Here is a 47,173-nt window from a genome sequence, read left to right as displayed (position 1 = left end):
ACCCCCCCTAGCTCAACAAAACAACCCCACCAGGCAACTCCGTACACTTAGCCCCATACGCATCGCGAATCAAAAGCGCCACCCCCGCCAACTGATTCAGACTGAACCGCGCCTGCACCCGCCGCTTGCCCAACTGCGCATTCATCAGCAGCAACATCCCCGGCCGATAGCGATTAATCTCATCCACCACCGTCGCCAACGTCGCGTTATCAAACACCAACACCTGCTCCCGCCAAGCCACCACCGCCTGCGTATCCACCGCTACCGGCTCACCCACACCGCTGGCGTCGTACGTCACCTGGCGCCCGCTTTCGAGCCGAACCGTACGCCCACCCACCGCCACCGCCACCGCACCGTCAATACACGTCACACACACACTGTGATCCGTATTACGCACATTGAACCGCGCCTGCGCCGTACTCAACCACCCACCGCCCGCCTGAACCCGAAGCGGCATCGCCACATTGGCCAACACCTCAACCTCCCCCTCCAACAACTCAATCCCATCATCACGCCGGCTGATCCGCGTCTGGGTATTGAGCTCCAGCCGAACACCGTCACTCAACTCAACCCGCCGCTGCTCCCCGACCTCCGTGCGGTAATCCGCCGTCAACCCGGCAAACCCGCCCGGCACGGTCACTCGCACCATCAACACCGCCGCCGACGCCGCAATCGCCCCACCCAAAAACGCCCGCCGCCCAAAATGCCGCGGACGGGAAAACTGCTCAGCGGCGGGAGCCAACTGCTGCCACAACACCTTGGCCTGCTCGAACGCCCGGGCATGGTCCGGACTCTGGGCGCACCACTGGCGCAACGCCTTGGCATCCGCAACGGTGGCCCGGCCCGACGTCAGCAGCACCAGCCAATCACGCGCTTCATCGTGCAGGGGGCTGTCTGGCGTATTCCGGGCAGCGGAGAAGTTAAAAATGTTCAAGCGCGCAGGTACTCAACGGATTATCAGGGACTCAATCACTAAGACGGTTTTCCGGCCCCGGGACCGAACCGCTGGATCACTTTTCTTTCAAGGCGCTGCGCGCAGTGGCCCAGCCCGGCCTTGATTTCCTTTTCGACCATGCGCGTGGAAATCCCGAAACGCCGGGAGATTTCCAGGTGCGGCGCCTCTTCCAGGCGCGCGGCGATAAGGATCTGGCGCCGCCGCGCCGGCAGTTCGTAGAGGGCTTTGAGCAGGGACTGGATTTCGCGCTGGCCACCCACCACCCGCGACGGGTCCTGGGCTTCATCCACCGTCTGCAGCAGCTCTTCGACCTCGCTGCCGGTCAGCAACCGGGCGTCCGCCTGGCGCCGGTCGGCAGCGATGTTCAGGGCCATGCGGTAGAGGTAGGCATTCGGTTGCGCCAGGTTCGGCGGCATGTCCATGCGGTCGACCCGCAGGTAGGTTTCGTGCAGCACGTCGTTGGCCAGGTCCTCCGAGCCCAGGCGCTTGCGCAGGCGCACCTTGAAGTCCTCGTAGGACGCCAGGAACAGGCTGACCATCGTGCTGTGGCCGGTGTCTTTCATGCCCCAAAAACTCCTTCCCCTGCTGTGCATTCCATGCGTGTTCCTGTTGAGTCGGGCATCAAAAGTAAGGTCACCGGCAAGCGCAGTGAACTGGGCGCCGGGCGTTCGACACGCGCAGCACTCAGGCCAAGTACCAGCGCTTCGTCACGCTGCAGGTCTCCGGTGGAGCTGACCAGGCGGCTGTGTTCGATCACGCCGTTGCGGTTGACCCACACCTGCACCAGCGCCCGGAAACTGCCGGGGCGGGTCAATGGCGAACGGCACAAACTGCGTTCGATCGCCTGCTGCAACGCCGTGGCATAGCTGTTGTTGATCCGTGCTGCATTGCCTGCCTTCAGCCCTCGGGGCTCTGCCGATCGGCTGACCTCGGGGACTTGCAGGGTGAACGCATCGCTGCGGGCATAACGCGCCATCAAGCCACTCCCTGTCAGCAGCAGGCCCAAGGCTTGCTGCGCACTGTAGCGGCCATGTACGCCGATGGAGCGCCGGCCCCGGGTCAACTCGCGATCCACCAGCACCGCCATGCCCGTGGCATGGCTGAACGCTTGCAGGGCGCTGTCCAGGTTCTGCGCGGGCAGGTCCAGGATCACCTCGGCGCGCACGGCCTGCACCAGCCCCACCAGCAGAGCCAGGCAGCAGCCCGCGTGCCTCCAAGCGCTCCTGCTCAGCATCGCAACACGTCCGACATAGCCTACAAAACCGTCATCCTGAGGCCAGTTTATGAACCTGATGTTACGGTGCCAGCAAAAAAAACATCACGGTGACGGGCAGCCCGCTGCACTACACTTTTGCGCCATACCGGCCCATTTCCCAGGGCCCGCCAGGAGGCACCGATGAACCTGTTCCCAACCCTCGCCAGCCTGTTGCTGTGTGCAGCCCTGCCGCTGATGGCCCACGCCGAAGGCCCCCCCGGCGGCTGCGCCGAGGTCAATGTGGATGGCTACAAGGCGCCGGACTATGGCTGCCTCAGCCAACAGATGGGCAACAACCCGGACGCCGCCAAGGCGACGCAGAAGAACCAGCAAGCGCAACAAGTGCCCATCGACAAGCGCAAGCCAAACCAGATCGGGCTCTCTACCCCGGCGGCGACCAGCGTGCGCATGGGCAATACCTTTGGTACTTCGGTGAAACCCCAGCGGCCTTGATCGCCGCTTGTCCCCCCCTGCGTACCCACTCGAAAAAAAGCCATTGTGTTATCGCGACAGCCGATGTTATGTTTCTAACAGAAATTAAAAATACGACATTCGAGTAACATCAATGACCGGTAGCCGCGAAAGTGTCATGGATAAAAACAGCTTCCAGCGCACGCTGGAGCAGCAGTTCCCGACGCTGACTCCCACCGGCAAGCGCATCGCCACCTACCTGCTGGCCAACCTGCAACAGTTGCCGTTCGAAACCGCCGACAGCATTGCCCACCAGGCCGGCACCACCGGGATTTCGGTGGGGCGTTTCTTGCGCACCCTGGGCTATCGCAACCTCGATGACGTGAAACAAGGCCTGCGTGGCGACCCGCAAGCGTCCTGGCTGATCACCGACCGCCTCGGCGCGTTTCGCCAGGAGAACGATCAGGAAGACGCCCTCGACCGTTCCCTCAACCGCGAGATCGAAGCGATCCAGCACGTCTACGGCCTGGCCCGCAGCCAGGGTTTCGCCGACATCGTGCAGCACATCGTCGACGCCGACGCGGTGTTCATCCTCGGTATCCAGTCCACCCGGGGCATCCTCAATGCGTTCCACAGTCACCTGGAATACATTCGCCCCAAGGTCTATTACGTCGATGGCCTGTCGGGGATCTACGCCGAGACGTTGAACTCCGGCTTTGAAAAACCCTACGCCATCACGGCGGACTTTCGCGCCTATTCCAGCATCACCCCGACTTTCTGCGAAACCGCGAATGCCCATGCCCTGCCCCTGGCGCTGATCACCGATTTGCAATGCCCCTGGGCCCGGGACTACGACCTGGACCTGCTGCAACTGAAAACCGATGTCGGCCAGTTCTGGGACTCCATGGCGCCGCTGACGTGCCTGTTCAACCTGATGGTGTCTGCCGTCGCCGACCAGTACGGCGAGCGCCTGGACGCCCGCCTGGCGAAAAATCGCGCCCTGCAACAGGCCTTCGGCCAGTTTGAATCCTGACCCTTGAAAGGAAATGTTTGAGTGAATACCAGCCCATTGGTAGAAATCGCCCCACCGGACTACCCGGTTCAGGTCGACCTGATCTACGCCAGTGCCGACAACCTGGCAGGCACCGTGATCTATCGCAACACCCGCTGCCTGCTGCACACCGAAGCGGCCGCCTGCCTGCGCAAGGCCAGCCTTCTGGCGCGCCAGGCCGGCATGACCTTGCTGATCTACGATGCCTATCGCCCCGCCTACGCCCAGCAACTGTTGTGGCAAGCGCTGCCCGACCCGGACTACGTGCGCGACCCGCGCCTGGGCTCGCACCACACCCGCGGCGTGGCCGTCGACCTGACCCTGATTGATGAACACGGCACACCCCTGGACATGGGCACGGCCTTCGACGCCATGGAGCCCAAGTCCCACCAGTTCTATCCCGATCTGCCGCCACAGGTGCAGCGCAATCGCCTGCTGCTGTTGGGCATCATGCTCGGCGCCGGCTTCAAGGCGATTGCCACCGAGTGGTGGCATTACGAGTTGCCGGATGCCGAACTTTTCCCATTAATTGAGGAGTCCCACTGAACCAAGGAACGTACCATCACAATAATTAGCAGCACCCTTTAGCTCTAACTGCCCGGTTATAGATTTCATAAAAAAAAACCAACCCGCTTTTTCCTCTAAATAATCAAGGAAACCGGCATGACCCCAAGCAACCGCAAGACCCTCGCACTCTCCCTGCTGTGCGCCGCCCTGAGCTTGGGCGCGTGGCAATCGGCAAGTGCCGCCGCCCCCAAAGACACCCTGATGATCGGCAAGGCGGCCGACCCGCAAACCCTCGACCCGGCCGTGACCATCGACAATAACGATTGGGCGGTGACGTACCCGGCGTACCAGAAACTGGTGGCCTACAAAGTCGAAAACGGCAAGGGCAGTACCGACGTCAAGGGCGACCTGGCCGACAGCTGGACCACCTCGGCCGACGGCCTGGTGTGGGACTTCAAGCTCAAGCCCGGCAACAAGTTCGATGACGGCGCCGACGTCGACGCCAATGCGGTGAAGTTCTCCTTCGACCGCGTGATGCAGCTCAAGCAAGGCCCGTCCGGCGCGTTCCCGGATGACATGAAAGTCACTGTGGTCGACCCGCTGACCGTGCGTTTCACCCTGACCAAACCTTACGCGCCCTTCCTCTACACCCTCGCCCACAACGGCGCCGGCATCATCAACCCGGACGTGGTGAAACAGGGCGATGTCAACGCCTACCTCTCCACCCACACCGCCGGCTCCGGCGCGTTCCGCCTGACCAACTGGCAGAAGGGCCAGAGCCTGACCCTGGAACCCAACACCTACTACGCAGGCCCCAAGCCCGCGCTGAACAAGGTGGTGATCAAGATCATCAGCGAAGCCTCGGTACGCCGCCTGCAACTGGAACGCGGTGACCTGGACATCGCCGAAGACATGCCCCAGGACCAGCTCACCAACCTGGCCAAAAAGAAAGACGTGGTGATCAAGGAGTTCCCGTCGCTGCGGGTGACCTACCTGTACCTGAACAACCAGAAAGCCCCGCTGAACAACCAGAACGCCCGCCAGGCAATCGTTGATGCGGTGGACTACAAAGGCATCGTCGACGGCATCCTCAAGGGCCAGGCCAAGCTGATGAACGGGCCGATTCCTGCCGGCATGTGGGCCAACGACCCGAGCCTGCCGATGATGAAACAGGACCTGGACGGCGCCGGCGCCAACCTGAAGAAACTCCCGGAAAAAATCACCGACCTGAACTACATGTACTCCGACAAGGACCCGGACTGGGAATCCATCGGCCTGACCCTGCAGGCCAGCCTGGCGCCGCTGGGGATCAACCTGAAGATGGAAAAACTGGCCAACGCCACCATGCGTGAGCGCCTGGGCAAGGGTGACTTCGACGTGTCGATCGGCTCGTGGGCACCGGACTTCTCCGACCCCTACATGTACATGAACTTCTGGTTCGATTCGTCCCTGCAAGGCCTGCCGGGCAACCGCTCGTTCTACAGCAACCCGGTGGTGGACAAGCTGATCCGCGATGCAGCGGCCAACAACGACACGGCCAAGCGCACCGAGCTGTACCAGGAAGCCCAGAAGATCGTGCTCAAGGACAGCGTGTACGCCTACCTGTACCAGAAGAACTACACCCTGCCGATGCGTGATTCGGTGAAGGGGTACGTGTTCCACCCGATGCTGGAACAGGTGTTCAACGTGGCTGAGATCAGCAAATAGAAACTGCTGAGGCGCAACGGTGGTTGCGCCTGGCCCTTTCTATGTGGCGAGGGAGCTTGCTCCCGCTGGGCTGCGAAGCGGCCCCAAAAAAGCCAGGGCCGCTTCGCGCCCCAGCGGGAGCAAGCTCCCTCGCCACTACAAGCCTGCTTAACACCCGAGGTGCCTCATGGCCTTCCTGAATATGTTGCGCAAACGCCTGTTCGGCCTGATTCTGGTCGTCGTCGGCGTTTCGCTGATTACCTTTTGCATCTCCCACCTGATCCCGGGTGACCCGGCGCGCCTGATTGCCGGCGACCGGGCCAGCGACGCCATCGTCGAGAACATCCGCCATCAACTCGGCCTCGACCTGCCGCTGTACCAGCAATATGGCCGCTACATGAGCGACCTGCTGCACGGCGACCTCGGCACCTCGATCCGCACCAGCCGCCCGGTGCTTGAAGACCTGAAAGCCTTCTTCCCCGCGACCCTGGAACTGGCGGTGGCCGCCCTGCTGCTCTCGGTGCTGGTGGGTGTGCCCCTTGGCGTGCTGTCAGCGGTCTACCACAACCGCGCCATCGACCAGATCGCCCGAACGCTGGCGGTCACCGGTATTTCCACTCCGGCCTTCTGGCTAGGGCTGGGCTTGATCGTGTTGTTCTACGGCCAGCTCGGCTGGCTGCCCGGCAGCGGTCGGCTGGACGAGGGCCTCGAGCCGCCGCGCACCATCACCGGGTTCTACCTGATCGACTCGCTGCTGGCCGGCGATATCCCGCTGTTCCTCAACGCCCTGCAGCACCTGATCCTGCCCGCCGTCACCCTGGGGTTCGTCAACCTCGGCGTGGTCGCCCGGCAGATCCGCTCGGCGATGCTTGACCAGTTGGGCGAGGACTACATCCGCACCGCCCGCGCCTACGGTTTGTCGCGCTGGGCGGTGATCCTGCGTCACGCCCTGCCCAACGCGCTGATCCCGTCGATCACCGTGCTCGGCCTGACCCTCGGCGACCTGCTCTACGGCGCCGTGCTGACAGAAACCGTGTTCGCCTGGCCGGGCATGGGCGCCTATGTGGTGAAGTCGATCCAGTCCCTGGATTTCCCGGCGGTGATGGGCTTCGCGATCATGGTGTCGTTTATTTATGTACTGCTGAACATGCTGATCGACCTGCTCTACCGCGTGGTCGACCCGCGCATCGGCGAGGTGAATTGAGATGACCGCCCCCGTGACAATGCCCGTACCGGTGCCCCTGGAGCAGCGCCCCACCTGGCGCGCGCGAATGGAATACCTGGGCTATCAAATAGGCCGCAGCCCGCTGACCATTGCCGGCCTGACCATCACCCTGATCGTGCTGATCTGCATGGCTTTCGCGCCGTGGCTGGCCAGCCATGACCCCAATGCCCTCAACCTGGCCCAACGCCTGGCCGAGCCTTCGGCCGAACACTGGTTTGGCACCGATGAAGTCGGCCGCGACCTGTTCAGCCGGGTGCTGTACGGCAGCCGCCAGTCGGTGGGCGTCGGCCTGTTCGTGGCGTTTTCGTCCTGCCTGGTGGGCGGGTTGCTGGGCTGCCTGTCGGGGATTATCGGCGGGCGGTTCGACAGCCTGATCATGCGCCTGATGGACATCATGCTGTCGGTGCCGTCCCTGGTGCTGATCATGGCCCTGGCCGCAGCCCTTGGCCCGAGCCTGTTCAACGCGATGCTGGCGATCACCGTGGTGCGCATTCCGTTCTATGTGCGCCTGGCTCGCGGCCAGGCCCTGAGCATTCGGCAGATGGGCTACGTCAAGGCGTCCCAGACCTTCGGCGCCGGGCGCTGGCACATCGTGTCGTGGCACGTGGGCCGCAACGCCATGCCGCCATTGCTGGTGCAACTGAGCCTGGACATCGGCAGCGCGATCCTGATGGCCTCGGCCCTGGGTTTCATCGGCCTCGGTGCGCAACAGCCCACCGCCGAATGGGGCGCGATGGTCGCCACCGGGCGCAATTTCATCCTCGATAACTGGTGGTATTCCACCTTCCCGGGGCTGGCGATCCTGGTCACCGCCACCGGTTTCAACCTGCTGGGTGACGGTGTTCGTGACCTGCTCGACCCACGGCAACAGGGGAAATGACCATGTCCAGCCCGGCAGTGCTTGCCATCGACAACCTGAGCCTGGAGTTCCCGGCTTACCGCAATAACGTCCAGGCCCTCAACGGCGTGTCCTTGCACGTCAACCCCGGCGAAGTCGTCGGCGTGGTGGGTGAGTCCGGCTCCGGCAAATCCGTCACCGCGATGCTCAGCCTGCGCCTGCTGCCGGAGCGCAGCTACCGGATCACCGCCGGCAGCCTGCAGATGCTCGGCCGCGACATGCTGGCTGCCAGCGAGAAAGAGCTGTTGCAGATTCGCGGGCGTGACGCGGCGATGATCTTCCAGGAGCCAATGACCGCGTTGAACCCGACCCGGCGCATCGGCCGGCAGATGCTCGACGTGATCATCCATCACCAGCGCCTGAGCAAGGCCGACGCCCGCGCCAAGGCCATCGCCCTGCTGCGGGACATGCACATCGCCGACCCCGAACAGGTGCTCGACAGCTACCCCTTCGAACTCTCCGGCGGCATGCGCCAGCGGGTGATGATCGCCCTGGCGTTCTCCTGCGACCCGCAACTGCTGATCGCCGACGAACCCACCACCGCCCTCGACGTCACCGTGCAACGCCAGGTGCTGTTGCTGCTGCGGGAAAAAGCCCGGGAACGCGGCACCGCGATTTTGCTGATCACCCATGACATGGCCGTGGTCTCGCAGTTCTGCGACCGGGTCTACGTGATGTACACCGGCGCCGTGGTGGAAGAAGGCCCCACTGCCCAAGTCATGAGCGACCCGCGCCACCCCTACACCCAGGGCCTGCTCAGCGGTTTGCCGGAACAGGTGAAACCCGGCGACGACCTGCTGACCATCCCCGGCCAGGTGCCCAACCTGGCCGCCCTGCCCTCAGGCTGCACCTTTCGCGAACGCTGCCCTCAGGCCATGAGCCAATGCACCACGCGCCCGCGCCTGGATCTGATCAACCCTGCCGGCACCCGCAAAAGTGCGTGCTGGCTGACTGCCGGGGAGTCGGTGTAATGACAGTGTCCCAGGATTCACTGCTGACCCTGCGAGATGTACGGGTCAAATTCCCGGTAAAAACCGACTGGCTGGGCCGCCCGCGCGGTTACGCCCACGCCCTCAACGGCATCGACCTGCAAGTGCGCCGAGGGGAAACCCTGGGCATTGTCGGCGAATCCGGCTGTGGCAAAAGCACCCTCGCCCAACTGCTGATGGGCCTGGTCAAGCCCAGCGATGGCGAAGTCGACTGGGTCTACGAAAGTGCCCGGGAACGCCACCGCCACGTACAGATCGTGTTCCAGGACCCGCAATCGTCCCTCGACCCGCGCCTGCCCATCTGGAAAATCATTACCGAACCGCTGTACGCCCTCGGCGACACGCCCAAGAGCGAAATGCGCACCATCGCCGCCAAGGTCGCCGCCCAAGTGGGCATCCGCGCCGAATACCTGGACCGCTACCCGCACCAGTTCTCCGGGGGCCAACGGCAACGCATCGCCATCGCCCGCGCCCTGGCGTCCAACCCGAGCATCCTGGTGCTGGACGAGCCCACCTCGGCGCTGGACATCTCGGTGCAGGCGCAGATCCTCAACCTGCTGGCGGAGCTGCAACGGCGGCTGGGGCTGACCTATATCCTGATCTCCCACAACGTTTCCGTGGTGCGGCACATGGCCGACCGGGTGGCGGTGATGTACCTGGGGCAGATTGTGGAGCTGGGGTGTGCCGAGCAGGTGCTGGAACAGCCGAAGCATCCGTATACCCAGCTGCTATTGGAAGCGGTGCCCAAGCTTGGGGTGGCGCTGGATGATGCCTACGTCAGTGCGCCGACGGAGCTGCCGGGGAACCGGGTGTTGCCGGCCGGGTGTTTCTTTCTCGACCGCTGCCCTAGGCGCACCAAAGGGTGTGAGCGGCCGCAGCGGTTGACGGGGGGGATGAGTCAGCAGGTGCGGTGTCATCTGGAGCATCCGTGAGGCCTTGAGTCGAACGTGGCCTCTGCCTGGGCGGCAGAGGTTTCCTCCATCGGCAATGCTTCAGCGCTCGACCAGTAAGGTCCTTGGCAATACAAACCCTTCAAAGCTGCGCTGAGTGATCGGGTTGTTGGCCTTTTCCGCGCTGACCCGATACCGCATGACCCCGTCCGCCACCATGAATGTCAGGTCAACACTGGTGGGCGTGCGACCGTTGAGCTGGCCACGACTCAGCAACCGGAACAATGACCAAGGCCCCCGCTGGCCAAGAGTGGCGGTGTTTCCGGTGGTGTGGACCAACGTCAATTGGCTGCCACTGACGCTGCCCAACGTGTTGGGCCAGACCAGGCCAGTGCGTTGGAGCGGCCCGTGGCTGTAGGGGATCATCTGCCCGTCGACACTCAGCACACTGCTCAAGCGCGTATCCCCCCATGACCTCTCGCTGAGGGCAATCCGTCCTACAAGAAAAAACGCAATTTCCGACAGACCTTCCTTAAAACCGCCACTCCCCCATCTATTAACGAGCCAGCACCAAAAAAATGCGCTATTCCCTACAACACGGTGCCCATAACGCCGCTGTACGGAACCAATACACGACACCAGCAGATCGCTACGCCGTGCGCTGCAACCCCCCACACCAACGGCGAAAGGAGGACGCATGACACAGGACGTCATGAACCAGAAAACCCACCCTAAATCAGTCGACAGACAATCAGGTGAGCGCCTGCGAACGCTGCTCCACGAATGCAGCATTTCCCCGATGGCGTTTTCCGAGTTTCTGAACGTCAGCCCTCAGTGCCTGAATAATTGGTTTATGCGCGGCATCCCCAAGCGACGTATCGCCGAGATTGCAGGGCTTCTGAGTGTCAATGATGTGTGGCTGGCAACAGGCGCAGTTCCAGCCTTGATCGTGGCCAATCAGAAACAAAAATGTAGCACTCGGTAACACCCGGCCCCATTGCAGTGCACCTTCACCGCAACGGGGCCCCGCTTCCTCCCGCCCCTGCGGCCCCCGCACCCCATGGCGCAATTCGTGCATCTGTCGCCACTCCCCTACCACCTGAATTCCCCATGCGCCCCAAGGAACTGAAACTCTGGACCTCCGGTGTCGCCCACCTGCTGGACCTGCCCGCCGGCCACCCTCGGCTCTCGGGCTTGAGCCACTGGTTGCGGCAGATCTGCCCGGTGGATCATTTCGTTCTGTTTGTCTACGAAGGCAATCACCGGCCACTGGCGATGTTCGATACCTTCTGCGCCGACAAGCGCGGGGTGTATGTCGATGACTACCAGTGCGGCCCGTACCTGCTGGACCCGTTCTACCTCGCCTGCACCCGCGGGCAGGCGCCGGGGCTGTGGCGGTTGCGGCAGTTTGCGCCGGACCACTTCTACCTCGGCGAGTATTACCTGACCTATTACCAGCAAACCGGGCTGGCGGAAGAAGTGGCGTTTTTTGTCGACCTCGGCGGCGGCGCCACGGCGGTGTTGTCGCTGATGCGCTCCACCGCCAGTTGCGCGTTCAGTCGCGACGAGATGCAGTTGATCGAATGCGCCCAGGCGGTGGTGGAACAGGTGATCAACGAGGCCTGGCGCCTGCGCCAGGCACAACAGCCGCGACCGGCCCAGGACCTGGACTTCAAGATCCGCGAAGCCTTCGATCAGTTCGGTGCCCACATCCTCACCGGGCGCGAACAGGAGATCGTGCAACTGTTGTTGCGCGGTCACTCCAGCGCCTCAGTGGCGGAGCAACTGAGCATCAGCCCGGGCACGGTGAAGATTCACCGCAAGAACATCTACGCCAAGCTCGGCATCGGCAGCCAGTCGGAACTGCTTGGCCTGTTTATCCGCGACCTCACCGGCCAGGAACTGGTGGCCGTGGCCTGATGCCTGAAAGCGACTCTATCCCCCAAGGGATATATACAGCGTAAAACCCCGATTGCTAGTTTGGCCCTCGACGCAATGAGTCATCACTGCACATCGAGGAAGCCGGACCGTGAACGACACTTCGCCAAGCGACATCGAATTCTGCAACGTGGTCAAACGCTACGGCGAGGTGCAGGCCGTCAATGGCCTGGATTTCTCGGTGCGGCGTGGCTCGTTTCACTCCTTCCTCGGCGGCTCGGGCTGCGGCAAGACCACCACCCTGCGCATGATCGCCGGCTTCGAGCAGCCCACCAGCGGCGAGGTGCGCCTGGCCGGCAAAAACGTCGCCGGGGTGCCCGCCTTCGAGCGCCCGGTGAACATGGTGTTCCAGCATTACGCGCTGTTCCCGCACCTCAGCGTGGCGCAGAACATTGCCTATGGCCTGCGCTATCGCACCCCGCGCCCCGACAAGAAAACCCAGGCACGCATGGCCGATGAAGCCCTGGAGATGGTGCGCCTGAGCGGCTTCGGCCAACGCAAGCCCAGCGAACTGTCCGGCGGCCAGCAGCAGCGTGTAGCCCTGGCCCGGGCGCTGGTGAACAAGCCTACGGTGTTACTGCTGGATGAGCCCCTGGCCGCCCTGGACCGCAAGCTGCGCAAGGAGATGCAATCGGAACTGCTGCGCTTGCAGCGTGAAGTCGGCATCACCTTCGTGCTGGTGACCCATGACCAGGAAGAAGCGCTGTCGATGAGCGACAGCATCAGCGTGATGCACAACGGTTCGATCATCCAGACCGCCACCCCGGAACAACTCTACGAGACGCCGGCCAGCCGTTACGTCGCCGACTTTATCGGCGAGTCCAACCTGTTCAACGGCACGGTGCGCCGCCTGCAGGGCAACTCGGTGGTGTTGCGCACCGCCCAGGGCCTGGAGCTGACCAGCCCGCTCACCCCCACCGGCAAAAGCCTGAATGCGGATACCGAAGGCTGCATCGCGGTGCGCCCGGAGCTGATCAGCATTGCCGGCGCCAGCGCCGACCTGGCCCGGGAAGTCACACTGCCGGGTTGCGTCGAAGACCGCATCTACCTGGGCAACTCCACCGAATACCGCGTGCGCACCCAAGCCTTTGGCGTGGTCTGCGTGCGAGTGCCACGCCAGCAGGATCAAGGCCCGCAGGCGTTCGAACACGGCGCAGCGGTCAGCGTCGGCTGGGATCACGCCAATGGGTTGGCCATGGCGTTGTAAATCACCTTTTATCCAACGAATGTGGAGCGTGTCATGGACCAGAAGACCTTTCTCAAAACCCTGCGCAGCTGGCAGAACGGTTCCATCAGCCGTCGTGAGTTCCTTGGCCGTACCGGGCTGGGGCTGGCCGCCGCCGTGGTCGCCACGAACATGCCGGGGCTGCTGACCTCCACCGCCGAGGCCGCCGAACAGGCCAAGCTCGGTGATCGCCTGTCCCTGGCCACCTGGCCCAATTACCACAGCCAGGAAAACCTCGACAATTTCGCCAAGGCCACCGGCGCACGGGTGTCCATGAGTGTGTTCGGCTCCAACGAAGAAATGCTCGCCAAACTGCAGGCCGGCGGCAGCGGCTGGGACGTGCTGGTGCCCACCAACTACACCATCAGCACCTATGTGGGCCTGGGTTTGATCGAACCGCTGGACCTGTCGCGCATCCCCAATTTCGATGCCTCGGACTTCCAGCAGAAATTTATCGCCCAGGGCACGGTGGACGGCAAGGTGTATGCGGTGCCGAAAAACTGGGGCACCACCGGCATGTGCTACGACACCGAAAAGCTCAAGAACGGCCCCACCAGCTGGAAGCAATTCTGGGACATGGCCCAGGGCCCGGCCAGTGGGCGCACGATGGTCCACGACTACCAGTTGACCGCCATCGGCAACGCCCTGAAGAGCTTCGGCTACAGCTTCAACTCGCTGGACCCCAAAGAGCTGGCCGATGCTGAAAAACTGCTGATCCAGGTTAAGCCGCATTTGTTCGCGATCAACTCCGACATCCAGCCCTCGATGCGCAGCGGTGATGCCTGGCTGGCGATGTCCTGGACCGGCGACGCCTCGCAGTTGCACCGCGACCTGCCGCCGATGCACTTTGAGTTGGGCAAGGAAGGCGGCGAATTGTGGAGCGACTTCTTCGCGATTCCCAAGAGCTCGGAGCACAAGGACGCAGCCTATGCCTTCATCAACTACCTGCTGGACCCGCAGCACAACAAGCTGGAAGTGTTGAGCCATGGCTACCCGAGCGGTGACAAGCGGGTGGACGCGTTGTTGCCGGTGGCGATGCTCGACGATCCGATCATGTACCCGGCCGCCGAGGCGTTGAGCCCGCTGGAATTTGGCGCGGCGGCGACGCTGACCAGCCCGGCCCGGGCCGAGTTGATGGCGCGATTCAAGTCCGCCTGATCACCCAGCCATGGCCACTGAGGAGTCACCCATGAACGCCGCCACTCACCCTTCCACGGTGACCGCCCTGCCCCTTGCCGCCCGCCAGCGGCGCAACCTGGGCCGGCGTATCACCCTGCTGATGCTGTTGCCGTCGACCCTGTGGTTCCTGCTACTGTTGTTGATGCCGCTGGTGATCATCCTGGTCTTCAGCTTCGGCGACCGCAGTGCCGTAGGCGGCTACGCGGGTGGCTTCACCCTGGCCAACTACCTGAACCTCGGTTCACGGGCCGCGGCCTTCGGCAACACGCTGATGCTGGCGCCACTGGGTACGCTGGTGTGCCTGGTGGCGGCCTATCCGCTGGCGTACTTCCTGGCGGTCAAGGTCAGTAAGAACCGCTCGCTGCTGCTGACCCTGGTGATCGTGCCGTTCTGGACCAGCTTCCTGATCCGCACCTACGCCTGGATCTTCCTCCTCAGCGGCAAGGGCATCCCGGCCCTGCTGGCGAGCCTGGGCCTGGAAGATGTGCGGTTGATCAACACGCCCTGGGCGGTGCTGATCGGGATCGTCTACGGCTACCTGCCGCTGATGGTGTTCCCGATCTACGTCAGCCTGGAAAAACTCGACAAACGCCTGCTGGAAGCCTCGGCAGACCTGGGCGCCAGCGCCTTTGAAAGCTTTCGCCGGATCACCCTGCCGCTGTCCGCGCCGGGAATCATCACCGGGGTAATGCTGGTGTTCATCCTGTTGATGGGCGAGTTCCTGATCCCGGCCATCCTCGGCGGCGGCAAGGTGTTTTTTGTCGGCAATGCCCTGGTGGACCTGTTCCTGCAATCGCGTAACTGGCCGTTCGGCAGTGCGCTGGCGATGACCCTGGTGGCGATGATGCTGCTGATCATCGGCGTGTATTTGAAGCTGGTGGCACGCTACGGCGGCCGCCCTGCCGACGGAGGCTTGTGACATGTGGCTGCGCAGCTATTCGACTTCGCTGTACCTGTTTCTGTATGCGCCGATCGCCTTGATCGTGCTGTTCAGCTTCAATGCCGGGCGCAGTGGCCTGGCGTTCGAGTGCTGCTCGGTGCAGTGGTTCGGCCGGGCCTTTGGCAACCCGTTCATCATGGAAGCCCTCGGGCACAGTGCATTTATCGCCACGTGCTCGGCGTTGATCGCCACGCTGTTCGGCACCCTGGCGGTGTTCGGCCTGCAGCGTGCCGGGGCCAAGGTGCGGCTGCTGTTTGACGCCCTGACCTACTGCGCGATCATCGTGCCCGGTATCGTCATCGGTATCTCGACACTGATCGCCTTCATCAGCCTCTTCGATGTGATCAACCCGCTGCTGGCGAGCTGGATGCCCAGCGTGCCGCGTTTGAACATGGGCTTCTTCACGGTGATCGCCGCCCACTCGCTGTTCACCATGGCGCTGGTGATGGTGATCGTGCGCAGCCGCGTCGACACTCTGGACAAGGCGCTGCTGGAGGCGTCTGCCGACCTGTATGCACCGCCGATGCAGACCTTCTGGCGGGTGACCCTGCCCCAGATCAGCCCGGCAATCATGGCCGGCTTCCTGCTGGCGTTCACCTTCAGCTTCGACGATTTCATCATCGCGTTCTTCGTCGCAGGCTCGGAGACCACCTTGCCGATCTACATCTTTTCCTCGATCCGGCGTGGGGTCACACCGGAGATCAATGCAGTCTCGACGGTGATCATCTGCCTGTCGCTGGCCTTGCTGTTTACGTCTCGCCACCTGCAAAACCGCCGTGTCCAGGAGCCTCACCATGCGTGATCAACTTTATATCAACGGCGAGTGGGTCAGCCCGGACCTGGGCGGCTACCTCGACGTGATCGACCCGGCCACCGAGCAGGCCTTCGCACGCGTGGCCGCCAGCACCGAAGAAGACATCGATCACGCCGTGCGCGCCGCCCGCCGCGCCTTCGACAATGGCTGGAGCCAGACCAGCGGCGCCGAGCGCGGCCAGTGGCTCGACGCCCTGGCGGATGAGCTGGAACACGCGCAGCCGGCGTTGGCGGAACTGGAAGTGCGCGACAACGGCAAGCCCTTGCCCGAAGCCCAATGGGACGTGGGCGATGCGATTGGCTGCTTTCGCTATTACGCCGGCCTGGCGCGGGAGCTGGACCAGCGCCAGGACCAGCCACTGGCGCTGCCTGACGCGCGCTTTCGTTGCCGTATTCGCCACGAGGCGATTGGCGTGGCCGGGCAAATCATTCCCTGGAACTACCCACTGCTGATGGCCGCGTGGAAGGTCGCGCCGGCCCTGGCGGCCGGTGCCACCGTCGTGTTGAAACCTTCTGAGCTGACGCCCCTGACCGCCCTGGAACTGGCCGCAGCCGCCGACCGTATCGGCCTGCCCGCCGGGGTGTTGAACGTAGTCACCGGCCTGGGCCAGGACGCCGGCAGCCCACTGACCGAACACCCCGGCGTCGACAAACTGGCCTTCACCGGCAGCGTGCCCACCGGGGCAAAAATCATGGCGGCGGCGGCCCGCGACATCAAGAACATCAGCCTGGAACTGGGCGGTAAATCGGCGTTCATTGTGTTCGACGATGCCGATATTGAAGCCGCCGTGGAATGGATTCTATTCGGGATTTTCTGGAACCAGGGCCAGGTCTGCAGCGCCACTTCACGCTTGCTGGTGCAGGAAACCATCGCCTCGCGCCTGATCGAACGGCTGGTGGAAGAAACCCGCAAGATCACCATCGGTTCGGGCATGGAGCCGGGCGTATTGCTGGGGCCGCTGGTCAGCCAGGGGCAGCATGAAAAGGTCCTGGGTTTTATCGACCAGGGCCTGGCCAGCGGCGCCCGCCTGCTGACCGGAGGCCGGCGCCCGGCGCACCTGGAGCGTGGGTATTTCATCGAGCCTGCAATCTTTGACGAGCCGGCGCTCAACAGCATCCTCTGGCGCGAAGAAGTGTTTGGGCCGGTGCTGTGCGTCAAGCGGTTCAAGACTGAAGAGCAGGCCCTGCAGATGGCGAATGCCAGCCGCTTCGGTTTGGCAGCCGCGGTGATGAGTGCCGACCTGGCACGCACGGCGCGGGTTGCCAATCAACTGCGGGCGGGGATCGTGTGGGTCAACTGCTCGCAACCGACCTTCGTCGAGGCGCCGTGGGGCGGGATGAAGCACAGCGGGATCGGGCGTGAGCTGGGGGAATGGGGCTTGCACAATTACCTGGAGGTCAAGCAGGTGACGGAGTACATCAGTGAGGAGCCGTGGGGCTGGTACCTGAACTGAAACGGTTTGCAGGATTATCAGAGAGATGGGGTCACGTATTTAACAAGATTTTCATATCCGCAAGGCTATGATCTGCCACCTCGTTGGGGAGTAGCCTGCTTCGGATTCTCGAAGCGTTCGTATCAACATTCTCGGCAACATGCCGTGGTGCGAACACCATTTTGGTTGGTGAGACCAGCGACACATCCATGCCTGAAGTCGGGCGTGTGGCTGTGTCGTTGACTCATATAGCCCGACTGGAAGCCTTACCGTGAACCCCATTTCCCTGATTCTTCTCGCCCTGGCCATGTCCACGGACGCCTTTGCGGCGGCCATCGGCAAAGGCTCCAGCCTGCACAAACCACGCTTGACCGAAGCCCTGCGGGCCGGCCTGATCTTTGGTGTGATTGAAGCCATCACGCCGATTATCGGCTGGGCCATCGGCCAGGCTGCCACCCGCTGGGTGGAACAGTGGGACCACTGGATCGCCTTCACCCTGCTGGTCGCCCTGGGCCTGCACATGATCTACAACGGCCTGAAGGCGGATGATCCTGAGGAAGAGAAACCGACCCAGCACTCGTTCATGATCCTTGCAGTCACCGCGTTTGCCACCAGCATTGATGCCCTGGCCGTGGGTGTGGGCCTGGCATTTGTCGATGTGAATATCCTGGTGGCCGCGGCGGCTATCGGTGTGGCGACGATGACCATGGTGACTATCGGCATGATGCTCGGCCGGGTGCTGGGCACGGTGGTGGGCAAGCGCGCCGAGATGGTCGGCGGCGTGGTGTTGATGCTGGTGGGTGCGACGATTTTGTATGAGCACCTGTCGGCCTGATCAACCCATACCAAAATGTGGGAGCTGGCTTGCCTGCGATGGCGATGTATCAGTCGACATCATTGTTGACTGATACATCGCCATCGCAGGCAAGCCAGCTCCCACACTGGATCTACTGCAACTTATCGAGCGTAACTCAGGCTGCGTGTTTTTCTTTCTTCAGGCTGTCGATGTCGATCACAAACCGATACTTAACATCGCCCTCGAGCATGCGCTCGTAGGTAACTCTTGGCCATTTCGTTCACCTGTGCGTTCAGACGGTTGAAGTCAGTTGACCCGCATAGACGCTGAACCGTTCAACCGAGCACGTCCATACAATCTGCACGGCAGCCCGGCCCCTAAGCTGGCGACTTTTCGATCACGCTGAAAAGTGCTGGAGAATGGGCATGTGCAAGAAAGTCACAACGATATCCCTGGCCTTGACGCTGCTGGGCGCGCAGATGATGGGCAGCGCGTGGGCGGCAACACCGAATGTGGCCGTGGCGCCGCAGTACGACACCAGTCACGTCTACGTCGCCCCGGCCGATGTGGACCGCTTTGCCGAGAGTTTTCTCGCCACCTTCGGCGGAAAAAGCACGCCCCAGGTGGTGGTGAATGTACTGCCGGTGCCCAGCAGCACCACCTCGCAACTGCTGCAGACGCCGGCGGGAACGGTGTCGCTGTTCGGCTTCACCACACCCGTCCCGCACCCGTTCGGCCAGGAGCGCAACGGCTACCTGGTCAAGGACATGGACGCGGCGCTCAAGGCGGCCCGCGCCAACGGAGCGGCGGTGATCGTGAGTGATTTTCCTGACCCCATCGGCCGTGATGCCGTGATCCAGTGGCCGGGCGGCGTCAACATGCAGCTCTACTGGCACACCAAGACCCCGGATTACGCGGCGTTCCAGACCGTGCCGGAAAACCGGGTGTACGTCTCCAGCGATCGCGCCGACACCTTCATCAAGTCCTTCGTCGGGTTTTCCCACGGCAAGGTCCTGGCCGATGACAAGCATGCGCCAGGGGTCGATATCGGCCAGGCCAGTGGCAGCTACCGCCGCGTGGACATCGAGTCGCCGTTCGGGCGCATGGCCGTTTTGGTCACCAACGGCCAACTGCCCTACCCCTTCGGCCATGAAACCACCGGCTATCAAGTGGCCGACCTGACCGACACCCTGGGTAAAGCCACTGGTTCCGGTGCCCGGGTGCTGGTCCCGGCGTTTGACACCAAGGGCCGGCGCAGCGCGCTGGTGGAATTCCCGGGCGGTTACGTCGCGGAGATCCACCAGCTCAGCGGGGCAAAATGATCCGCCACACAGGCTGGGGCCTCGTGGTGCTGTGGCCGCTGCTGGCTGGCGGCGTCCACGCTGACGACCAACCGACGCGCCCGGCGATCAAGGCCAACCGCTGGCAGGAAGACTGGTCGGTGCTCAAGGACCCGGCGCTGTGTACGCAGCCGCTGGACAACCTCAAGTACATCCCGCTGTCCGCTGCCAACCCGTTCACCTACCTGTCCCTGGGCGCGACCTTGCGTGAGCGCTTCGAGATGAACGACGCCAGCGGCTTCGGTGTTAAAAACGTAGCCCGCGACCGGTACCTGATCCAGCGGTTCCAGGTGCATGCCGACCTGCACCTGAATGAAAACTGGCGAGTGTTCACCCAGTTGGAAGATGCCCGGGCCTATGACAAAACCTCAATCGGTGGCGCCGACCAGAACCGCGTCGACCTGCGCCTGGCCTTTGCCGAATACATCAACACCTTCAGTGCCGGCACGTTCAAGGGCCGTGTTGGCCGGCAGGACTTTGCCTTCGACTTGCAGCGTTTCATCTCGTCGCGGGACGGGCCGAATGTGCGCCAGTCCTTTGATGCCCTGTGGGCCGACTGGGAAACCCGTGACTGGCGTTTTATCGGGATCGCCAGCCACCCGGTGCAGTACCAGGACGAGCGGCACTTCGACGATAAATCCAACGCTGACATGCAGTTTCACATGCTGCGGGTGGAGCGGCTGGTGGGTGGCAAAAATGAGCTGTCGGCTTATTACGGGGTGTATGAACGCAGCGATGCCCACTATCTGGACGGCGACGGCGATGAGACTCGTCAGTTGTTCGACGCCCGGCTGGGGGGCGCGGCCCTGGGCTTCGATTGGGACATTGAAGCCATGCTGCAAGGTGGCTCGGTGGGCCACAAGGATATTCGCGCCTGGGGTGGCGGCAGCCGCGTGGGCTACACCTTCGACAGCCTGGCCTGGGCACCGCGCCTGGGCCTGCAGATGGATATTGCCTCGGGCGACCGCCACGCCGGTGACGGCACGGTGGGTACGTTCAACCCGCTGTTCCCCAATGGCTACTACTTTTCCCTGGCGGGTTATACGGGCTTCAGCAACCTGATTCACGTCAAGCCGTCGATCACCGTCAAGCCTATCGCCAGGCTGAGCGTGCAGACCGCCGTCGGCCTGCTCTGGCGGCAAACCACCGCCGACGCGGTCTACACTCAGCCGAACCTCCCGGTTGCCGGCACCGCAGGCCAGGGTGAACGCTGGACCGGCGCCTACGCTCAAGTTCGCACCGATTACGTGTTTACCCCCAACCTCACCGGCGCCGTCGAGGCCGTGCACTACGCGGTCGGCCAGACGCTGCGGGATGCAGGCGGCCATGACAGCAATTACCTGGGGGTCGAACTCAAGTTCAGCTGGTAAACCCAACCAAGCACACCCGTACAAGCGCTGCAGGCGCCTGTTCGACAATAGTCAGCCTTTGCCTTCGTACTCACCCAAGGAGTTTCCATGAGCACATTCCTCACCAAAGACGGTACCGAAATCTACTTCAAGGACTGGGGCAGCGGTAAGCCCGTGCTGTTCAGCCACGGCTGGCCGCTGGACGCCGACATGTGGGAATACCAGATGGAATACCTGAGCAGCCGCGGCTACCGCACCATCGCCTTTGACCGACGTGGTTTTGGCCGCTCGGACCAGCCCTGGACCGGCAACGACTACGACACCTTCGCCGACGATATCGCCGAACTGATCAACCACCTGGACCTGCAGGACGTGACCCTGGTGGGCTTTTCCATGGGTGGTGGTGACGTCGCCCGCTACATCGCACGCCATGGCAGCGCGCGCGTGGCCGGCCTGGTGTTGCTGGGGGCGGTGACGCCGCTGTTCGGCCAGAAAGCCGACTACCCGCAAGGCGTTCCCACCGAGGTGTTTGACGGCATCAAGGCCGGCCTGCTGAAGGACCGTGCGCAATTCATTTCCGACTTCAACACGCCGTTCTTCGGCATCAACAAGGGCCAGAAAGTCTCCGACGGCGTACTGACCCAGACCTTGCAGATCGCCCTGCTCGCCTCGCTCAAGTCCACCGTGGATTGCGTTACTGCGTTCTCGGAAACCGACTTTCGCCCGGACATGGCCAAAATCGACGTACCGACCCTGGTCATCCACGGTGACGGCGACCAGATCGTGCCGTTCGAAACCACCGGCAAGGTGGCTGCCGAGATGATCAAGAACGCTGAATTGAAGGTGTACAAGGATGCACCACACGGCTTCGCGGTCACCCACGCCGAAGCCTTGAACGCAGACCTGCTGGCGTTCCTGAAGCGCTGAACCGATTGCATCACCTCCTTTTGGCCGGGCTTGCCCGGCCTTTTTTATTCAGGCCTGGCGCAGCACTCCGTCCCACTGCTGGTTGAGCGCCCATTTCCCGGGCCCGGCAATCAGGATGCTGGTGAAAATGATCAGCAGCAGCCAGCCAAACTGCCCTTCGAACAGTGTCCACTGCGGATGCACCACCAGCATCGCGATCAGCAGCACGCTCAAGATAGGCAAGCAGGCCAGGCGCACCAGCACCCCGGCGATGATCAACAGCGGGCACAGTACTTCGGCGAAAATCGCCAGCAGCAGTGTCACGCTCGCCCCCAGGTGGAAGGGATCTTCGATCACCTTCAACTGTTCGCCATAGTCCAGCAGCTTGGGCAGGCCATGGACCCACAGCAGGAACAATCCCCCGCTGACCCGCAAAAACAGCAGCCCGAAATCCCGTGCCCGTTCATCCCGTTGTGATGCGTTCATATGCAACCTGTCCCCGTGACGTCCACCGGCCTTTTTACGCCGGAACCGGAGCCGATTGTGCGGCGACGCACGCCTCGGAAATTGCAGCGATGTGCTGACCTGGCAGCTCACTCGCCCGTGCCGGCAAACCCCGCGACGATCTCGTCGATGACCACCCGCACCCGCGCGGTATGCCGCAGGTCGGCATGGGTCACCAGCCACACATCGTAGGGCAATGGCCGCGTACGCTCCGGCCACAGGCGTACGAGCCCGTCCCTCTCACCGCAAATCAGCGGAATTTCACCGATGCCCAGGCCCGCAGCGATGGAGCGGCGCACCAGCAGGCTGGAACTCAAGGCCGCGACGATGCGCCCGCGCCCCAGCGGCTCAGACACCAGGGTCAGGTCTTTTTGGCTTTGCAGGTGCGGTTGGTACACCACCAGGTCGTGCCCTTCGAACAGGCTGCCCGGCTCCGGTGCGCCGTAACGGTCGATATACACCTGCGAGGCAAACAGCCCCACCGGCCAGCGGGCGATACGCCGGGCGATCAGGTCGGGATTGTCCGGGCGGGTGTTGCGCACGGCGATGTCGGCTTCGCGTTTGGCCAGGTTAAGGAACTGGGTCGAAGCGTCCATCTGCACGCGCACGTCGGGGTGCGCGTCGTGCAGCCGGGCGATGGCCGGGATCAGGAAGTCGATGGCCAGGGAGTCGGTGGTGGTCACCCGCACCGTGCCGGTCAGGCGGTCGTCCAGGCCCTGGACCTGACGCTCCAGGTCGAGGGCCGAGCGCTCCATTCTCTCCACCGATTGCAAGGCGGCTTCACCCACCGCTGTGAGTGCATAGCCTTCGGAGGTGCGCAGGAACAACGTCGCGTTCAGGGACTTTTCCAGGGCATTGACCCGGCGGCCCACAGTGGCCTGGTCCACCCCCAGCACCCGCGCGGCACCGCGCAATGTGGATTCGCGGCACACCGCGAGGAACACCCGCGCATCGTCCCAGTTCATGGCTTCCCCTTGCGATGCATTTTTGCATCATCGTGACGTGTAATCGCAGCATTATTGCATCACTTATCACGGCTATGCTGGGCACCAGAGAAAATCCTCAGGACCGCCAGCCTGCTGAACTGCCGCGGTCCCAACCCATACGTTCATTGCTACAGGTGCGCTCAAATGAATCTGCCCCACGAAATGACCCTGATCGAAATCACCAGCCCCGGCGGCCCCGAGGTCCTGAAACCCCGCCAGGAGCCCATGCCGGTAGCCGGCCCCGGCGAAGTGCTGATCCGCGTGCACGCCGCGGGGGTCAATCGCCCTGACGCCCTGCAACGCGCCGGCACCTACCCGATGAAGCCCGGCATGAGCCCGTTCCCCGGGCTGGAAGTGGCCGGCGTGGTGGTCGCGCTCGGGGAAGGCGTCAGCGAGTACGCGCTGGGCGACAAGGTGTGCGCCCTGACCAATGGCGGCGGTTATGCGCAGTACTGCGTGGTGCCCGCCAGCCAGGCCTTGCCGGTTCCCGACGGCATGGAGTGGATTCAGGCGGCGGCGATTCCGGAAACCTTCTTTACTGTGTGGGCCAATCTGTTTGGCATCGGTGGCGCGCAGAAAGGCCAGAGGGTACTGATCCATGGCGGCACCAGCGGCATCGGCACCACCGCGCTGATGCTCTGCCGCGAGCTGGGTATCGAAGCGTTCGCCACCGCCGGCAGCGCAGAAAAATGTGCGGTCATCCGCGAACTGGGGGCCGAACCGATCAACTACCGGGAACAGGATTTCGCCGAGGTTATCGCTGAAAAAACCGCGGGCCAGGGCGTTAACGTGATCCTCGACATCATGGGTGGCTCCTACTTGAACAACAACATCAGCGCCCTGGCCATGGAAGGTCGGCTGGTGATGCTGGGCTTCCTGGGCGGTGCCCGTGCCAAGGACATCGACCTGCTGGCGATCCTCGGCAAACGCGCAATCGTCACCGGCTCGTTGCTGCGCTCCCGTACCCGGGAAGAAAAAGCTGCGATTGCCGCGCAACTGCGCAAGCATGTGTGGCCGGTGCTGTCGGCCGGGCGTTGCCTGCCGATGATCGACAAGGTGTACGCCTACACCGACGCCGCGCAGGCCCATGCCCGCATGGAGGGTGGCGACCACATCGGCAAGATTGTGTTGCGGGTGGAATGAAAAAACGCTGCGGATCAGGCCTGGTTTTTCACCAGGGCCTGATAGGTTTGCGCCTCGGCGAACAACCACTCGCAGAACTCCCGCTGCTTGTTCGCCGCACGCTCCCGTGGCGGCCACACCAGCCAATACGGGTAAGGGTACGGCGCGGTGATCTCACTCAACTGCACCAACTCTCCCCGCCCGATGGCGTCCTGCACCAGGCTGCGCCGATCCAGCGCGATGCCCTGCCCCAGCCGCACCGCCTCCAGCACCAGGTTTGAATCGTTGCTGCACAGGCCCTGACGCTCAACCATCACGTCCACACCGGCCGCCTGGCACCAGGGCAACCAGGATTCGGTGCTGTGAATAATCCGGCTCTGGATGATCTGCGCTGGCGTGCGCGGCAGTTTCCCGCCATTGAAGTGTGGCGCCGCGACCACAACCAACTCGTCATGAAACAGCAACTTCTGCTCCACGCCGTCCCAGTCGCCCTTGCCCATGCGAATGCCGATATCCACTGACTCCTGATGCAGGTTGGAAACCGTCAGGCTGGCTTGCAGGCGGATGTTGACGTCGGGGCAGCGCTGCTGAAACGCCGGCAGCCTGGGGATCAACCAGGCGCGGGCAAACGAGGGGATGACCGCGACCACCAACTCGCCCATTTTCGGCTGGGCCTGGATCGTCCGGGTGGCATGCTCGATGTCCGCCAGTGCCTGGCGAATCTGCAGTGCATACAGGCGACCATCTTCGCTGACACGCAGCCCGCGACCTTCACGCACAAACAGGGTGAGGCCGACCAGCTCCTCCAGCGCCTTGATCTGCTGGCTGATCGCCGAATGGGTGACGTGCAATTCCTTGGCCGCCAGAGTCACGCTGCCCAGCCGGGAGGTGGCTTCGAAACTGCGCAATGCGGTCAAGGGAGGGAAAGCATTCATGTAAGCCTGGCTAACCTTTCATGATAAAAAAGATCGATATTACAGGGGTTGATCCCCCGATAAAGTAATCTGAATTTAACACTGCGGTAAATGGAGGCTTCATGAAACTGGTCGGCATGCTGGACTCACCCTACGTACGCCGCGTAGCCATTTCCCTGGAACTGTACGGTGTCGCGTTTGAACACCAGGCACTGTCGGTGTTCAGCACCTTCGATGAATTCTCCAGGATCAACCCGGTGGTCAAGGCCCCGACCCTGGTGCTCGACGACGGCACGGTGTTGATGGACTCCGGCCTGATCCTCGAGTATCTGGAAGCGCTGGCGCCGGACGGCGACAAGCTGATGCCCCGGCAAGCAGCGGCACTTGCCAAGGACTTGCAAGTGATCGGCCTGGCGCTGGCCGCGTGCGAAAAGACCGTGCAGATCGTCTACGAACATCACCTGCGGCCCGCCGAAAAACTTCATCAGCCATGGATCGACCGCGTGACCGGGCAGCTGCTGGCGGCGTATTCGTTATTGGAGGCGTTGGTGGCGGAGCGCGACAGCGACGCGCCGCTGACCCAGGCGAGCCTGACAGCGGCGGTCGCCTGGTCCTTCACCCAGCTCAAGATTGCCGACGTGATCAAGGCGGATGCCTTCCCCCACTTGCAACGCCACGCGGCACGCGCAGAACAGCATCCGGCCTTCAGCAAGTTCCCGGTCGAGTAGTCGGGCTTACCCGGCGTACACCGGGTAATCAGTGAAGCCCACCTCGGTGCCGCCATACAGGCCGGCAGCGTTCAACGGGTTCAGCGGCCAACCGTTGAGGATGCGCTGGGGCAAGTCGGGGTTGGCAATGTACGGTCGACCAAATGCAATCAGGTCTGCCAGCCCCGCCTCTACCAGTCGCACGCCGCGCTCTGCGGTGTAGCGGCCGGCGTAGATGATGCGACCGCTGAAGGTGTCGCGCACCGCCCGGCGGAACGACTCGGGCAGCTCGGGGGCGTTGTCCCAGTCGGCCTCGGCAATCGACACATAAGCAATGCCGGCCGCTTCGAGTACCTTGATCGCCTCGATATAGGTGTGATGCGGGTCTTCTTCCACCAGGCCGATGTAAACCCGGTCCTGATCGGTGCCGCTGAACAACGGCGCAAAGCGCACACCCAGGCGTTCCGGGCCGACCACATCGGCCACCGCCTCGACGATTTCCCGCAGGAAGCGCAGGCGATTGTGCAGCGAGCCACCGTACTCGTCCTCGCGCTGGTTGGAATGCGCCGAGATGAACTGGTTGACCAGGTAGCCGTTGGCCGAATGAATCTCCACGCCATCAAACCCGGCGGCCAGTGCATTTCTGGCGGCCTGGGCGTAAAGCGCCACCAGCTCTTTGACTTCAGCGGTCGCCAAGGCGCGAGGTTCTGGCGGCTGCACCAACTCCCCCGTGCCCGGCCCGGTTGCCACGAATGCCTTCGCCTGCTGCGGCTGGATTGCCGACGGCGCGACGGGTGCTGCACCGTCGGGTTGCAGGTCGTAATGGGACACGCGGCCCACATGCCAAAGCTGGGCGAAGATCACGCCGCCGTCGGCATGCACCGCATCGGTCACCGTGCGCCAGCCGTCGATCTGCGCCGGGGTGTAGATGCCCGGGGTCCAGGCATAGCCCTGGCCGCGGGGCTCGATCTGCGTACCCTCGCTGACCATGAAGCCGGCCGTGGCACGCTGGCGGTAATAAACGGCCATCAAGTCCGTGGCAATGTCGCCGGGCTGAGCGCTTCGCTGGCGCGTGAGCGGCGGCAGGACGATGCGGTTTTTCAGGGTGTGGTGCCCCAGTTTGATCGGGGTGCCTAAAGCGCTGTTGCTCATGAGTGGGTTCCAGAGTCGAATTTCGGGCGTGCAGAAGCTGCCGGCTCCCCGTCAGGGAGCCGCCAACCACTTGCTTTTTTTCGGGGGGGGTCTGCGGGTTACGCGGTGAGCTTCAACAGCGCCTTGGCAACGTCGCTTGAACTGGCAGGATTCTGCCCGGTGACCAACAGGCCATCTTCAATCACAAAGGACTGCCAGTCGGCGCCTTTCTCATACTTGCCGCCCAGTGCCTTGAAATCATCTTCGATCAGGAACGGCACCACGTCAGTCAGGCCAACCGCCGCTTCTTCAGAGTTGGAGAAGCCGGTGACACGACGGCCCTTGACCAGCGGCTCACCATTGACCGCCTTGACGTGACGCAAGGCGCCCGGGGCGTGGCACACAAAGCCGATCGGCTTGCCGGCACGCTCAAAGGCTTCGATCAGGGCGATGGAGGTTTTCGACTCAGCCAGGTCCCACAGCGGGCCGTGGCCGCCTGGGTAGAACACGGTGTCGAAGTCACCGGCGTTGACCGAGTCCAGCTTCAGCGTGGTAGCCAGGGCCTGCTGTGCCGCCGGGTCGGTGGCAAAGCGGCGGGTCTGGTCGGTCTGCGAGTCCGGCAGGTCGCTGACCGGGTCGAGCGGCGGCTGACCACCGGCCGGCGAGGCCAGGGTCACGTCGGCCCCGGCGTCCTTGAACGCGTAGTAGGGAGCAGCAAATTCTTCGAGCCAGAACCCGGTCTTGCGGCCGGTGTTGCCAAGCTGGTCGTGAGAAGTCAAAACCATCAATACTTTCATGTGCCAGTGCCTCGGGGTGATGTGGGTTGGAATGGAAGCAAGCTTAGGAGCCGGGCCAGAACCGCACAATGTCATGTCCGCAAGGATTCCGGACATTGCACCATGCCGGTTGCCGTTTACCCGGCACACGCCGACAATCACTGCTCCGCGCCCCCTGGAGAGATGAGATGCACAGCATTGCGCTGATGGTTTACCCGAACTTCCAATCCTTGAGCCTTAGCCTGGGCTCGGTGTTCGAGTGCGCGAATCTGCTGCGTGGCGAGCAGGCGTATGAGTTCCACCTGGTGTCGGAGAGTGGCGGCCCGATCATGACGTCCCAGGGTTTCTCGGTGAACAGCACGCCGATAAGGCCTGAGGGCTATGACACATTGATCGTCAGCGGTTACCTGGAGTTCCAACTGCCTGACGCCAACCTGTTGAAGCTGGTGCAGGCGGCCTCGAAGCAGTCGCGGCGGATTGCGTCGCTGTGCATGGGCATCTTCGTACTGGCCGAGGCCGGGTTGCTTGAGGGCAAGCGCGCGACCACTCACTGGCTGCACGCACCGGCCTTTGCCAAGCGCTACCCGCAGATTCGCCTGGAGGAAGACAAACTGTTCGTTGTCGACGGCCAGATCTGGACTGGCGCCGGCATGAGCGCCGGGGTGGACCTGGCGTTGGCCATGGTAGAGAACGACCTGGGCAGCGACCTCGCCCGGCGCATCGCGCGCAAGCTGGTGATTGCCCAGCGGCGTGGCAGCGAGCAGTCGCAACTGTCGGCGTTGCTGGAGCTGGACCCCAAATCCGACCGCGTGCAGCTGGCCCTGGCCTACGCCCGGGAGAACCTGACCCACGACCTTTCCGTCGAAGCGCTGGCGGCGGTCGCCCGGCTCAGCCCGCGCCAGTTCAGCCGGGTGTTCCGCGAGGAAACCGGGCAAACCCCGGCCAAGGCCATCGAGTCCCTGCGGGTGGAAGCGGCCCGGGCGATGATGGAGACCAGCCGCCATCCGGTGGAAGTGGTCGCCCGCGAGACCGGGTTCGGTGATCGCGAGCGCATGCGCCAGGCATTCCTGCGGGCGTTCGGGCAGCCGCCGCAGGTGATGCAGGCGGCGCTGTTCAGTGCCGGGGCTGGCGCGGCATTCAACTGATGGGTTAGTGCAGGGCCGCGCGAGTCACCAGGAAACTCAGCAGGTTCGGCTCATCATCCAGCTCGATGGCCTGCACCGGGCGCGGCAGGTTATCCAGCACCGAGCGCCAGAACGCCTGGCTCACTTCATCCTGGTCATAGAACCGCACCAGCCAATTCGCCTCGCCGCTGCTCAACACCTGGGTGGCGATGGCGCGGCCAATGCCTTTGCGGCGGTAGCGTTTCAAGATGAACAGGTCGGCCAGCTCCAGGGCGTCGATCCCCGGCAGTTCGCTGCCCTCGATCAGCAGGAAGCCGGCGATAAAACCGTCGACCAACAACAGGTTGGCGCTCCACCGTGGGTCTTCCCAGTAGCGGGCCAGGTGTTCCTCATGAATGTAGAAGCGCCCGTCCACCTCGACGTCTTCCTGTTCCCAGTCCGAGGACTCGTAGGCGTAGAACTGGTAGAGGTTGGCGATCAGCGCGGCGTGTTCAGGGCCGGTCTCGATCAATTCGACGGTGGTATCGGGGATTGCAGGCATGGGCATCTCGGCACAAAAACAGGGCGTCATTGTCAACAAAAGCCGCTGACAATGCCAATCCATCCGCCAAGCTTTCTGCTTGCTGAATCAATTGCGCTTTTCTCTTGTCAACGACAAAATCATTACAAAGTTAGACTAAACTCCGCAGCACTTCCTCCCCCCTTGTTTTCAGGATAAGTACTTTGACAAACGTCTGCACCAGCGGCCTCGATGTCGGCTTTGCGTCCCTGGATTACCTGCAAATCGGCATCCTGGGCATCATTCAAGGCATCACAGAATTGTTGCCTGTGTCTTCCACCGCCCACATGCGCATCGTGCCCGCCCTGCTCGGCTGGCCGGATCCGGGCTCGGCGTTTTCCGCCGCCATGCAATTGGCTGCATTGGCCGCAGTGGTCAGTTACTTCTGGAAGGATGTGCGCCAGGTCACGGTGGGCAGCATCAACGCGGTGCGCCAGGGTGACTACAACAACCAATGGTTCAAGTTGGCGGTGGCCATTGTGCTGGCGACGATTCCGATCGGTATCGCCGGGATTGCCTTGTCGTCGACGCTTAACTCGTGCAATTCGCCATTGCGCGGGCTGATGGTGATCGGGATTTCCTGCCTGGTGATGGCGGTGCTGCTGGCAGCGGCAGAACTCAGCGCGAGGCATAAGCGCACGGTGGGGGAAATGCGCCTGCGGGATGCATTGATTGTCGGCATTGCGCAGATCGGCGCGCTGATTCCAGGGGTTTCCCGCTCGGGCTCGACCCTGACTGCCGCCCTGTTCCTCAACTTCAAGCGTGAAGAAGCGGCGCGGTTTTCGTTCCTGCTGGGCTTGCCGGCGATCGCCCTGGCGGGCTTGAAGGAGCTGTGGTTGTTGTTCCACGCCGAGCTGCCGGCCCACGCCTGGCCGCATCTGATCTTTGGCCTGGTGGTTGCCAGCGTCTCGGCGTTCTTCGCAATCTGGGGCCTGATGAAGTTCCTGGAGCGGTTCTCCACCTGGCCGTTTGTGATTTACCGCGCAGTGCTGGGGGTATTCCTGATTGTGGCGGTGAGCACCGGATTCCTGTAGGAGCGAGCTTGCTCGCGATGGTCGTTAACGATGACGCGCCAAGATTGAATAAACGCGGTGCCTGGAAGTTTTTCGCGAGCAAGCTCGCTCCTACAGTTAAGGCGCGCGATCGGCCAGTTCTTCGAGCAAATCCGCTGACGGTATGAAGAACAGGCCGCCGGTGACCGCCGTGCTGAAGTCCAGCAGGCGGTCATAGTTGCCGGCCGGTCGACCGACAAACATATTCTCCAGCATCAATTCCAAAGGCTCCGGCGACCGCGCGTAGCCGATGAAATACGTACCAAACTCCCCCGCACCCGGTCGGCCGAAGGGCATGTTGTCCCGCAGGATCTTCACTTCCTCGCCGTCCTTGGTGATGGTGGTCAGCGCGCTGTGGGAATTGCTCGGTTTGGTCGCATCGTCGAGCTCGATGTCCGACAATTTGGTGCGCCCGATCACCCGTTCCTGCGCCTCCACCGACAATTCATTCCAGGCCTTCATGTTGTGCAGGTACTTCTGCACCATTACATAGCTGCCGCCGCTGAAATCCGGGTCCTCATCACCGACGATGGTGAAACCCACCGCCTTGCGCCCTACCGGGTTCTCGGTGCCGTCGACAAAACCGATGATGCTGCGCATGTCGAAGTAACGGAAACCCTGGACCTCATCCACCACCGTCACCGCGTCCCCCAGCGCCGCCATCAACTGGGTGGCCAACTCAAAACACAGGTCCATCTGCTCGGCACGAATGTGCAGCAGGATATCCCCCGGCGTGGCCGGCGCCAGGCGCCCTGCCACACCCACTTCCTTGAACGGATGCAACGCTGCCGGACGCGGGCCGCCGAACAGTGCGTCCCACGCCTTCGAGCCAAAACCTGCAACACACGTCAGGTTGCCGGCTGGCACACGCTTGCCGACCGAGCGCACCAGGCCTGCAATATCGGCGCACCAACTGCGTACTGCCTCGGCTGAATCGCTGCCGGGAGCCAGGGTGGCAACCATGAAAATGGCGCTGCTGGTGATCGGGCTGCAGACGGATTGGGGTTCGAGGTTCTGATCGGTTGGGGTTGTCATTGGAAGGTCCACGGGTGGCGGTCGGGATTTCAACGACGGCAGATTAGCAGACCGCCAAAACCCTGTGGGAGCTGTCGAGCTTTAGCGAGGCTGCGAAGGCGGCAGCAAGGTCAACATTGATGTTGCCTGACCCACCGCTATCGCAGCCTCGCTAAAGCTCGACAGCTCCCACACTGGATTTTCGTTTATGCGCCACTTGCGCATCGCCTACGGACAAAACCTGCAACAGGCACTCCCCTCCTCCTGCTTCTCGATGGTAGTGTGTGAAATTGTTTCTGACCTTTCGATCAGACATTTCTCACTCACTCCCTGCAAAGGAATGCCCTCAGCAATGGATTTTTCCCTCAAGCAACTGGCCGTAGCCACCCTGATGGCGGCCAGCCTTTCGGTGTTCACCACCCAGGCTCAAGCCAACCTCACCCCACAACAGAACGCCGTCATCCTGAAGACCTTCAGCGATGCCTCGGTCAAGGATTTCCGGCAGTTCCTCGCCAGCCTGGCCAAGAGTGATGTGGCCAAGAGCGACAACCTCGGCCCGGCCATCAGTGCCTTCCTAGACAACAAGGACCTGAGCGCTGACCAGCAGAACGAAATTCACCGCCTGCTGGGCCTGTATGCGCGGGTGAAGTACGGCGCAGCCGCCACCGAAACCCTGCGCGAGTTGGTGGAGATTCCGACCTTCCAGGTAGCCGGTGTGGCTCAGCATGACAACCCCGAGTTCATCAAGATCGCCGCCAAGATCAAGAGCCTCGCCGAGTCGTTCAACCTGAATTTCCGCAATATCGACAACCGCGTCTACGAGATTTCCCTGGAAGGCAGCGGCGATGAAGTGGTCGGTATCCACGCCCACGCCGATGTGGTGCCGGTAACCCCGGAGAACTGGGTGCTGAAAGACGGCACCAGGCTCGACCCGTTCAAGGTCACGCTGATCGGCGACCGCATGTATGGCCGCGGCACCGAGGATGACAAGAACGGCATCGTGGTGGCGATGTACGCGATGAAGGTGATCAAGGAAGAGAAGCTGCCCCTGGCGCGCAATTTCAAGCTGCTGGTGGACACCACCGAGGAAACCTCCGGCGACGCGATCCCGTACTATTTCGAACACAACCCAACGCCTAACTACAACCTGGCGCTGGATGGCGGCTACCCGGTGGTGATCGCCGAGAAAGGCTACGGCACGGTCATGGCCAAGTTCCCCAAGCGCAAGGCTGAAGGCAAAGGCGCAGAAATCATCTCGATGACCGGCGGCAAGGCCACCAACCAGATTCCGTCGGCATCGGTGGTGACATTGCTCAGCGACAAGCCCGCCGAACTGGCCGCCAGCCTGCAAAAGGCCGGCAGCGAGTACGCCAAGCGCAATGGCGGCGACTTCGAAGTGGCGGCCAAAGTGGTCGGCAAGGACGTGCAGTTGACCGTCACCGGCGTGTCCGCCCACTCCTCCGAACCGCAATCCGGGGTGAACCCGGTCGCCCGGGTGCTCGACTTCCTCAACAGCCTCGACGGCAAGGTGGCGCTCAAGCACAACCAGTTCACCGACGCCGCGCGTTACGCCGCCAACAACTGGGGCCTGGATTACCTGGGCGGCAAGCTGGGCGTGGGCTTCTCCGATGCGTTCATGGGGCCGCTGACCACCTCGCTGACCTATGTGGGCGAGGACGACAACACCTTCAAGCTGGCAGTCAACCTGCGGGTACCGAAGGGCAAGTCGCCGCAAGTGCTCAAGGCTGAAATCGCCGACAAGCTGGCAGCCTGGACCAAGAAAAACCACGTGGCCGTGAGTTTTGACTACTCGATCGCCGAGCCGATGTACCGCAACCCTGAAGGCGAGTGGGTCAAGGCGCTGCTGGCGGTGGCCAGCGAGAACCTGGGCATGGAGCACAAGTACGGTACTTCGGCCGGCGCCACCTCCGTGCATGAGTTGCCCAACGGCGTGCAGTTCGGCCTGGCGCGGCCAGAGGTCAAGTACACCGGCCATACCGACAACGAGTTCAAGACCGTCGACCAGTTCCTGCTGGACCTGCAGATCGTCACTGAAATGATGGGCCGCATCGGGCAACTGCCGAAGCTCTGAGTAACCTTTCAGGCCCGCCGCCCTGGCGGGTCTACCAAGCGATACGCCACCCCTTCGACGCCCGCCGCTGCGCCAGGAACCGCGCATACCGCCCTTGGCGGGCCGTCAACTGTTCAGGCGTGCCCTGCTCCACGACCCGCCCCTCGTCGAGCACCACGATCTGGTCAGCCATCACCACCGTCGACAACTGATGCGCGATCACGATCAACGTGCACTTGCCGCGCAGGCGCGCCAGGGTGTCGGCGATGATCGCCTGGTTTTCCGCGTCCAGTGCCGCAGTGGCTTCGTCCACCAGCAGGATCGGCGCGCCCTTGATCAACGCACGGGCGATGGCGACACGCTGACGCTCGCCACCGGACAGGCGTGCCCCGCCCTCACCCACCGTGGTCGACAGGCCCATGGGCAGGCGCTCGATAAGCTCTTGCACACCAGCCTGCCGCGCGGCCTCCAGTACTTGCGCGTCGCTGGCGTCGGGTTTGCCGAGGCGAATGTTGTCGGCGACGCTGCCCTGGAACAGGTAGGTATCCTGGAAGATCTGGCTGATCTGCGCGTTGAGTTGCTCGCCGGACATCTGCCGCACGTCCACGCCCCCGACACACACCTGGCCCTGGCTGACCTCGAAAAACCGTGCGACCAGGCGCAATAGCGTGGTCTTGCCCGAGCCGGAAGCCCCCACCAGCGCGGTCATGCTGCCGGGCTCGATACGCAGGCTCACCCCCCGCAGCACGTCCCTGGGACCGGCCGGGCGTCGAAAACTCACGTCAAACAGTTCCACCGAGGCATCCCGTGGAGATTGCGGCGCGCCCGGCTCCTTCAGCGGCGAAGCAGCGAGGATCTCGCGCACCGCCTCAAGTTGCCCGCCAGCACCGCGCAACGTCTCGCCATAGCCGGCCACCTCCAGCAGCGGGTCAATGAAGCGGCTGACCAGCAACAGCGACACCATCACCGCAATCACCGAGCCCACGTGCAAGGCATTCCCCAGGTACGCGTCAAGCCACAGCGCGGCGGCAATCAACAACGCGGCGAATACCATCTGCACAAGCCACATATTCAGCAGCACCGAGGTCGCCGACAGAAGAATCAAGCGTGCCCCGGTCGCATGCTGCTGCTCAATCGCCCGTTGCAGGAACACCGTACTGCCGCCACCACTGAACGCGCGCAACACCGACTGCGACTGGGCGAACTCCAGCATGCGCTGGCTGGTCTCGGCCGAACTACGCTGGAACGCCCGGTCGGCACGCCGCCCCAGCCGCGCATTGAACCAAAATGCAGCGCCGAGCAGCGGCAGCGCGACTAACGCAATGAGCCCCATTTTCCAGTTCAGCACAAACAGCGCGAGCACCAGCACCAATGGCGTCACCACGCCGCTGAGCACCGGCGTAAACACATGGGCGGGCAACTGGGCCACGGCCATCATGCCTTGGGTCACCACATGGTTGAGTCGCGCGGTGTTATCGGGCGTGAACCAGCCCACAGGCAATCCGGCCACATGATCGCCGATGCGCTGACGACCGCCTTGCAGCACCGCCACACCCACCGCGACACCGGCCTTTTCGACTTCTCGCCGCGTAGCCCAACACGTCGCCACCGCTGCCAGAAACACCACCAGCCACAGCGCCGCTTCGGCAAGATCACCGTTGAGCATGTCGGTCAGCACCGGCACCAGCGCAGCGATGGTCAGCCCGCACAACGCGCCGTAGAACACCACCTTGCCGACATAGCGATGCAACACCGGGACGTCGTCGCCCAACAGTTCGATAAAGGTTTTCAGCATGTCGGCAGCGCCTGTTCACGGGTCTGTTTGTAACCGCCCGACGCCCACAGGCTTGCGTAGCGGCCTTCCTGTGCGATCAGTCGAGGATGGTTACCCTGCTCAACGATGCGACCGTTTTCCAGCACGATGATGTGGTCGGCGTGCATCACCGTATCGAGGCGGTGGGCGATCACCAGCAGCGTGCGGCCCTGGGCAAAACGCGAGAGCGCCTCCTGGATCGCCACCTCGTTCCCGGCATCGGCGGCGGCCGTGGGCTCATCCAGCACCAGCACCGGGGGTGCCAGCAATACCGCACGGGCGATGCTGATGCGCTGCTGCTCGCCACCGGACAGCTGCGCGTCCTCACCGATCACCGAGGCGTAGCCCCGGGGCAAGCCGATGATGCACTCATGGATATTCGCGGCGCGTGCGGCCGCCTCGATTTCCTTCTGGCTGGCCCTGGGCCGGCCGAGGGCGATGTTTTCGGCAACGCTGGCATGAATCAAGCGCACCTCCTGCAGCACAAAACCGATCAGGCTGTAGAGCTGCGCGGTCTCGATCTGTCGCAGGTCGACGCCGCCCAGGGTGATACGCCCCTCGGTCGGATCGAAAAAACGCAGCAGCAGGCGCGCCAGGGTCGACTTGCCCGAGCCCGAGGCGCCGACGATGGCGGTCACGGTGCCGGGCTTGAGGGTGAAGCTGATATCCGACAGCACAGGGTGCTGCGGGTGGTAGGCGTAGCCGAGGTGTTCGACGCGCACTTCGGCGTCCTTGGGCAGCCGCTCGGACCCCGGGGCCACCTGCGCCAGCACCGGTGTCGCCAGGAGTGCCTGCATACGTTCGGCGGCACCCACGGCGTTGTTCAGATCGTGGGTGATGTAACTCAGCAGCATCAGCGGCGCGCAAATACCCGGCGCGACAATGGCAAATGGCAGCACGTCGACGGCCTCAATCCAGCCAAGACTCACAAATACCAGGCCGAACGTCAGCACCATTGCGAGCACGGTCACCGGGGCGATCATCGCGTTGGCATTGGCCATCGTCCCCACCAGCGGCCGGGTGAACTCAACGAACGCCTCGCTGAAATCATCCACTGCCTCACGGTAACTCGCGTGGGCCTTGCCGGTCGCGCCGAAGGCCTTGACCACCGGAATGCCGTTGACGAACTCGACCACCGCGTTATTGACCCGGGTCATGCGCTCGACAAAGGAGCCCATGTTGCTGCCGCTGGCTTTCATCGCCCTGGCAAAGAACAGGAAAAACCCCGGAAACGGCAGCAGCGAGACCAGCGCCATGCGCCAGTCGACCGTGAACAGATAGACCACCGCCAGCAAGACTGCCCCGGCGCAGCGGCCCACGGTGGTATAGAAATGCGCCGTCAGGCTATGCAAGGTGCCGATGTCGTCCTGCAGCGCCTGCTTGACCTCACCGGACGCCCGCTCGGTGAACCAGCCCAGCGGCACCTGGCTCAGACGCTCGGCGATGGCCAGGCGCAAATGGCGAGTGATGTGGTTGTCGGCCAGATGCGCCACGGCCTCGGCAACCGTCATCAACAACATGCCCGCGAACAGGCTCGCCAGGCTGACGGTGATGGTCAACCACACCTCGCCCGATGCCTGGGCAATCGACGGCTCGCCGAGGGCGATCCTGGCGATATGCACGATGCCGCCCAGCGGCACCAGCGTCAGCATGCTGCCCACACCGGCCAGCAGTGCGGCGGCGATCAGTCGCGCGCGTACCGGCCGCAATACCTGCGAGACCGCGCCCCGGCCCCTGGGTTTGGCCGCAGCCGTATCCCTGTTACTCATGAAGTCTCCCTGACTGAATGAGCTTTTGCTCGCCCTTACCTTATCTTCCGAACGAGCAGCCAAAACCCTCAACCGGAACCGGAAATAATTTTCAGGCAGGGGCGCTGACGGTCACCCAGTAGCGGGTGCGCCGGATCACCTGTATTGGCAACGCAGCCGCCAGGTTGTCCAGGGCGAGGTCGGTATCGGCCAGGTGCAACACGCCGCTGACCCGCAGCATGGCCACCTCCGGCGCACAACGCAGCACACCCGGACGGTAGCGCGCCAGTTCGGCGACCAGCTCATCGAGCCGCGTACCGTCGGCCACCAACAGGCCCTTGACCCAGGCGACGCTGCGGTCTGTCACCTGCGCGATGGGTTTCACCTGATTCCTGGAAATGCTCGCGCCGTGGCCGGCATCCACCCGCACGCCCGCGCCGTGTGCGGGCTGCACCTGCACGGCGCCTTCCAGCACCGCCAACCGGCAACTGTCGTCGCATTGGCGCACGCTGAAACGTGTGCCCAGGGCCTGAAGCAGGCCTTGGCGCGTCTGCACCCGAAACGGCCGGGGTGAAGGCGCGGTGGTGATGAACACCTCGCCGGCCCGCAGCAGTACCAGGCGCTGGTGGTCGTCGAACTGCACGTCAATCGCCGAGGCAGACGCCAGCACCACGCGGGTGCCGTCGGGTAATGCGACCTCGCGAACTTCTCCGGTGCGGGTGCTGTGCCCGGCACTCGCCAGTTGCCAGGTGTCGGTGCGGCGCACGCCGTAGGCGAGGCTGCCGGCTGCGACCAACAGGCCCAGCAGTCGCAGGGTACTGCGCCGGTTGAGGGAGTCGGGGGCAGCGGGTTCGGCCAGGGTGTGTTTGGCTACTGGCGCCGGTACGCTGTGGAGTTTTTGCTCGAAGCCCAGCAGGCGGGTCCATGCCAGTTCGTGGTGGGGGTGTTCGGCGCGCCAGCGCAGGCAGTTGGCGTGGTCATCCTCGCTGGCGTCATCGGCCCACAGGCGGGCCATCCAGGCGGTGGCGCGCTCGATGATAGCGGGGGAAATGGGCTGCTCGATCGACATCGCGACGGGTCAGCCGTGCAGGGTCTGGTAGCAGGCCAACAGGCCGGCGGCGATGTATTTTTCTACCGAGGAGATGGAGACTTGCAGTTGGGCGGCGATCTCGCGGTAGCTCAGGCCGTCGAGCTTGCACAGCAACAGGGCCTGGCGGGCCTTGGGTGGGAGACTGTGCAGGGCGGCGTCGATTTCGATCAGGGCTTCGATGGCCAGGGCGCGGGTTTCTTCATCGGCGGCGCGGGTTTCGGGTAACAGGGTCAGGGCTTGCAGGTAGGCGGATTCGATCTGGCGGCGGCGGTAGAGGTCGATGACCAGGCCGTTGGCGATCTGGGTGAGGTGGCGCCGGGACTCGCCGGTGGGCGGGAGTTGGCCCTTGCGCATGAGTTGCAGGTAGACGTCGTGGGCGAGGTCGGCGGCGTCGAACGCGTTGCCCAGCTTATTGCGCAACAGGGTGCGTAGCCAGCTGTTGTGGTCGACGTATAGATTTTCAACCTGGCGTTGAAAGGCGAACTGTCCGATGTTCACAAACCTCTCCTTTTACCCAATGGTCCCGGGAGTGCTGGGGCATTGGGTTGTTGGTAACAGTTTGCAAGACTATCGGCTCTGGGGCGTGGGTGCAATGCGGGGGGTTGGGGGGCTGAGGTGTACATATCCGTTATTTTTGTAACGGCCACGATTGGTTCCGCTCTTACAGCGGCTCACTTTTGAAGAGCGCAAAAGTAAGCAAAACGCTCTTGCCCCACCACTCGGCACCTCGCCTAGGCTCGGTGTGCCCTCAGCTCCGGTAGCACGAAGCGGGCCGCCGCGACGGGGCGTCCCTGCCCCGTCGCGGCTAAACCGGCGTCCTGCCGGTTTACCCGCTCCGTACTACCTGCGTTCGGCCAGCGTGGTTTAACGGGGCGCCTAAGATCAAAATCAAAAGCAGATCAACAGCACAGCGGCCTACAGGCCGGCTTGAGTGTGGTGAAGCAAAAGCCAAATCAAAATCTAAAGCCAGAGCGGGCACGGTCCTACTGTGGGAGCTGGCTTGCCTGCGATGGCATCACCTCGGTGTATCTGATGTACCGAGTTGTCTGCATCGCAGGCAAGCCAGCTCCTACAGAAAAGCAGCTTTTGCCTTTGCTTCACCACACTCAGGTCGGCTTTCAGGCCGCCGTGCTGTTGATCTTGATCTTGCTCTTGATCTGACTGCCCCATTCAGCCCGAGGCCGAACGCAGGGATTGAGGAGCGGGTAAACCGGCAGGACGCCGGTTTAGCCGCGACGGGGCAGGGACGCCCCGTCGCGGCGGCCCGCGGAGCAATCCCGGAGTGAGGGAACACCGAGCCTACGCGAGGTGCCGACAGGCGGGGCAGAGCCCTTTGCTTACTTTGGGGCTTTTCCAAAGTGAGTCGCTGTAAGAGCGAAACCATAGGCGGCCGTTACCTAAATAACGGATATGTCCCCCGATCAATGCGCAATACACACCGACTTCAACTCGGTATAAGCCTCGATCACCGCCCGCCCAAACTCCCGTCCCATCCCCGATTGCTTCACCCCGCCAAACGGCATCGCCGGGTCCAGCAGCACATGCGCATTCACCCAAACCGTCCCCGCCTCGATCCGCGGCACCAGGTTCATCGCCTTACCCAAATCATTGGTCCAAAGGCTCGCCGCCAACCCATAACGATTGTCGTTGGCCAGAGCAATCACCGCATCCTCATCATCAAACGCCATGACCCCCAACACCGGCCCAAACACCTCCTCCCGGGCCACGGCCATCCCATGATCGATATCCGCCAAAATCGTCGGCCGCACATAAAACCCCTCACCCACCACCTCATCCCCACCGATCACCACCCGCGCCCCTTCAGCCCGAGCCTGCTCGATATGCCGCAAAACCCCCTGCTGCTGCTTGCGCGACACCAACGGATTAATCGCCGCCGAACCATCCATCCCGGCCCCCAACGGCATCGCCGACACCGCCGCCGCCAACCCCTCGACAAACCTGTCGTAAACCGACCGATGCACATAAAAGCGCGAAGCCGCCGCACACACCTGCCCGTTGTTCAGCAACCCACCCAGGATCGCCCCCTGGATCGCCTTATCAATATCGGCATCCGCCAACACAATCATCGGGTTCTTGCCCCCCAATTCCAGGGCAAACCGCGTCATGTTCTCCATGCACGCCACACCCACACTCTTGCCCACCGCAGTCGAACCGGTAAACGACACCTTGCTCACCAACGGATGAGAAGTCAGCACGCCCCCCACCGACGCCCCGCCTCCGGTCACAACGTTGAATACCCCGGCCGGAATCCCCGCCTCCAACGCCAGCTCCGCCAGACGCATCGCCGTCAACGGTGTCTCCATCGCCGGCTTGATGATCACCGTGCACCCGGTGGCCAACGCTGGCATCAACTTCCAGGCCGCAATCAGCAGCGGGAAGTTCCACGGCACGATGCCCACCACCACCCCCACCGGCTCGCGCTTGGTGAACGCGGTGAACTTCGCCCCCGGCGGCAACGGGATCGACACGTCAAAGGTCTGCCCTTCGATCTTGGTCGCCCAACCCGACATGTAGCGCATGAACTCCACCGTGGCGTTCAAGTCCAGCCCCCGCGCCAGGTTGATCGACTTGCCCTGGCTCAACGTTTCCAGCTGCGCCAGTTCCTCGGCATGGGCCTCAACCAGCGCGGTGAAGTTCAGCAAAATCCGCTCCCGGTCAGCCGGGCGCAAACCCGACCACACCCGGGACTTGAAGGCCGCATGGGACGACTGCACCGCCTGCTCCACCACGTGCAGCGGCGCGTCCAGGGTTTCGCACAGGGTTGCCCCGGTGGCCGGGTTGACCACCTTGATGTGCTCGCCTTCGGCAAACACCCACTGGCCATCGATAAAGCAGCCATGGCGGCGGTCGAGGAATGCAGCCACCTGCGGCAGGATTTCAACGTTGCTCATGATTCACCTGTATTCACTGTTGTTCTTTGAGAAAGCAGGCGACCGCTTGGCGATCGTCGGCCGAAGCCAGGCCCATGTAGGGCATGTAGGTGCCGGGCACAAACGCCTGGGGTTGGGTGATGAATTGCGCGATGGTCTCGGCTTGCCACTCGACGTTTTTGTCACGCATCGCCTGGGAATAGCTGAAGCCCGCCAGGGAGCCGGATTTGCGCCCGTAAACGCCGGCCAGGTTTGGCCCCATCATCGTCGCGCCGCCCTTGGTGACCGCGTGGCACACGCTGCATTCGTTGGCAAATACCTGGGCACCGTGACCCGTGTCGGGAGCGCATTCGGCGGCGAACGCGCTGTGGGCGAGGGCCAGCGACAGCACGCCGGCCAGGGACAATCTGTGTGCAGTGAACATAGAAAAACGACCTTGGAAACCATCGAAGTTGCCGACGATTGTCAGGGCTCAAGGTCGCCTGGGTTTTGCCCTGCGTGCCAGTCGTGTTGGCTGGGCTGCCAAACCGTGGATTCTGGCAAGCACAGTCAAGTCTTTGGCAACCAGACAAAAGGCACGTCACTTCGCCAGCATTAGTATCGCGGCAGACCCCAACCCTGTGGTCATGAACAAGAATGGATGCCACACCATGCTCAAGTCCCCCTTGCTTCGTCTCTCGACCCTCGCGCTGATGATCGGCGCCAACCAAGCCGGCGCCTATGAGTTGTACGCCGATGACAGCAGTCACCTGAACGCCACCCTGGAGGCGGTCTTCGGTGCCTTCCACAGCCAGCAGAACTACGCCCCCTCCGGTCGCCTGGCCAAAGGTTCCTCGTCCTGGCGCGAGGGCTACATCAAGTACGGCCTGAGCTTCGACAAAAGCTTCAGCGGCGCCGGCACCACCTATGGCGCGGCCAACCTGCTGAGCTCCGGCACCTGGGGCGACGGCGATGCCGCAGGCTTCAGCGACGGCACGGAGCGCACCACCAAATTCGAAGACGCCTACCTCGGCTGGCGCTCGGGCAAGCTGTTCGAGGCCCTGGGCGAGAATGGCGTGGACCTGTCCTTCGGCCGCCAGAACATCGTGGTCGGCGACGGCTTCCTGATCGACGGCGACGCGCTGAACTTCGGCAAGGGCGTGGCCGACGGCGACATGAATCGCGGCGGCGGCTACTACATCGCTGCCCGCAAAGCCTTCGACGAGACCGCCGTACTGCGCCTGGGCGGCAAGGAAGGCTGGCGCAGCGACCTGATGTGGCTCAAGTCCGACAACCGTGCCCAGGCCAAGACCGAGATGTACGTCGCCACCCTCGAACACGTGGCCACCGAAGGCACCGTGGGGCTGACGTACATCGACACCACCGACGTCGACAAGCAATACGCCTCCCCCACGCAGCTGGAGCGGGACGGCATGAAGACCTACAGCCTGCGGGCCACGGGGAATGCCGGGGTGACCAACCTGTTCCTGTCCGGCGAGTATGCCTGGCAGGACAAGCCCCACACCGGCAACGAAGACGCCTGGTACCTGGAAGCCGGCTGGACCTTTGCCGACGTGGCCTGGACACCGTATGTGAGCTACCGCTACAGCCGTTTCTCGGAAGGTTTCGACCCGCTGTTCTACGGTTTCAGCCGTGGCTACGGCACCTGGTTCCAGGGTGAAGTGGCGGGCAACTACGCCGGGCCGTTCAACAACAACTCGCGCATCCAGAACGTCACGTTCAAGGTCTCGCCCCTGGAAAACCTCAGCGTCGGCGCGGTGCTGTTCGACTTCAAGACCATCGACCGCAACCTCGGCAACAACGACGGCCACGAGCTGGACGTGTATGCCGAATGGCACGTCAACGAACACCTGACGGTGATGCCGCTGATCGGCCTGTACCAGCCGGACAAGAGCGCCGACCAGGGCGGCACGCAGCTGGGCAACCACGATAAAAACCTCTACAGCCAAGTGGTGTTCGCCACTAACTTCTAAGCCCGGCCGGGGCGGTGGCACCGCCATCGCCTCGCCTGGCCAAGGCCTTCGCCATGCACAAGAAATTCCTCACGATACAGAGCAAGATCGCCCTGCTCGCCGGCCTCTGCCTGTTGCTGGTGGTCGGCCTGCTGATGAGCCTGTCGCTGTACCAGACCCACCAAAGCAGCCAGCACGTGGCCCAGGCCAGCAGTGAGATGCTCGCCGCCGCCGCCACGGAACACATGCAGGCCCTGGGGCAAGTACAGGCCATGCAGGTGCAACGCACCTTCACGCAAACCCACGAATACGGCCAGGGCTTGTCGCGCTATGTGCTGTACCTGCGGCAACTGCAACAACAGGGCAAGCTGACCCGCCCACAATTGCGCCAGGAGCTGAATACCCAGCTGCACCAGGCCCTGATCGACAAGCCCGACCTGCTCGGGATTTATCTCATTTTTGAAGCCAATGCCCTGGACGGGGACGATGCCCACTTCGTCGACCAGGCCGCCGTGGGCAGCAACGAGGCCGGGCGCTTTGCCCAATATTGGGTACAAGCTTCACCGGGTGAGCTGACAGCGGTGGTCGGCGACGAAGCGTTGCTGGCCAACACCTCCCCCGGCCCCAGCGGCGCACCGTACAACGCCTTCTACACCTGCGCCCGCGACACCGCCAAGGCCTGCGTACTGGAGCCGTATTTCGACGAGGCTTCCGGCAGCCGCAAGCTGGTGACCAGCATTGCGTTCCCGCTGATGGAACACGGCAAGGTGATTGCGGTGGTCGGCCTGGACATCAACCTGGCGGCCTTGCAACAGGCCAGCCAGACCAGCGCCGGGCAACTGTTCGACGGCCACGGGCAAGTCAGCATCGTCAGCCCCAAGGGGGTCATTTCCGCCTACAGCGAGGATGCCAGCCACCTGGGGCAGCCGATCAGCACCGTGATGCCGGACGGTCCCCAGATACTGGACGCACTGCGCCAAGGGCAGCCGCAAACCTTTGTCGACCAACAACAGATCAAGCTGCTTGAGCCACTGGCACCGATTGCCGGCGCCGCGCCGTGGGGCGTGCTGGTGGGTGTGCCGCAGTCGGTGCTGTTGGCGCCGGTCACGGCGCTGCAACAGCAACTCGATGCCCAAGGGGTGAAAAGCACCGCGCTGGAACTGCTGCTGGGCGGCGGCTCGGCCCTGCTCGGCTTGTTGTTGATCTGGTACGCGGCCTTGCGCATTACCCGCCCGCTGCAAACCCTGACCCGAGTGATGGAGGATATTTCCCGGGGCGAAGGCGACCTGACACGGCGCCTGGAAGTGCAGTCCCGTGATGAAATCGGCCAATTGGCCAGTGCGTTCAACCGTTTTGTCGAACGCATCCACCAGTCGATCCGCGAAGTGTCTTCGGCGGGGCTTGGGGTCAACCAGGTGGTCAAGCGCGTGCTGCTGGCCTCGAATTCCTCGCTGAACAACTTCGACGAACAGGCCACCCGCACCAACAGCGTCGCGGCGGCGATCAATGAGCTGGGCGCCGCCGCCCAGGAAATCGCCCGCAACGCTTCCGACGCCTCGCAACAAGCCTCCGGCGCCCGGCAACAGGCCGAAGACGGGCGCCAAGTGGTGGAGCGTACGATTGCAGTGATGAATGAGCTGTCGGGCAAGATCAGTGCCTCGTGTGTGCATATCGATGCGTTGAATCACAAGACAGTGAACATCGGGCAGATCCTGGAAGTGATCAAAGGCATCTCCCAGCAGACCAACCTCCTGGCGCTGAACGCCGCCATTGAAGCCGCCCGGGCCGGGGAAGCCGGGCGCGGGTTTGCGGTGGTGGCCGACGAGGTGCGCAGCCTGGCGTATCGCACCCAGGAGTCGGCGCTGGAAATTCAGCAGATGATCGAAGAGCTGCAAGTGGGTGCCCGGGAATCCGTCAATACCATGACCGAGAGCCAGCAGCACAGCGAGGAAAGCGTGAGCATTGCCAACCTGGCGGGCACGCGGTTGGCCAGCGTGACGTTGCGCATTGGCGAGATTGATAACGTCAACCAGTCGGTGGCGGCTGCGACCGAGGAGCAGACGTCGGTGGTGGAGGCGCTGAATGTCGACATTACCGAAATCAATATGCTGAACCAGGCTGGGGTGGAAAACCTGCAATCGACGTTGCAGGCCTGTACCGAGCTTGAGCGTGAGGCAGAGCGCCTCAATCAGCTGGTGGGCAGCTTCCGCATCTGACCCTGTAGGAGCCGGCTTGCCGGCGATGCAGACAACTCGGTCCTTCAGATACACCGAAGCGATGCGATCGCCGGCAAGCCAGCTCCTACAGTCGGGCGCTGGCATGCTCGATCCGGTGAAACAGCCGATTGAAGTACACCAGGCTATCGCCCTGCCCCCGTACCCCGACCCGCGACAACTCCACGAACATCACCGAATGCGAGCCCACTTCCTTGCATTCACTGATGCGCCCTTCCAGCTGCACCAGCGCATCCCGCAGCACTGGCACGCCCGCCTCACCACCGTCCCAGAGGTCCCAGGCAAACCGTTCGGCCATGGGCACCTGGGTCATCCCGGCAAAATGCCGCGCCAGCTCTTCCTGTTCCCCGCACAGCACGTTCACGCACAACTGCCCATTGGTGCGGAACACATCATGGGTCGCGCTGCTGCGGTTCACACACACCAGCACCGTGGGCGGCGAATCCGTCACCGAACACACCGCACTCGCCGTGATCCCGCAACGCCCGCCGGGGCCGTTGGTGGTGATGATGTTCACCGCGGCCGGCAGTTGCGCCATGGCGTTGCGAAAGTCGATTTGCTGCTGGCTCAGGTCGGCCATGTCGGTGCCCCTTAACGATCCGTGGGTGATGCAACCAGACTAAGGCGTCACGCATGGCGCGACCATTCAGACGATCCCCATGCCGACTAGGTGGTTTCTTTATCGTCAGGGCCGTTCACACTGGGTATTCTGCTGGCAAGGCTCCATAGATGAGCCAATGTCCGCCGCTGCGTGCCTGCGTGCGAAAACAATAATTAGAAATTCTCGTGGCAGCCCCTGATGGAAAATCGCACACCGATCGTTTACATCGTTGATGACGACAAAGACCTGCGTACCTCGCTGGCCTGGCTGCTGGAGTCGGTCAGCGTAAAGGCCCAGTGCTTTGCCGGCGCCGAAGAGTTCCTCGAACACTACGACCCACGCCAACCCGCGTGCCTGGTACTGGACGTGCGCATGCCGCAAACCAGCGGCTTCCAGTTGCAGGACATCCTCAACCGGCGCGGCAGTACCTTGCCGACCATCTTCGTGTCGGCCCACGGCGACATCCCGATGTCGGTCACGGCGATGAAAAACGGCGCACTGGATTTCGTCGAGAAACCCTATAACCCGCAACAGATGATCGACCGCATCCAGGCCGCGCTGAAGACCGCCGTGCAGGCCCAGGCCGACCAGGAACAGCGCGAGCACCTGCAAGGCAAGCTGGCGCTGCTGACCAGCCGCGAGCGGGAAGTGTTGATGCTGGTGGTGGATGGCAAGGCGAGCAAGGTGATTGCTCGCGAGCTGAACATCAGCGTGAAGACCGTTGACGTGCACCGCACCAAGATCAAGGAAAAGATGGGCGTGACCAGCATTGCCATGCTGGTCCGCGAGGTGTTGTACCCGTAGGGCGCGATGAATGAATGTGGGAGCTGTCGAGCCTTGGCGAGGCTGCGAAGGGATCGCTGCGGTGTGCCTGGGGTATCGAGTTGTTTGCATCGCAGGCAAGCCAGCTCCCACAATTGACCTCATTCCAATGTGGGAGCTGTCGAGCCTTGGCGAGGCTGCGATGGGATCGCTGCGGTGTGCCTGGGGTATCGAGTTGTCTGCATCGCAGGCAAGCCAGCTCCCACAGTTGACCTCATTCCAATGTGGGAGCTGTCGAGCCTTGGCGAGGCTGCGATGGGATCGCTGCGGTGTGCC

At 63.0% G+C, this 47,173-nt stretch carries 44 protein-coding genes, 2 pseudogenes and 1 riboswitch; of the genes and pseudogenes, 28 read left to right on the top strand and 18 right to left on the bottom strand.

The window, feature by feature from the left end; all coding sequences use genetic code 11:
• Window positions 1–7: 7 nt before the first annotated feature.
• From V3W39_RS31850 to V3W39_RS31840, 3 genes are read right to left on the bottom strand one after another with little or no spacing between them, the layout of a single operon-like run.
• Window positions 8–934, bottom strand: a complete 927-nt coding sequence (locus V3W39_RS31850) for a FecR family protein (RefSeq protein ID WP_177134377.1) — start codon at window positions 932–934, stop codon at window positions 8–10.
• A gap of 38 nt (window positions 935–972) precedes the next feature.
• Entirely contained in the window at window positions 973–1,518 is a 546-nt protein-coding gene (locus tag V3W39_RS31845; RefSeq protein WP_177080031.1) for an RNA polymerase sigma factor, read from the bottom strand.
• Window positions 1,515–2,189 (bottom strand): secretin and TonB N-terminal domain-containing protein, encoded by a 675-nt coding sequence (locus V3W39_RS31840; RefSeq protein ID WP_330214059.1) that lies wholly within the window; start codon window positions 2,187–2,189, stop codon window positions 1,515–1,517. The genes V3W39_RS31845 and V3W39_RS31840 overlap by 4 nt, the downstream gene beginning before the upstream one ends.
• 162 nt (window positions 2,190–2,351) lie before the next feature.
• Between V3W39_RS31840 and V3W39_RS31835 the strand changes: the two genes are divergently transcribed.
• The 8 genes from V3W39_RS31835 to V3W39_RS31800 all read left to right on the top strand — a co-directional run bounded on the left by V3W39_RS31835 (window position 2,352) and on the right by V3W39_RS31800 (window position 9,909).
• The gene (locus V3W39_RS31835) at window positions 2,352–2,663 is read left to right on the top strand and encodes a hypothetical protein (RefSeq protein ID WP_177044092.1); all 312 of its coding nucleotides are present in this window, start codon (window positions 2,352–2,354) and stop codon (window positions 2,661–2,663) included.
• 136 nt (window positions 2,664–2,799) lie between these two features.
• The gene (locus tag V3W39_RS31830; protein WP_330214058.1) at window positions 2,800–3,654 is read left to right on the top strand and encodes a MurR/RpiR family transcriptional regulator; all 855 of its coding nucleotides are present in this window, start codon (window positions 2,800–2,802) and stop codon (window positions 3,652–3,654) included.
• Between the two features lie 21 nt (window positions 3,655–3,675).
• On the top strand, window positions 3,676–4,218 hold the full coding sequence (gene ddpX, locus V3W39_RS31825; protein ID WP_294737457.1) for a D-alanyl-D-alanine dipeptidase: 543 nt from the start codon (window positions 3,676–3,678) through the stop codon (window positions 4,216–4,218).
• 117 nt (window positions 4,219–4,335) lie between these two features.
• Window positions 4,336–5,886 (top strand): ABC transporter substrate-binding protein, encoded by a 1,551-nt coding sequence (locus V3W39_RS31820; RefSeq protein ID WP_177115653.1) that lies wholly within the window; start codon window positions 4,336–4,338, stop codon window positions 5,884–5,886.
• A gap of 166 nt (window positions 5,887–6,052) precedes the next feature.
• A complete protein-coding gene (locus tag V3W39_RS31815; protein WP_177044088.1) occupies window positions 6,053–7,069 on the top strand; it encodes an ABC transporter permease in 1,017 nt (338 codons plus the stop codon).
• 19 nt (window positions 7,070–7,088) lie between these two features.
• A complete protein-coding gene (ddpC, locus tag V3W39_RS31810) occupies window positions 7,089–7,970 on the top strand; it encodes a D,D-dipeptide ABC transporter permease (RefSeq protein WP_371132087.1) in 882 nt (293 codons plus the stop codon).
• Window positions 7,967–8,959: an ABC transporter ATP-binding protein gene (locus tag V3W39_RS31805; RefSeq protein ID WP_177044086.1), complete on the top strand. Its 993-nt coding sequence runs from the start codon at window positions 7,967–7,969 to the stop codon at window positions 8,957–8,959. Before ddpC ends, V3W39_RS31805 begins: the two co-directional genes overlap by 4 nt.
• Window positions 8,959–9,909, top strand: coding sequence for an oligopeptide/dipeptide ABC transporter ATP-binding protein (locus V3W39_RS31800; protein WP_177080027.1), 951 nt, complete (start codon window positions 8,959–8,961; stop codon window positions 9,907–9,909). Before V3W39_RS31805 ends, V3W39_RS31800 begins: the two co-directional genes overlap by 1 nt.
• Before the next feature lie 60 nt (window positions 9,910–9,969).
• Here the strand turns inward: V3W39_RS31800 and V3W39_RS31795 are convergent.
• A pseudogene (locus V3W39_RS31795) lies at window positions 9,970–10,320 on the bottom strand (type VI secretion IcmF C-terminal domain-containing protein); the annotation flags it as partial.
• A gap of 244 nt (window positions 10,321–10,564) precedes the next feature.
• Here V3W39_RS31795 and V3W39_RS31790 point away from each other — a divergent pair.
• The 11 genes from V3W39_RS31790 (at window position 10,565) to V3W39_RS31740 (ending at window position 21,807) form a co-directional block, all read left to right on the top strand.
• The gene (locus V3W39_RS31790; protein ID WP_177115651.1) at window positions 10,565–10,852 is read left to right on the top strand and encodes a hypothetical protein; all 288 of its coding nucleotides are present in this window, start codon (window positions 10,565–10,567) and stop codon (window positions 10,850–10,852) included.
• Window positions 10,853–10,977: 125 nt separating this feature from the next.
• Window positions 10,978–11,787, top strand: a complete 810-nt coding sequence (locus V3W39_RS31785) for a response regulator transcription factor (protein ID WP_177044083.1) — start codon at window positions 10,978–10,980, stop codon at window positions 11,785–11,787.
• A gap of 109 nt (window positions 11,788–11,896) precedes the next feature.
• On the top strand, window positions 11,897–13,012 hold the full coding sequence (locus V3W39_RS31780; RefSeq protein WP_330214057.1) for an ABC transporter ATP-binding protein: 1,116 nt from the start codon (window positions 11,897–11,899) through the stop codon (window positions 13,010–13,012).
• Between the two features lie 33 nt (window positions 13,013–13,045).
• The gene (locus V3W39_RS31775; protein WP_330214056.1) at window positions 13,046–14,188 is read left to right on the top strand and encodes an ABC transporter substrate-binding protein; all 1,143 of its coding nucleotides are present in this window, start codon (window positions 13,046–13,048) and stop codon (window positions 14,186–14,188) included.
• Window positions 14,189–14,219: 31 nt separating this feature from the next.
• Window positions 14,220–15,128 carry an ABC transporter permease gene (locus V3W39_RS31770; protein ID WP_177044080.1) on the top strand — a complete coding sequence of 303 codons (909 nt, stop codon included), beginning with the start codon at window positions 14,220–14,222 and terminating at the stop codon, window positions 15,126–15,128.
• Window position 15,129: 1 nt separating this feature from the next.
• Window positions 15,130–15,951, top strand: coding sequence for an ABC transporter permease (locus V3W39_RS31765; protein ID WP_177080024.1), 822 nt, complete (start codon window positions 15,130–15,132; stop codon window positions 15,949–15,951).
• A complete protein-coding gene (locus V3W39_RS31760) occupies window positions 15,944–17,416 on the top strand; it encodes an aldehyde dehydrogenase family protein (RefSeq protein ID WP_177044078.1) in 1,473 nt (490 codons plus the stop codon). Before V3W39_RS31765 ends, V3W39_RS31760 begins: the two co-directional genes overlap by 8 nt.
• A gap of 71 nt (window positions 17,417–17,487) precedes the next feature.
• Window positions 17,488–17,656, top strand: a riboswitch (yybP-ykoY riboswitch).
• 10 nt (window positions 17,657–17,666) lie between these two features.
• Window positions 17,667–18,230, top strand: coding sequence for a manganese efflux pump MntP (gene mntP / locus V3W39_RS31755; RefSeq protein WP_177134389.1), 564 nt, complete (start codon window positions 17,667–17,669; stop codon window positions 18,228–18,230).
• A 386-nt stretch (window positions 18,231–18,616) separates the two neighbouring features.
• The gene (locus V3W39_RS31750) at window positions 18,617–19,513 is read left to right on the top strand and encodes a glyoxalase (RefSeq protein ID WP_330214055.1); all 897 of its coding nucleotides are present in this window, start codon (window positions 18,617–18,619) and stop codon (window positions 19,511–19,513) included.
• Window positions 19,510–20,901: an alginate export family protein gene (locus tag V3W39_RS31745; RefSeq protein WP_330214054.1), complete on the top strand. Its 1,392-nt coding sequence runs from the start codon at window positions 19,510–19,512 to the stop codon at window positions 20,899–20,901. The genes V3W39_RS31750 and V3W39_RS31745 overlap by 4 nt, the downstream gene beginning before the upstream one ends.
• Window positions 20,902–20,988: 87 nt before the next feature.
• Window positions 20,989–21,807, top strand: coding sequence for an alpha/beta fold hydrolase (locus V3W39_RS31740; protein WP_177080021.1), 819 nt, complete (start codon window positions 20,989–20,991; stop codon window positions 21,805–21,807).
• A 48-nt stretch (window positions 21,808–21,855) separates the two neighbouring features.
• Here V3W39_RS31740 and V3W39_RS31735 read toward each other — a convergent pair whose 3' ends face one another.
• Both V3W39_RS31735 and V3W39_RS31730 read right to left on the bottom strand, forming a co-directional pair.
• Complete coding sequence (locus V3W39_RS31735; RefSeq protein ID WP_177115645.1) at window positions 21,856–22,272, bottom strand: DoxX family protein; 417 nt, start codon at window positions 22,270–22,272, stop codon at window positions 21,856–21,858.
• Window positions 22,273–22,379: 107 nt separating this feature from the next.
• Window positions 22,380–23,255 carry a LysR family transcriptional regulator gene (locus tag V3W39_RS31730; protein WP_330214053.1) on the bottom strand — a complete coding sequence of 292 codons (876 nt, stop codon included), beginning with the start codon at window positions 23,253–23,255 and terminating at the stop codon, window positions 22,380–22,382.
• Window positions 23,256–23,420: 165 nt separating this feature from the next.
• On the opposite strand from V3W39_RS31730, the gene V3W39_RS31725 reads away from it, so the two are divergent.
• A complete protein-coding gene (locus tag V3W39_RS31725) occupies window positions 23,421–24,419 on the top strand; it encodes an NAD(P)H-quinone oxidoreductase (RefSeq protein WP_177134400.1) in 999 nt (332 codons plus the stop codon).
• Window positions 24,420–24,433: 14 nt separating this feature from the next.
• On the opposite strand, the gene gcvA is transcribed toward V3W39_RS31725, so the two are convergent.
• Complete coding sequence (gene gcvA / locus V3W39_RS31720; RefSeq protein WP_330214052.1) at window positions 24,434–25,333, bottom strand: transcriptional regulator GcvA; 900 nt, start codon at window positions 25,331–25,333, stop codon at window positions 24,434–24,436.
• A gap of 101 nt (window positions 25,334–25,434) precedes the next feature.
• Between gcvA and V3W39_RS31715 the strand changes: the two genes are divergently transcribed.
• Window positions 25,435–26,040 carry a glutathione S-transferase gene (locus tag V3W39_RS31715; protein ID WP_330214051.1) on the top strand — a complete coding sequence of 202 codons (606 nt, stop codon included), beginning with the start codon at window positions 25,435–25,437 and terminating at the stop codon, window positions 26,038–26,040.
• 6 nt (window positions 26,041–26,046) lie between these two features.
• Here V3W39_RS31715 and V3W39_RS31710 read toward each other — a convergent pair whose 3' ends face one another.
• Both V3W39_RS31710 and V3W39_RS31705 read right to left on the bottom strand, forming a co-directional pair.
• Window positions 26,047–27,171, bottom strand: coding sequence for an alkene reductase (locus tag V3W39_RS31710; RefSeq protein ID WP_330214050.1), 1,125 nt, complete (start codon window positions 27,169–27,171; stop codon window positions 26,047–26,049).
• Between the two features lie 98 nt (window positions 27,172–27,269).
• Window positions 27,270–27,947 carry a type 1 glutamine amidotransferase domain-containing protein gene (locus tag V3W39_RS31705; RefSeq protein WP_259200792.1) on the bottom strand — a complete coding sequence of 226 codons (678 nt, stop codon included), beginning with the start codon at window positions 27,945–27,947 and terminating at the stop codon, window positions 27,270–27,272.
• Between the two features lie 167 nt (window positions 27,948–28,114).
• Here V3W39_RS31705 and V3W39_RS31700 point away from each other — a divergent pair, with 167 nt between their 5' ends.
• Window positions 28,115–29,071 (top strand): GlxA family transcriptional regulator, encoded by a 957-nt coding sequence (locus V3W39_RS31700; RefSeq protein ID WP_177080017.1) that lies wholly within the window; start codon window positions 28,115–28,117, stop codon window positions 29,069–29,071.
• Between the two features lie 4 nt (window positions 29,072–29,075).
• Here V3W39_RS31700 and V3W39_RS31695 read toward each other — a convergent pair whose 3' ends face one another.
• Complete coding sequence (locus V3W39_RS31695; protein ID WP_177044096.1) at window positions 29,076–29,582, bottom strand: GNAT family N-acetyltransferase; 507 nt, start codon at window positions 29,580–29,582, stop codon at window positions 29,076–29,078.
• Between the two features lie 191 nt (window positions 29,583–29,773).
• On the opposite strand from V3W39_RS31695, the gene V3W39_RS31690 reads away from it, so the two are divergent.
• Together V3W39_RS31690 and V3W39_RS31685 are read left to right on the top strand one after the other, a co-directional pair.
• Window positions 29,774–30,643 carry an undecaprenyl-diphosphate phosphatase gene (locus V3W39_RS31690; RefSeq protein ID WP_330214049.1) on the top strand — a complete coding sequence of 290 codons (870 nt, stop codon included), beginning with the start codon at window positions 29,774–29,776 and terminating at the stop codon, window positions 30,641–30,643.
• 17 nt (window positions 30,644–30,660) lie between these two features.
• Window positions 30,661–30,741 (top strand): annotated as a pseudogene (locus V3W39_RS31685) (outer membrane lipoprotein carrier protein LolA); the annotation flags it as partial.
• Here the strand turns inward: V3W39_RS31685 and V3W39_RS31680 are convergent.
• The gene (locus tag V3W39_RS31680) at window positions 30,740–31,696 is read right to left on the bottom strand and encodes a Dyp-type peroxidase (protein ID WP_177115640.1); all 957 of its coding nucleotides are present in this window, start codon (window positions 31,694–31,696) and stop codon (window positions 30,740–30,742) included. The pseudogene V3W39_RS31685 and the gene V3W39_RS31680 sit on opposite strands and share 2 nt — an antisense overlap.
• Before the next feature lie 331 nt (window positions 31,697–32,027).
• On the opposite strand from V3W39_RS31680, the gene V3W39_RS31675 reads away from it, so the two are divergent.
• On the top strand, window positions 32,028–33,767 hold the full coding sequence (locus V3W39_RS31675; RefSeq protein ID WP_330214048.1) for a dipeptidase: 1,740 nt from the start codon (window positions 32,028–32,030) through the stop codon (window positions 33,765–33,767).
• Between the two features lie 31 nt (window positions 33,768–33,798).
• Here V3W39_RS31675 and V3W39_RS31670 read toward each other — a convergent pair whose 3' ends face one another.
• The 6 genes from V3W39_RS31670 to V3W39_RS31645 form a co-directional block, all read right to left on the bottom strand.
• Window positions 33,799–35,541: an ABC transporter ATP-binding protein gene (locus V3W39_RS31670; RefSeq protein ID WP_330214047.1), complete on the bottom strand. Its 1,743-nt coding sequence runs from the start codon at window positions 35,539–35,541 to the stop codon at window positions 33,799–33,801.
• On the bottom strand, window positions 35,535–37,328 hold the full coding sequence (locus V3W39_RS31665; protein WP_330214046.1) for an ABC transporter ATP-binding protein: 1,794 nt from the start codon (window positions 37,326–37,328) through the stop codon (window positions 35,535–35,537). The genes V3W39_RS31670 and V3W39_RS31665 overlap by 7 nt, the downstream gene beginning before the upstream one ends.
• 91 nt (window positions 37,329–37,419) lie before the next feature.
• Entirely contained in the window at window positions 37,420–38,376 is a 957-nt protein-coding gene (locus V3W39_RS31660; RefSeq protein ID WP_330214045.1) for a FecR domain-containing protein, read from the bottom strand.
• A 9-nt stretch (window positions 38,377–38,385) separates the two neighbouring features.
• On the bottom strand, window positions 38,386–38,895 hold the full coding sequence (locus V3W39_RS31655; protein WP_330214044.1) for a sigma-70 family RNA polymerase sigma factor: 510 nt from the start codon (window positions 38,893–38,895) through the stop codon (window positions 38,386–38,388).
• A 923-nt stretch (window positions 38,896–39,818) separates the two neighbouring features.
• A complete protein-coding gene (locus V3W39_RS31650; RefSeq protein ID WP_330214043.1) occupies window positions 39,819–41,309 on the bottom strand; it encodes an aldehyde dehydrogenase family protein in 1,491 nt (496 codons plus the stop codon).
• Window positions 41,310–41,322: 13 nt separating this feature from the next.
• The gene (locus V3W39_RS31645) at window positions 41,323–41,712 is read right to left on the bottom strand and encodes a c-type cytochrome (RefSeq protein WP_177078578.1); all 390 of its coding nucleotides are present in this window, start codon (window positions 41,710–41,712) and stop codon (window positions 41,323–41,325) included.
• Window positions 41,713–41,938: 226 nt separating this feature from the next.
• Between V3W39_RS31645 and V3W39_RS31640 the strand changes: the two genes are divergently transcribed.
• Complete coding sequence (locus V3W39_RS31640; protein WP_330214042.1) at window positions 41,939–43,261, top strand: hypothetical protein; 1,323 nt, start codon at window positions 41,939–41,941, stop codon at window positions 43,259–43,261.
• Between the two features lie 53 nt (window positions 43,262–43,314).
• Window positions 43,315–45,456: a methyl-accepting chemotaxis protein gene (locus V3W39_RS31635; protein WP_330214041.1), complete on the top strand. Its 2,142-nt coding sequence runs from the start codon at window positions 43,315–43,317 to the stop codon at window positions 45,454–45,456.
• 85 nt (window positions 45,457–45,541) lie between these two features.
• Here V3W39_RS31635 and hpaC read toward each other — a convergent pair whose 3' ends face one another.
• The gene (hpaC, locus tag V3W39_RS31630) at window positions 45,542–46,054 is read right to left on the bottom strand and encodes a 4-hydroxyphenylacetate 3-monooxygenase, reductase component (RefSeq protein ID WP_177048616.1); all 513 of its coding nucleotides are present in this window, start codon (window positions 46,052–46,054) and stop codon (window positions 45,542–45,544) included.
• Between the two features lie 219 nt (window positions 46,055–46,273).
• Between hpaC and V3W39_RS31625 the strand changes: the two genes are divergently transcribed.
• The gene (locus tag V3W39_RS31625; RefSeq protein WP_177048615.1) at window positions 46,274–46,879 is read left to right on the top strand and encodes a response regulator transcription factor; all 606 of its coding nucleotides are present in this window, start codon (window positions 46,274–46,276) and stop codon (window positions 46,877–46,879) included.
• Window positions 46,880–47,173: the final 294 nt, after the last annotated feature.

Origin of the sequence: Pseudomonas sp. Z18(2022) (assembly GCF_036346535.1) — a bacterium.
Taxonomy (GTDB): domain Bacteria; phylum Pseudomonadota; class Gammaproteobacteria; order Pseudomonadales; family Pseudomonadaceae; genus Aquipseudomonas; species Aquipseudomonas yamanorum_A.
The sequence above is the reverse complement of the archived record's forward strand: the minus strand, read 5'-3'. Positions and strand labels throughout refer to the sequence as shown.

Excerpts from the sequence above, each read along its gene's own strand:
- V3W39_RS31735 (WP_177115645.1), bottom strand. The coding sequence starts at position 22,272 with ATGAACGCATCACAACGGGATGAACGGGCACGGGATTTCGGGCTGCTG.
- V3W39_RS31660 (WP_330214045.1), bottom strand. The coding sequence starts at position 38,376 with ATGTCGATCGAGCAGCCCATTTCCCCCGCTATCATCGAGCGCGCCACC.
- V3W39_RS31705 (WP_259200792.1), bottom strand. The coding sequence starts at position 27,947 with ATGAAAGTATTGATGGTTTTGACTTCTCACGACCAGCTTGGCAACACC.
- V3W39_RS31845 (WP_177080031.1), bottom strand. The coding sequence starts at position 1,518 with ATGAAAGACACCGGCCACAGCACGATGGTCAGCCTGTTCCTGGCGTCC.
- hpaC (WP_177048616.1), bottom strand. The coding sequence starts at position 46,054 with ATGGCCGACCTGAGCCAGCAGCAAATCGACTTTCGCAACGCCATGGCG.
- V3W39_RS31830 (WP_330214058.1), top strand. The coding sequence starts at position 2,800 with ATGGATAAAAACAGCTTCCAGCGCACGCTGGAGCAGCAGTTCCCGACG.
- V3W39_RS31760 (WP_177044078.1), top strand. The coding sequence starts at position 15,944 with ATGCGTGATCAACTTTATATCAACGGCGAGTGGGTCAGCCCGGACCTG.
- V3W39_RS31625 (WP_177048615.1), top strand. The coding sequence starts at position 46,274 with ATGGAAAATCGCACACCGATCGTTTACATCGTTGATGACGACAAAGAC.
- V3W39_RS31670 (WP_330214047.1), bottom strand. The coding sequence starts at position 35,541 with ATGCTGAAAACCTTTATCGAACTGTTGGGCGACGACGTCCCGGTGTTG.
- V3W39_RS31840 (WP_330214059.1), bottom strand. The coding sequence starts at position 2,189 with ATGCTGAGCAGGAGCGCTTGGAGGCACGCGGGCTGCTGCCTGGCTCTG.
- gcvA (WP_330214052.1), bottom strand. The coding sequence starts at position 25,333 with ATGAATGCTTTCCCTCCCTTGACCGCATTGCGCAGTTTCGAAGCCACC.
- V3W39_RS31835 (WP_177044092.1), top strand. The coding sequence starts at position 2,352 with ATGAACCTGTTCCCAACCCTCGCCAGCCTGTTGCTGTGTGCAGCCCTG.
- V3W39_RS31805 (WP_177044086.1), top strand. The coding sequence starts at position 7,967 with ATGACCATGTCCAGCCCGGCAGTGCTTGCCATCGACAACCTGAGCCTG.
- ddpC (WP_371132087.1), top strand. The coding sequence starts at position 7,089 with ATGCCCGTACCGGTGCCCCTGGAGCAGCGCCCCACCTGGCGCGCGCGA.
- V3W39_RS31775 (WP_330214056.1), top strand. The coding sequence starts at position 13,046 with ATGGACCAGAAGACCTTTCTCAAAACCCTGCGCAGCTGGCAGAACGGT.
- V3W39_RS31700 (WP_177080017.1), top strand. The coding sequence starts at position 28,115 with ATGCACAGCATTGCGCTGATGGTTTACCCGAACTTCCAATCCTTGAGC.
- V3W39_RS31820 (WP_177115653.1), top strand. The coding sequence starts at position 4,336 with ATGACCCCAAGCAACCGCAAGACCCTCGCACTCTCCCTGCTGTGCGCC.
- V3W39_RS31765 (WP_177080024.1), top strand. The coding sequence starts at position 15,130 with ATGTGGCTGCGCAGCTATTCGACTTCGCTGTACCTGTTTCTGTATGCG.
- V3W39_RS31715 (WP_330214051.1), top strand. The coding sequence starts at position 25,435 with ATGAAACTGGTCGGCATGCTGGACTCACCCTACGTACGCCGCGTAGCC.
- V3W39_RS31730 (WP_330214053.1), bottom strand. The coding sequence starts at position 23,255 with ATGAACTGGGACGATGCGCGGGTGTTCCTCGCGGTGTGCCGCGAATCC.
- V3W39_RS31770 (WP_177044080.1), top strand. The coding sequence starts at position 14,220 with ATGAACGCCGCCACTCACCCTTCCACGGTGACCGCCCTGCCCCTTGCC.
- V3W39_RS31710 (WP_330214050.1), bottom strand. The coding sequence starts at position 27,171 with ATGAGCAACAGCGCTTTAGGCACCCCGATCAAACTGGGGCACCACACC.
- V3W39_RS31800 (WP_177080027.1), top strand. The coding sequence starts at position 8,959 with ATGACAGTGTCCCAGGATTCACTGCTGACCCTGCGAGATGTACGGGTC.
- V3W39_RS31750 (WP_330214055.1), top strand. The coding sequence starts at position 18,617 with ATGTGCAAGAAAGTCACAACGATATCCCTGGCCTTGACGCTGCTGGGC.
- V3W39_RS31650 (WP_330214043.1), bottom strand. The coding sequence starts at position 41,309 with ATGAGCAACGTTGAAATCCTGCCGCAGGTGGCTGCATTCCTCGACCGC.
- V3W39_RS31665 (WP_330214046.1), bottom strand. The coding sequence starts at position 37,328 with ATGAGTAACAGGGATACGGCTGCGGCCAAACCCAGGGGCCGGGGCGCG.
- V3W39_RS31635 (WP_330214041.1), top strand. The coding sequence starts at position 43,315 with ATGCACAAGAAATTCCTCACGATACAGAGCAAGATCGCCCTGCTCGCC.
- V3W39_RS31785 (WP_177044083.1), top strand. The coding sequence starts at position 10,978 with ATGCGCCCCAAGGAACTGAAACTCTGGACCTCCGGTGTCGCCCACCTG.
- V3W39_RS31790 (WP_177115651.1), top strand. The coding sequence starts at position 10,565 with ATGACACAGGACGTCATGAACCAGAAAACCCACCCTAAATCAGTCGAC.
- V3W39_RS31680 (WP_177115640.1), bottom strand. The coding sequence starts at position 31,696 with ATGACAACCCCAACCGATCAGAACCTCGAACCCCAATCCGTCTGCAGC.
- V3W39_RS31675 (WP_330214048.1), top strand. The coding sequence starts at position 32,028 with ATGGATTTTTCCCTCAAGCAACTGGCCGTAGCCACCCTGATGGCGGCC.
- V3W39_RS31740 (WP_177080021.1), top strand. The coding sequence starts at position 20,989 with ATGAGCACATTCCTCACCAAAGACGGTACCGAAATCTACTTCAAGGAC.
- V3W39_RS31725 (WP_177134400.1), top strand. The coding sequence starts at position 23,421 with ATGAATCTGCCCCACGAAATGACCCTGATCGAAATCACCAGCCCCGGC.
- V3W39_RS31640 (WP_330214042.1), top strand. The coding sequence starts at position 41,939 with ATGCTCAAGTCCCCCTTGCTTCGTCTCTCGACCCTCGCGCTGATGATC.
- V3W39_RS31745 (WP_330214054.1), top strand. The coding sequence starts at position 19,510 with ATGATCCGCCACACAGGCTGGGGCCTCGTGGTGCTGTGGCCGCTGCTG.
- V3W39_RS31645 (WP_177078578.1), bottom strand. The coding sequence starts at position 41,712 with ATGTTCACTGCACACAGATTGTCCCTGGCCGGCGTGCTGTCGCTGGCC.
- V3W39_RS31815 (WP_177044088.1), top strand. The coding sequence starts at position 6,053 with ATGGCCTTCCTGAATATGTTGCGCAAACGCCTGTTCGGCCTGATTCTG.